General features: G+C 63.2%; 57 protein-coding genes and 1 tRNA gene (1 of these 58 running past the window's edge). 23 read left to right on the forward strand and 35 right to left on the reverse strand.

Going from position 1 to position 56,387, the window contains the following annotated elements; translation table 11 throughout:
- Window positions 1–153: 153 nt before the first annotated feature.
- Entirely contained in the window at window positions 154–645 is a 492-nt protein-coding gene (locus tag MRY75_RS17410; RefSeq protein WP_292309275.1) for a DUF2306 domain-containing protein, read from the reverse strand.
- A 93-nt stretch (window positions 646–738) separates the two neighbouring features.
- Between MRY75_RS17410 and MRY75_RS17415 the strand changes: the two genes are divergently transcribed.
- A complete protein-coding gene (locus MRY75_RS17415) occupies window positions 739–1,512 on the forward strand; it encodes a LytTR family DNA-binding domain-containing protein (RefSeq protein ID WP_292309276.1) in 774 nt (257 codons plus the stop codon).
- A 47-nt stretch (window positions 1,513–1,559) separates the two neighbouring features.
- On the opposite strand, the gene MRY75_RS17420 is transcribed toward MRY75_RS17415, so the two are convergent.
- On the reverse strand, window positions 1,560–3,383 hold the full coding sequence (locus tag MRY75_RS17420) for a peptidoglycan-binding domain-containing protein (protein WP_292309277.1): 1,824 nt from the start codon (window positions 3,381–3,383) through the stop codon (window positions 1,560–1,562).
- Between MRY75_RS17420 and lipB the strand changes: the two genes are divergently transcribed.
- The 7 genes from lipB (at window position 3,382) to MRY75_RS17455 (ending at window position 10,075) form a co-directional block, all read left to right on the forward strand.
- Entirely contained in the window at window positions 3,382–4,080 is a 699-nt protein-coding gene (lipB, locus tag MRY75_RS17425; protein ID WP_292309278.1) for a lipoyl(octanoyl) transferase LipB, read from the forward strand. The genes MRY75_RS17420 and lipB overlap by 2 nt on opposite strands.
- Window positions 4,081–4,149: 69 nt before the next feature.
- A complete protein-coding gene (locus MRY75_RS17430) occupies window positions 4,150–6,084 on the forward strand; it encodes a PhoX family phosphatase (protein ID WP_292309279.1) in 1,935 nt (644 codons plus the stop codon).
- Between the two features lie 267 nt (window positions 6,085–6,351).
- Window positions 6,352–8,025: a cytochrome c oxidase subunit I gene (ctaD, locus tag MRY75_RS17435; protein ID WP_292309280.1), complete on the forward strand. Its 1,674-nt coding sequence runs from the start codon at window positions 6,352–6,354 to the stop codon at window positions 8,023–8,025.
- 118 nt (window positions 8,026–8,143) lie between these two features.
- Window positions 8,144–8,365: a type II toxin-antitoxin system CcdA family antitoxin gene (locus MRY75_RS17440; protein WP_292264685.1), complete on the forward strand. Its 222-nt coding sequence runs from the start codon at window positions 8,144–8,146 to the stop codon at window positions 8,363–8,365.
- Between the two features lie 3 nt (window positions 8,366–8,368).
- On the forward strand, window positions 8,369–8,668 hold the full coding sequence (locus tag MRY75_RS17445; RefSeq protein ID WP_292309281.1) for a CcdB family protein: 300 nt from the start codon (window positions 8,369–8,371) through the stop codon (window positions 8,666–8,668).
- 6 nt (window positions 8,669–8,674) lie between these two features.
- Window positions 8,675–9,166, forward strand: coding sequence for a DUF2244 domain-containing protein (locus tag MRY75_RS17450; protein WP_292309282.1), 492 nt, complete (start codon window positions 8,675–8,677; stop codon window positions 9,164–9,166).
- 12 nt (window positions 9,167–9,178) lie between these two features.
- Window positions 9,179–10,075, forward strand: coding sequence for a hypothetical protein (locus MRY75_RS17455; protein ID WP_292309283.1), 897 nt, complete (start codon window positions 9,179–9,181; stop codon window positions 10,073–10,075).
- A gap of 58 nt (window positions 10,076–10,133) precedes the next feature.
- On the opposite strand, the gene MRY75_RS17460 is transcribed toward MRY75_RS17455, so the two are convergent.
- Entirely contained in the window at window positions 10,134–10,598 is a 465-nt protein-coding gene (locus MRY75_RS17460; protein ID WP_292309284.1) for a GatB/YqeY domain-containing protein, read from the reverse strand.
- Window positions 10,599–10,777: 179 nt separating this feature from the next.
- Between MRY75_RS17460 and carA the strand changes: the two genes are divergently transcribed.
- Entirely contained in the window at window positions 10,778–11,947 is a 1,170-nt protein-coding gene (carA, locus tag MRY75_RS17465; RefSeq protein WP_292309285.1) for a glutamine-hydrolyzing carbamoyl-phosphate synthase small subunit, read from the forward strand.
- 64 nt (window positions 11,948–12,011) lie between these two features.
- Entirely contained in the window at window positions 12,012–13,805 is a 1,794-nt protein-coding gene (locus tag MRY75_RS17470) for a glycosyltransferase family 2 protein (protein ID WP_292309286.1), read from the forward strand.
- A 7-nt stretch (window positions 13,806–13,812) separates the two neighbouring features.
- On the opposite strand, the gene MRY75_RS17475 is transcribed toward MRY75_RS17470, so the two are convergent.
- Window positions 13,813–14,457, reverse strand: coding sequence for a GntR family transcriptional regulator (locus tag MRY75_RS17475; RefSeq protein ID WP_292309287.1), 645 nt, complete (start codon window positions 14,455–14,457; stop codon window positions 13,813–13,815).
- A 103-nt stretch (window positions 14,458–14,560) separates the two neighbouring features.
- Here MRY75_RS17475 and MRY75_RS17480 point away from each other — a divergent pair, with 103 nt between their 5' ends.
- From MRY75_RS17480 to MRY75_RS17490, 3 genes are all read left to right on the forward strand, one after another.
- Entirely contained in the window at window positions 14,561–15,205 is a 645-nt protein-coding gene (locus MRY75_RS17480) for a pyrimidine 5'-nucleotidase (RefSeq protein WP_292309288.1), read from the forward strand.
- Between the two features lie 87 nt (window positions 15,206–15,292).
- The gene (locus MRY75_RS17485; RefSeq protein ID WP_292309289.1) at window positions 15,293–15,538 is read left to right on the forward strand and encodes a hypothetical protein; all 246 of its coding nucleotides are present in this window, start codon (window positions 15,293–15,295) and stop codon (window positions 15,536–15,538) included.
- A 76-nt stretch (window positions 15,539–15,614) separates the two neighbouring features.
- Window positions 15,615–16,811: a UbiH/UbiF family hydroxylase gene (locus tag MRY75_RS17490; RefSeq protein ID WP_292309290.1), complete on the forward strand. Its 1,197-nt coding sequence runs from the start codon at window positions 15,615–15,617 to the stop codon at window positions 16,809–16,811.
- 53 nt (window positions 16,812–16,864) lie between these two features.
- Here the strand turns inward: MRY75_RS17490 and msrB are convergent, their stop codons facing one another.
- The 4 genes from msrB to MRY75_RS17510 form a co-directional block, all read right to left on the reverse strand.
- Complete coding sequence (msrB, locus tag MRY75_RS17495; RefSeq protein WP_292309291.1) at window positions 16,865–17,338, reverse strand: peptide-methionine (R)-S-oxide reductase MsrB; 474 nt, start codon at window positions 17,336–17,338, stop codon at window positions 16,865–16,867.
- Between the two features lie 109 nt (window positions 17,339–17,447).
- Window positions 17,448–18,017 (reverse strand): fasciclin domain-containing protein, encoded by a 570-nt coding sequence (locus MRY75_RS17500; RefSeq protein WP_292309292.1) that lies wholly within the window; start codon window positions 18,015–18,017, stop codon window positions 17,448–17,450.
- A 97-nt stretch (window positions 18,018–18,114) separates the two neighbouring features.
- Window positions 18,115–18,816 (reverse strand): anti-sigma factor, encoded by a 702-nt coding sequence (locus tag MRY75_RS17505; RefSeq protein WP_292309293.1) that lies wholly within the window; start codon window positions 18,814–18,816, stop codon window positions 18,115–18,117.
- On the reverse strand, window positions 18,813–19,355 hold the full coding sequence (locus MRY75_RS17510) for a sigma-70 family RNA polymerase sigma factor (RefSeq protein ID WP_292309294.1): 543 nt from the start codon (window positions 19,353–19,355) through the stop codon (window positions 18,813–18,815). The genes MRY75_RS17505 and MRY75_RS17510 overlap by 4 nt, the downstream gene beginning before the upstream one ends.
- Before the next feature lie 91 nt (window positions 19,356–19,446).
- On the opposite strand from MRY75_RS17510, the gene cobS reads away from it, so the two are divergent.
- The 4 genes from cobS (at window position 19,447) to MRY75_RS17530 (ending at window position 24,839) form a co-directional block, all read left to right on the forward strand.
- Window positions 19,447–20,433 carry a cobaltochelatase subunit CobS gene (gene cobS / locus MRY75_RS17515; RefSeq protein WP_292309295.1) on the forward strand — a complete coding sequence of 329 codons (987 nt, stop codon included), beginning with the start codon at window positions 19,447–19,449 and terminating at the stop codon, window positions 20,431–20,433.
- Window positions 20,434–20,620: 187 nt separating this feature from the next.
- Window positions 20,621–22,498 carry a cobaltochelatase subunit CobT gene (gene cobT / locus MRY75_RS17520; RefSeq protein ID WP_292309296.1) on the forward strand — a complete coding sequence of 626 codons (1,878 nt, stop codon included), beginning with the start codon at window positions 20,621–20,623 and terminating at the stop codon, window positions 22,496–22,498.
- A 153-nt stretch (window positions 22,499–22,651) separates the two neighbouring features.
- The gene (locus MRY75_RS17525) at window positions 22,652–24,433 is read left to right on the forward strand and encodes an aminopeptidase P family protein (RefSeq protein ID WP_292309297.1); all 1,782 of its coding nucleotides are present in this window, start codon (window positions 22,652–22,654) and stop codon (window positions 24,431–24,433) included.
- A 61-nt stretch (window positions 24,434–24,494) separates the two neighbouring features.
- The gene (locus MRY75_RS17530) at window positions 24,495–24,839 is read left to right on the forward strand and encodes a DUF427 domain-containing protein (protein WP_292309298.1); all 345 of its coding nucleotides are present in this window, start codon (window positions 24,495–24,497) and stop codon (window positions 24,837–24,839) included.
- A gap of 9 nt (window positions 24,840–24,848) precedes the next feature.
- Here MRY75_RS17530 and MRY75_RS17535 read toward each other — a convergent pair whose 3' ends face one another.
- Window positions 24,849–26,492 (reverse strand): chloride channel protein, encoded by a 1,644-nt coding sequence (locus tag MRY75_RS17535; RefSeq protein ID WP_292309370.1) that lies wholly within the window; start codon window positions 26,490–26,492, stop codon window positions 24,849–24,851.
- Window positions 26,493–26,642: 150 nt separating this feature from the next.
- Window positions 26,643–27,242 (reverse strand): TetR/AcrR family transcriptional regulator, encoded by a 600-nt coding sequence (locus tag MRY75_RS17540; RefSeq protein WP_292309299.1) that lies wholly within the window; start codon window positions 27,240–27,242, stop codon window positions 26,643–26,645.
- 97 nt (window positions 27,243–27,339) lie between these two features.
- Here MRY75_RS17540 and MRY75_RS17545 point away from each other — a divergent pair, with 97 nt between their 5' ends.
- Entirely contained in the window at window positions 27,340–27,882 is a 543-nt protein-coding gene (locus tag MRY75_RS17545) for an anthrone oxygenase family protein (RefSeq protein ID WP_292309300.1), read from the forward strand.
- On the opposite strand, the gene recN is transcribed toward MRY75_RS17545, so the two are convergent.
- From recN to ftsW, 15 genes are all read right to left on the reverse strand, one after another.
- Window positions 27,879–29,531, reverse strand: a complete 1,653-nt coding sequence (gene recN / locus MRY75_RS17550) for a DNA repair protein RecN (protein WP_292309301.1) — start codon at window positions 29,529–29,531, stop codon at window positions 27,879–27,881. The two genes, MRY75_RS17545 and recN, sit on opposite strands and share 4 nt — an antisense overlap.
- 41 nt (window positions 29,532–29,572) lie before the next feature.
- Window positions 29,573–30,427, reverse strand: coding sequence for an outer membrane protein assembly factor BamD (locus tag MRY75_RS17555; RefSeq protein WP_292309302.1), 855 nt, complete (start codon window positions 30,425–30,427; stop codon window positions 29,573–29,575).
- 159 nt (window positions 30,428–30,586) lie between these two features.
- Window positions 30,587–31,507 (reverse strand): UDP-3-O-acyl-N-acetylglucosamine deacetylase, encoded by a 921-nt coding sequence (gene lpxC, locus MRY75_RS17560; RefSeq protein WP_292309371.1) that lies wholly within the window; start codon window positions 31,505–31,507, stop codon window positions 30,587–30,589.
- Window positions 31,508–31,732: 225 nt separating this feature from the next.
- Window positions 31,733–33,352: a cell division protein FtsZ gene (ftsZ, locus tag MRY75_RS17565; RefSeq protein ID WP_292309303.1), complete on the reverse strand. Its 1,620-nt coding sequence runs from the start codon at window positions 33,350–33,352 to the stop codon at window positions 31,733–31,735.
- A gap of 172 nt (window positions 33,353–33,524) precedes the next feature.
- Window positions 33,525–34,859 carry a cell division protein FtsA gene (ftsA, locus tag MRY75_RS17570; protein ID WP_292309304.1) on the reverse strand — a complete coding sequence of 445 codons (1,335 nt, stop codon included), beginning with the start codon at window positions 34,857–34,859 and terminating at the stop codon, window positions 33,525–33,527.
- Window positions 34,856–35,731 carry a cell division protein FtsQ/DivIB gene (locus MRY75_RS17575; protein WP_292309305.1) on the reverse strand — a complete coding sequence of 292 codons (876 nt, stop codon included), beginning with the start codon at window positions 35,729–35,731 and terminating at the stop codon, window positions 34,856–34,858. Before MRY75_RS17575 ends, ftsA begins: the two co-directional genes overlap by 4 nt.
- On the reverse strand, window positions 35,719–36,639 hold the full coding sequence (locus tag MRY75_RS17580; protein ID WP_292309306.1) for a D-alanine--D-alanine ligase: 921 nt from the start codon (window positions 36,637–36,639) through the stop codon (window positions 35,719–35,721). The genes MRY75_RS17575 and MRY75_RS17580 overlap by 13 nt, the downstream gene beginning before the upstream one ends.
- Window positions 36,640–36,754: 115 nt before the next feature.
- Complete coding sequence (gene murB, locus MRY75_RS17585) at window positions 36,755–37,687, reverse strand: UDP-N-acetylmuramate dehydrogenase (protein WP_292309307.1); 933 nt, start codon at window positions 37,685–37,687, stop codon at window positions 36,755–36,757.
- A 39-nt stretch (window positions 37,688–37,726) separates the two neighbouring features.
- Window positions 37,727–37,987, reverse strand: coding sequence for a DUF2484 family protein (locus tag MRY75_RS17590; protein ID WP_366934947.1), 261 nt, complete (start codon window positions 37,985–37,987; stop codon window positions 37,727–37,729).
- Complete coding sequence (locus tag MRY75_RS17595; protein WP_292309308.1) at window positions 37,984–38,232, reverse strand: DUF2484 family protein; 249 nt, start codon at window positions 38,230–38,232, stop codon at window positions 37,984–37,986. Before MRY75_RS17595 ends, MRY75_RS17590 begins: the two co-directional genes overlap by 4 nt.
- A gap of 165 nt (window positions 38,233–38,397) precedes the next feature.
- Window positions 38,398–39,450: an FAD-dependent oxidoreductase gene (locus MRY75_RS17600; protein ID WP_292309309.1), complete on the reverse strand. Its 1,053-nt coding sequence runs from the start codon at window positions 39,448–39,450 to the stop codon at window positions 38,398–38,400.
- Between the two features lie 2 nt (window positions 39,451–39,452).
- On the reverse strand, window positions 39,453–40,121 hold the full coding sequence (locus MRY75_RS17605; protein ID WP_292309310.1) for a cupin domain-containing protein: 669 nt from the start codon (window positions 40,119–40,121) through the stop codon (window positions 39,453–39,455).
- A 184-nt stretch (window positions 40,122–40,305) separates the two neighbouring features.
- Window positions 40,306–41,703, reverse strand: a complete 1,398-nt coding sequence (murC, locus tag MRY75_RS17610) for a UDP-N-acetylmuramate--L-alanine ligase (protein ID WP_292309311.1) — start codon at window positions 41,701–41,703, stop codon at window positions 40,306–40,308.
- A complete protein-coding gene (locus tag MRY75_RS17615) occupies window positions 41,700–42,818 on the reverse strand; it encodes a UDP-N-acetylglucosamine--N-acetylmuramyl-(pentapeptide) pyrophosphoryl-undecaprenol N-acetylglucosamine transferase (RefSeq protein WP_292309312.1) in 1,119 nt (372 codons plus the stop codon). The genes murC and MRY75_RS17615 overlap by 4 nt, the downstream gene beginning before the upstream one ends.
- An 89-nt stretch (window positions 42,819–42,907) precedes the next feature.
- Window positions 42,908–44,074 carry a putative lipid II flippase FtsW gene (gene ftsW, locus MRY75_RS17620; protein ID WP_292309313.1) on the reverse strand — a complete coding sequence of 389 codons (1,167 nt, stop codon included), beginning with the start codon at window positions 44,072–44,074 and terminating at the stop codon, window positions 42,908–42,910.
- A gap of 142 nt (window positions 44,075–44,216) precedes the next feature.
- Here ftsW and MRY75_RS17625 point away from each other — a divergent pair, with 142 nt between their 5' ends.
- From MRY75_RS17625 to MRY75_RS17640, 4 genes are all read left to right on the forward strand, one after another.
- Window positions 44,217–45,398 (forward strand): NAD(P)/FAD-dependent oxidoreductase, encoded by a 1,182-nt coding sequence (locus MRY75_RS17625; protein ID WP_292309314.1) that lies wholly within the window; start codon window positions 44,217–44,219, stop codon window positions 45,396–45,398.
- A gap of 165 nt (window positions 45,399–45,563) precedes the next feature.
- Window positions 45,564–46,088, forward strand: coding sequence for a hypothetical protein (locus tag MRY75_RS17630; protein WP_292309315.1), 525 nt, complete (start codon window positions 45,564–45,566; stop codon window positions 46,086–46,088).
- Window positions 46,085–46,747: a hypothetical protein gene (locus MRY75_RS17635; protein ID WP_292309316.1), complete on the forward strand. Its 663-nt coding sequence runs from the start codon at window positions 46,085–46,087 to the stop codon at window positions 46,745–46,747. The genes MRY75_RS17630 and MRY75_RS17635 overlap by 4 nt, the downstream gene beginning before the upstream one ends.
- 82 nt (window positions 46,748–46,829) lie before the next feature.
- Complete coding sequence (locus tag MRY75_RS17640) at window positions 46,830–47,306, forward strand: hypothetical protein (RefSeq protein WP_292309317.1); 477 nt, start codon at window positions 46,830–46,832, stop codon at window positions 47,304–47,306.
- Between the two features lie 36 nt (window positions 47,307–47,342).
- Here the strand turns inward: MRY75_RS17640 and murD are convergent, their stop codons facing one another.
- Genes murD through MRY75_RS17670 form a run of 6 tightly spaced genes read right to left on the reverse strand, consistent with a single transcriptional unit; the run spans window position 47,343 to window position 52,590 of the window.
- On the reverse strand, window positions 47,343–48,746 hold the full coding sequence (gene murD, locus MRY75_RS17645) for a UDP-N-acetylmuramoyl-L-alanine--D-glutamate ligase (RefSeq protein ID WP_292309318.1): 1,404 nt from the start codon (window positions 48,744–48,746) through the stop codon (window positions 47,343–47,345).
- Between the two features lie 57 nt (window positions 48,747–48,803).
- The gene (gene hisD, locus MRY75_RS17650; RefSeq protein WP_292309319.1) at window positions 48,804–50,105 is read right to left on the reverse strand and encodes a histidinol dehydrogenase; all 1,302 of its coding nucleotides are present in this window, start codon (window positions 50,103–50,105) and stop codon (window positions 48,804–48,806) included.
- Window positions 50,106–50,157: 52 nt separating this feature from the next.
- Entirely contained in the window at window positions 50,158–50,676 is a 519-nt protein-coding gene (locus MRY75_RS17655; protein WP_292309320.1) for a GNAT family N-acetyltransferase, read from the reverse strand.
- The gene (locus MRY75_RS17660) at window positions 50,673–51,149 is read right to left on the reverse strand and encodes a DUF2948 family protein (RefSeq protein WP_292309321.1); all 477 of its coding nucleotides are present in this window, start codon (window positions 51,147–51,149) and stop codon (window positions 50,673–50,675) included. Before MRY75_RS17660 ends, MRY75_RS17655 begins: the two co-directional genes overlap by 4 nt.
- Window positions 51,146–52,417: a UDP-N-acetylglucosamine 1-carboxyvinyltransferase gene (gene murA, locus MRY75_RS17665; RefSeq protein ID WP_292309322.1), complete on the reverse strand. Its 1,272-nt coding sequence runs from the start codon at window positions 52,415–52,417 to the stop codon at window positions 51,146–51,148. Before murA ends, MRY75_RS17660 begins: the two co-directional genes overlap by 4 nt.
- Window positions 52,418–52,422: 5 nt before the next feature.
- Window positions 52,423–52,590 carry a hypothetical protein gene (locus MRY75_RS17670; RefSeq protein ID WP_292309323.1) on the reverse strand — a complete coding sequence of 56 codons (168 nt, stop codon included), beginning with the start codon at window positions 52,588–52,590 and terminating at the stop codon, window positions 52,423–52,425.
- 100 nt (window positions 52,591–52,690) lie between these two features.
- Here MRY75_RS17670 and MRY75_RS17675 point away from each other — a divergent pair.
- Window positions 52,691–52,765 (forward strand) — tRNA-Thr (locus MRY75_RS17675).
- A gap of 163 nt (window positions 52,766–52,928) precedes the next feature.
- Here MRY75_RS17675 and MRY75_RS17680 read toward each other — a convergent pair.
- From MRY75_RS17680 to MRY75_RS17695, 4 genes are all read right to left on the reverse strand, one after another.
- Window positions 52,929–53,714, reverse strand: coding sequence for an XdhC family protein (locus tag MRY75_RS17680; protein WP_292309324.1), 786 nt, complete (start codon window positions 53,712–53,714; stop codon window positions 52,929–52,931).
- Window positions 53,711–54,898, reverse strand: coding sequence for a VWA domain-containing protein (locus MRY75_RS17685; RefSeq protein WP_292309325.1), 1,188 nt, complete (start codon window positions 54,896–54,898; stop codon window positions 53,711–53,713). Before MRY75_RS17685 ends, MRY75_RS17680 begins: the two co-directional genes overlap by 4 nt.
- Window positions 54,895–55,770, reverse strand: a complete 876-nt coding sequence (locus MRY75_RS17690) for a MoxR family ATPase (protein ID WP_292309326.1) — start codon at window positions 55,768–55,770, stop codon at window positions 54,895–54,897. The genes MRY75_RS17685 and MRY75_RS17690 overlap by 4 nt, the downstream gene beginning before the upstream one ends.
- 66 nt (window positions 55,771–55,836) lie before the next feature.
- Window positions 55,837–56,387, reverse strand: the 3' end of a protein-coding gene (locus MRY75_RS17695; RefSeq protein WP_292309327.1) for an aerobic carbon-monoxide dehydrogenase large subunit. It continues 1,876 nt past the right edge of the window; only the last 551 of its 2,427 coding nucleotides appear in the window; its start codon lies off the right edge, out of view; its stop codon occupies window positions 55,837–55,839.

Genomic DNA, 56,387 nt, shown 5'->3' on the forward strand with positions numbered 1-56,387 from the left:
GGTCGAGAAGACTCGAACTTCCACGGGAGTTACCCCACAGCGACCTCAACGCTGCGCGTCTACCAATTCCGCCACGACCGCACTGTCTTGACTTGGTAGGCGGCTCATTAGCGAAGGTCGCAATCGGGGGCAAGGGCAAATTTCGACAATCTCTCATGCCATCCGCGATTGACGCAGACGCGGCAGAAATACGCGCGCGGCGACCAGACCCAGAAGCCCCGCGATCACCAGCCAGCCCCAGTGCGACGGCGCCCCGAACAGCATCTGGTTCAGCGTCCGCCCCGGCAGGAAGGTGAACGCTCCGGCGATGATCAGACCGTTGGAGTAAAGGCTGCGCAGGATCGCCTCATGCCGTTCAATGTCCCGCGCGATGGCGGCCTTGATCCCGGCCCAGAGCGACCAGAGCGTGAGCACGGCAAACCCGTGCAGAGGACCGATGCCGATGGGCGTGAAATGCGACGGGATCAGGAACGAACCGACCGCCAGCACCGTCATCGCCGTGACCCAGACATAGCCAATCACCTTGTGTGTCCGGTCCCGCCTGCGGCGATAGAGGGCGACCGGCCCAAGGATCAATGCCAGCACAGCAGCGATGATATGCACCTGAACAGGCAGCGGAGCAGTGAGAAAAGGCAGAAGCGTCATGGCGTCCTCTTGTCGTTGGGTGGGTGATGAGGCACCAAAACGACGCGGCTCCGATGGCCGCCAGAGAGGATACGCCAATGACGGCCCAGCTTCGTGAGTGACCCGCGCTTGCATCCCGCGCTTCGTGAATGGCGGGCGCATTTGCTGCACCCGCTGACCCTGAAGGCGCTGTCGGCGGTGAGCGTTGTGCTGTGGCTGATCGGTCCGTTCGCGACACTGTCGTCGCTGTCACTGCTGCCACGTGCGGGCTATTGGACGGTGCTGACCGTTCTTGGCTATGTCATCGGCTATCTCATCGCCTACGCGGTCTTGCGGCCTTCGCTCTCCGGCATGGCGCATCTGGTGCGCATTCTTTTGGCGGGATGCCTGACCGGGTTCGCAATGACTGCTCTGGTCAGTGCCCTGAACTGGCCGATCTTTGGTGTTGTCCCCTTCGGCCCCGGCAGTCTGACGCTGGCGGGCACGACGCTGGTGATCTCGGTGATCGTGATGGCTGTCATTGACCTGTTCTCGCGGCACCTGTCCCCCGCGCCCGCAGATGCACCGCAGACAGTGCCGTTGCTCGACCGTCTGCCCTTCGACAAACGCGGGGCTTTGGTCGCGATCTCGGTCGAGGATCACTATGTCCGCATCCGCACCACCAAGGGAGAAGAAATGATCCTGATGCGCCTCGCCGATGCGATCCGCGAAGTCGGTCCGACGCCCGGCGCGCAGGTCCACCGCTCGCACTGGGCCGCCTTCGATCAGGTCACCTCCGCCACCCGCGACGGCGACCGGGCTGTGCTGCAGATGACGTCAGGGGGTGACATCCCGGTCAGCCGACGCCATATCCCGACCCTCAAGGAGGCGGGGCTGCTGCCCCGGTAGCGCATCCCGACACATTGCCGGGATGCAAGTCTCAAATTGCTGCAGACTTATTCCAGAACCAGCAATGGCAAAGCAGCCTGCTGCGGCTGCGTGGCAGGTGCCGCAGCACTGGGTTGCCCGGACATCATCATGGCCGCCTTCTGAACCAGGCCCATGCGTTCCGGCTGACCCGGCGCGAAGACAGATACGCCATTCGCGTCAAACGAGCTAAGAGCTGCCTCATACCAGGACGCAGCAATCTCGCTGCGCTTCGAGGCACCGATTCCCTGGCTCAGGTGGTGCCCCAGGAGTTCCGCATACCCTGCTTCGCCCAGCGAGGTGAGCAGCAAAGCCGAGCCCATCGCTACGTCCATGTCGTCGATCCGGTACCCCACGGACAGACAGACACGCGCGGTGCCAGCAAGCTGTTGAGGCGACATGCCGCTCGACAGAATGAAGGAAGACACGCCCTGCAGCACTTCTTCCCGAGACTTCAGCGAAACGGCGAGAACGTGGTCTTTGAGCACTGGCCCAAATCCTTTGCACTGCTCTGTGATCTGCTCAGGTGTTGCGCCTTGCACCTTGGCTATGAGATCTTCGCCCTGCGCCATGGCATAGGTGCGTGTCAGACACATTTGTTCCGCAAGCGCGAAATCCGGATCGCTCAGCGAAGCTTCTGTAACGAAGCCACCGTTTGAACTGGTGAGCAAGCTGACTTTGTTGCAGAAAGACGCCAGAGATTGCTGCGCGGGTGCCTGACTGCCCACCATAAATGATGGCAATTGCGACGTGGGCGCAGCCACTGCCGGAGCCTGACCACTGACGACCGGCTGTGCCGTCGCAACGGGCAAAGCGGGCGCGTTCGCCGCCGGAACCGCTGCCATCTGCGTCTGCGGCAACCCCTGTTGCGGGACCTGTGGCGCGACATTCAGCGCCGCCATCTGCGGTGCGTTGTCGGTCTTTGTGCATGTTCCGCGTACACAGGAGAACATCGCTGGAGTGACATTAAAGGCCTGGAAATCGTTCCGCTCATAGCCATCAGGGGTCGAGGCGAAGACTCGCACAGTACAGGCTTGCGCGTTGCACCAGAAGGCCGATCCTGTCACCGACGTGTCGATGATGTAATCCGTCTGGCCATCGCCGTTGATGTCCGCCAGTTGGATGAAGCCATGACGCTGTACCAATTGTTCGGCCGAAGGGTCGGAACTCTTTGCAACCTCGTTAACAGCAGCCGCAACGATAGCTGGCAAACCGTAATGTCCGCCAATCGCTGCTGTGGCGCTGTTGCCCGAGCCGTTCAACTGCTCATCGCGGTAAATCGTGAGAAGGCCGCGGACGCCTTGCGGATTGCTTGCGATCAGTTGCGCCGTGTTCGGCCCTCCGGCCTGAGCGCGATAATAGGATGAAACCAGGAAATCCTGTTCAAAAGTGGTCAATTGGCCGGTCGGAGGATAGCCCAAATGCGCCTGATAAGCCGAAATGGCCGCACGCGAATTTCGGCCCAATACGCCATCGGGTGTTCCCGAATTGAAACCGAAGTAGTTTAGAGCGACCTGAGCCTGCCGATTCGACTCGCGCTGCGCGCTGCTGATACCGGATGATCTGGGTTTTGAAGCTTGCTGATAAGTCCGCTTGGGCGCTGCGCGTTGCTTGTTGCTGTTGCTGATCGCACCACCGATCACACCCCCGATAATTCCTCCAATCAAAGCGTCATTGGCCATTGCAGGAATTGGCGCAGCGATCAGGCTGACGGCCACCACGGTATTAAGAGAAATCCGACGGAACATTGCGAAGCCTTTCAAAACATGTTCATTGCAGCAGAAATCGGCGAAAAACTGCCACCATTCTGGGTTGAATGGCGTGCGAGTCAAGAAAACAATGGCGATACGCATGGTTGAATGGCGCATCACGGACGGGTTGACCGACTATGACGAGGCCGTGGCCTTTATGGAGGCGCGCGCAGCGGCGATTGCGGAGGGCAGCGCCGACGAATTGGTCTGGCTGGTCGAACATCCGCCGCTTTACACCGCCGGGACGAGTGCCAAGGTCGAGGACCTCAAGGACCCTGACCGCTTTCCTGTCTACCCGACCAAGCGTGGCGGTCAGTACACCTATCACGGCCCCGGTCAGCGGGTGGTCTATGTCATGCTGGATGTGGGCAAGCGCGGGCGGGATGTGCGGTGTTTCGTGCAGGATCTGGAACGCTGGGTGATTGCGACCTTGGGCGAGTTCGGCCTGACCGGTCATATCCGCGACGGGCGTGTGGGGGTCTGGATCGAGCGGCCTGACAAGAAACTTTTACCGGATGGTAAAATCGCCGAAGACAAGATCGCCGCCATCGGCATCCGCCTGCGTAAATGGGTGAGCTTTCACGGCATCTCGATCAACGTGGAGCCGGACCTGAGCCATTTCGATGGGATCGTGCCCTGCGGGATCACGCAATACGGCGTGACCTCGCTGGTCGATCTGGGCTTGCCGGTGACGATGGACGACGTGGATGTTGCCCTGCGTCAGACCTTTGACGGCGTTTTCGGCGATGCAGCAAAACTGACACAAACCTGTCACGCAACTGATACCCGAATCCGGTGAATTGCCGGCAGCCGGTGCAGCGCTGATCGCTGCGGTCCGGGCTTGTGCAATCATCATCGGATTTGGATCATGACACCCAAAGACCTTCACGACCTTTCTGCAGACGAATGGGACGAACTGAACTTCCCGCGCCCCGAGGTTCAGGATTTCGACCGCGTGGTCGAGCGCGCAATTTCGCGCCGTGGTTTTCTTGGCGGCGTGCTGGCTTTCGGCTCGGGTGCCGCTGTCATGGGCGCAGGCATGCTCAAGGGCACGACGGCCATGGCGCAGCCTGCCTCGCGGTTCCCGTTCACGCAGATCGCGGCACAGACCGACAGCACCGTGCATGTGCCCGAGGGCTACACCTGGAAAACGCTGGTCCGCTGGGGCGATACGCTGTTCTCGGATGCCGAAGGCGCGTTCGACCCGGCAGCCGGTGTATCGCTCGAACATGCAGACCGCGTGATGGGCGAGAACACCGACGGGATGGAAATCTTCAACGTCGATGGTCGCGATGTCCTCGTCGTGAACAGCGAGTATGTGAACCCCAAGGTCAACCTGCCCCACACAGAAGACGGCATGCCGCAGTCGCTGGACGATGTGCGCATCCTGCAAAGCTTTCAGGGTGTGAGCGTGATGGAGTTGGCGCAGGGTGAGGACGGCTGGTCGGTCGTGATCGACAGCCCCTTGAACCGCCGCATCCACCACAACACGCCGATGACCTTCTCGGGGCCTGCTGCCGGTCACGACCTGCTCAAGACCGAAGCCGATCCGACCGGCATGGCGTCGCTCGGGACGTTCAACAACTGCGGCTCGGGCCGCACGCCCTGGGGCACGTATCTGACCTGCGAAGAGAACTTCAACGGCTATTTCGGCGCCGTGTCCGAAGTGTCGGCCGACGACATGGTCATGGATGGGTTCCGCCGCTACGGCGTGTCCACCAAGGTCGACGCAGGCCGCTACAACTACCACGGTTTCGATCCGCGTTTCGACATCGCGACCAACCCGAACGAGCCGCACCGCGCGGGCTATATCGTGGAAATCGACCCGGCGAACCCGGACATGACCCCGATCAAGCACACCGCTCTGGGCCGATTCAAGCACGAGAACGCCGCCTATGGCATCGCCGCCGATGGGCGCGTCGTGGTCTATATGGGCGACGATGAACGCGGCGAGTTCATGTACCGCTGGGTCAGCCGGGACGTCTACGTGCCGGGCGAGGACACTTCGACCCTGCTGGTCGAGGGCACGCTTTCCGTGGCCGTGTTCGAGGACGACATGTCCGGTCGCTGGGTGCCGCTGACACCTGCCACCACCGGCATGGACGCGGCGCATATCGCGGTCTTCACCCGTATGGCGGCCTCCAAGGTGGGTGCGACAACGATGGACCGTCCGGAATGGATCGCGGTACATCCGAACGCGTCTGAGGCCTATTGCTGCCTGACCAACAACTCGCGTCGTGGCGTTTTGAACGAGGATGGCACCGTGCGCACCAATGCCGGTGGCGATCCGATGACCGTGAACGCGGTCAACCCGCGCGATACCAACCGCTATGGTCAGATCGTGCGCTGGCGTCCCGAGGGCGGCGACCATGGCGCGGACGGGTTCTCGTGGGATCTCTACGTGATGGCAGGCAATCCCACCGTCACAGACGGGCTGCAGGCGGGGTCGGCCAACATCAACGAAGGCAACCTCTTCAACTCGCCCGACGGCATGCAGATCGACTCCACCGGGTTGATCTGGATCCAGACCGATGGCGACGACAGCAACGAGGGCGATTTTGCCGGTATGGGCAACAACCAGATGCTGGCAGGCGATCCGGTCACAGGCCGCATCGAACGTTTCCTCACCGGCCCGAACGGCTGCGAGGTGACGGGGCTGACATGGTCGTCCGACCGCCGCACGATGTTCGTCGGCATCCAGCACCCCGGCGATAATGGCGGCAACTGGCCGGATGGCGAAGGTGTCCTGCCGCGCTCGGCCGTGATTGCCGTGATGCGCGAAGACGGAGGACTGGTCGGCTAGGCCTTCGCGATCAACTAACACACCGACCCCGAACGCTAGCGCGTTCGGGGTTTTTTACCGTTTGGTAAAATCATTAAACTTTAATAACTTAAAAGATTTCTCTTCAAAAAGACGCGTCGGCTTCCCCTTCAAACTGCGACAATAAAGTTTGATCTGCGTCAAATACGTCCGTTGCCGCCGCCTGCCTCACATTCTAAAACGGCGATGGAACAAATGGCGCTCGGAGAATCCCTGCGCCTTTTTATTGGGAACCAGCAGGAGGCAGATATGGCAGACGCCGCCATTCACGGCCACGAACATGAAGACCAGCGCGGCTTTTTCACCCGCTGGTTCATGTCCACGAACCACAAGGACATCGGGATTCTCTACCTGATCGTCGCAGGTCTCGCGGGCTTCATCTCCGTGGCATTCACCGTTTACATGCGCATGGAACTGATGAACCCCGGTGTTCAGTACATGTGTATGGAAGGCGCCCGACTGACCGCAGCGGCGGTCGGCGAATGTACCCCGAACGGGCATCTTTGGAACGTGCTGATCACCGGTCACGGCATCCTGATGATGTTCTTCGTGGTGATTCCGGCGCTGTTCGGCGGTTTCGGTAACTATTTCATGCCGTTGCAGATCGGCGCGCCGGACATGGCGTTCCCGCGTCTGAACAACCTGTCGTTCTGGCTTTTCGTAGCAGGCACCACGCTGGCGATCTGTTCGGTCTTTGCACCGGGCGGCAACGGCCAGCTTGGCTCGGGTGTGGGCTGGGTGCTCTATCCGCCGCTGTCGACCAATGAAGGCGGCATGTCGATGGACCTCGCGATCTTCGCGGTGCACGTCTCGGGTGCGTCGTCGATCCTGGGGGCAATCAACGTCATCACCACGTTCCTGAACATGCGCGCACCGGGCATGACGCTCTTCAAGGTGCCGCTGTTTGCGTGGTCGATCTTCGTCACCGCGTGGCTGATCCTTCTGGCGCTGCCGGTTCTGGCGGGTGCGATCACCATGCTGCTCACCGACCGTAACTTCGGTACGACCTTCTTCGACCCCGCAGGCGGTGGCGACCCGGTTCTCTACCAGCACATCCTGTGGTTCTTCGGTCACCCGGAAGTGTACATCGTGATTCTGCCCGCGTTCGGCATCATCAGCCACGTGGTCGCCACGTTCAGCCGCAAGCCCGTCTTCGGCTACCTGCCGATGGTCTGGGCGATCATCGCGATCGGTGCTCTGGGCTTTGTCGTGTGGGCGCACCACATGTACACTGTGGGCATGTCGCTGACCCAGCAGTCCTACTTCATGCTGGCCACGATGGTCATCGCGGTTCCGACAGGGGTCAAGATCTTCTCGTGGATCGCCACGATGTGGGGCGGCTCGATCGAGTTCAAGACACCGATGCTCTGGGCGTTCGGCTTCCTGTTCCTCTTCACCGTGGGTGGTGTGACCGGGATCGTCCTGTCTCAGGCCGCTGTCGACCGGGCATACCATGACACCTACTACGTGGTCGCGCACTTCCACTACGTGATGAGCCTTGGCGCCGTGTTCGGCATCTTCGCGGGGATCTACTTCTACTTCCCGAAGATGACCGGCAAGATGTACCCGGAATGGGCCGGCAAGCTGCACTTCTGGACGTTCTTCATCGGTGCCAACCTGACGTTCTTCCCGCAGCACTTCCTCGGCCGTCAGGGCATGCCGCGTCGCTACATCGACTATCCGGAAGCCTTCGCGTTCTGGAACTACATCTCGAGCTGGGGCGCGTTCCTGTCCTTCGCCTCGTTCCTGTTCTTCATCGGCGTGATGGCCTGGAGCCTTGCCCGTGGCCGCGCCGAAACCGCGAAGAACCCGTGGAACGAATACGCGGACACGCTGGAATGGACCCTGCCCTCCCCGCCGCCCGAGCACACGTTCGAGCAGCTTCCGAAGCGGGAAGACTGGGAAAAGTCGCACGCGCACTAAGCTGAGTGTGATCTGAAACGAAAGGCCCCGGTGGAGACGCCGGGGCCTTTTTGCTTTGATACTTACCGTTGTTTGCGGGTAGGTTTTGCGGTATGTTTTCCGTGACAGGAGTATGCCCATGCCACGCAAGTCCACCAGCCTCAGCCTCGACGCCGACCTCATCGCCCGCGCCAAGGACGCAGGCGTGAACCTGTCCCGTGCCGCCGAGGCGGGGATTGAACTAGACGTCCGGCGTGCCGAGGCAGAGCGTTGGAAAAAAGACAACAAGGCTGCTTTCGACGCGTATGACAAGTTTGTCGAAGAGCACGGCATTCTGCTTTCCAGACATCGCATGTTCTGACGCATGGCCCGTCAGTTCGACATCTACCGAAGCGATGACGGCGTTCTTGTCGTGGTGGTTCAGGCAGACATCCTGATGCACCTTCCGACGCGGGTCGTCATTCCATTGGTCTCGAGCGAAGACATGAATGTTGGGTTCGATACACTCATGCCAGTCATACTAGAGGGCGACAGCAAGATGCGCCTGTTCCCACAGCAAATGGCAACCGTGATGACCTCCTCTCTTGCGACCTATATCGGCTCGGCAGCGCATCAGCGTGACGAGATCATCCGTGCTTGCGATCTTCTTCTGACCGGGTATTGAACCACCATGCCCTATACTTGGACCGACACCTCTCAGGACAATCAGGAACTGCGCCTCTGGCCGCATCAGTCGCTGCCCGCGCATGGGTTCGCCGCGACCATCCTTGGCATCTTCACCCTTTCGACCATCCCGCTGTATGGGCTGATCGGGACGGTGCTGCTTTGGGGAATTCTGCCCTTCATGCTGATGGCGCTAGGCGCGATGTGGTATGCGCTCCGGCGCAATGAGCGGGACCTTCAGATCATGGAGGTGCTGACCCTCACCCCGGAGGATTTGCACCTGACCCGGCAGACACCCAAAGGCGCGCCGCAGGAATGGCACTGCAACCCCTACTGGACGCAGGTGAACATGCACCAGAAGGGCGGACCGGTGCCGCATTACGTGACACTGTCCGGGGCCGGACGAGAGGTTGAGATCGGCGCGTTTCTGAGCGAAGACGAACGCAAGGAGTTGTACGCGGAACTGTGCGAAAAGGTTCGGCGCATCGCCGCCCCCTGACCAAGAGGCTGCATGGCACAGGTTCCCGCCGTTCCAAAACTCACCCGCGCACGGCATCTGCTGCGCACGACGCTTCTGGGTCGGTCGACCCCAACCGCCGACATGCTGGCCTCGGAGCGCGCGGCCCTGGCCTTGCGGGCGGCAGGCATGACGCGCGATACCGCGCGACAGGTGACGTTCCTCATCCCGATGGTAGGGCCCGATCAGGTCGGCGACTGGGCGGCCGTGGTGGCACGACTGCGGACAACGCTGGAGCAATTCATCGCGCAGGACCATCCAGACTGGCGCGCGGCGGTCTGCTGTCAGGCCCGGCCTGACCTGCCCGACGATCCCCGGATCACCTACCTGCCCTTCACCGATCCGACACCGGGCAACGACAAGTGGCGCAAACTGCGTGTGCTCTGCGAGGCGCTGCCGGATTTGGGAGACACACCCGGCTACGTCATTTCCTTCGACGCGGATGACCTGCTGCGGCAGGGGACGGTGCGCGAGATGCTGACGCGCCAGGACACGGGCGGGTATCTGGTGCAATCGGGCTACGTGATGGACGTGTCCACCGGGGATGTCGGCCTTGCGGATCAGCGCAGCCTGTCTGCCCCGATGCGCAAACCGTTCTGGAAACTCTGCGGCAGCTGCGCGGCGCTGTACCATGACCCAAGCGTGCCGGCCTCGACCGCATTCCTCGCCGAGATGACGCAGCACGAGCACCGGATGTTTCCGTATCTGGCGGTACTGGCCGGACAGCCACTGCAGCCGCTGTCACGGCCCTCGGTGCTCTACATGCTGAACCATGGCGAGAATTTCGGCGCGCGGCGCGGGCGCGTGGGGTACAAGACGCGGTTCGTGCAGCGCTACCGGATCGACGACCCGGCCACGCTGGACACGATCAAAGCTGACTTCGGACTGTGACACCTGAGGGCCCTGCGTCGACGCAGGGCCGCGTTTACGTTGACGGAAACGCGCCTGTTCACATGGCTGCGAGCCGGTCCTTCACCATGCCGCCCACAGCGCCGAAATCCATCTGACCCGTATATTTCGCCTTAAGTGCCCCCATGACGCGGCCCATGTCGCGGATAGAGGATGCACCGGTCTCGGAAACGGCTGCATCCACAGCGGCGGCCACTTCGTCATCCGAGAGTTTGCGCGGCAGGAATTCCTCGATCACGCCGATTTCGGACAGTTCCCGCTCGGCCAGATCCAGCCTTCCGCCCTCTTCGTAGGTCTTGGCCGTGTCCTTGCGCTGCTTGACCATTTTGCCAAGAATGCCAAGGACTTCGTCATCCCCAACCCCGTCTTCGTTGCCCTCCCCGCGCGCGGCGATGTCACGATCCTTGATCGCGGCATTGATCAGTCTGAGGGTCGAGAGCCGTGCACTGTCCTTGTCGCGCATCGCCTGTTTGACAGAGGTGTTGAGCCGGGTGCGAAGGTCCATGAATTCCTATCCCATGGTTGAACGAGCGCGCACATTAAGCGAGGACCCCCTCAGACGCAAGCACCGAGGTATTGGCCTAAGTCATTGAAAAACAACACTATCACATTTTTTCAGCTCCCTTGACCACAAGGCGGCACAGCCTTAGGTTCCGCGAGATTTTACCCTTGCGGAGTCGCGCCATGCCCAAGCTTTCAACGGATACACCGACCGCCTGCCTCGCCCTCGCGGATGGCACGATCTTCTACGGTCAGGGCTTTGGCGCAACCGGCACATCCGTTGCGGAACTGTGCTTCAACACCGCGATGACCGGGTATCAGGAAATCATGACCGACCCGTCCTATGCGGGCCAGATCGTGACCTTCACCTTCCCCCATATCGGCAATGTCGGCGTGAATCCGGATGACGATGAAACCGGCGATCCCGTGGCCGAGGGCATGGTGGTGAAGTGGATGCCGACGCAAAGCTCGAACTGGCGCGCCGTGCAGGAACTGAGCGACTGGCTGAACGCGCGCGGTCGGATCGCGATCGGCGGCATCGACACACGTCGGCTCACCCGTGCCATCCGGCAGCTTGGCGCGCCCCATGTCGCGCTCGAGCACAACGCGGACGGCAATTTCGACATTGCCGCACTTGTCGAAAAGGCGCGTGCCTTCCCCGGTCTCGAAGGACTTGATCTGGCGAAGGACGTCACCTGCGCGCAATCCTATCGCTGGGACGAGATGCGGTGGGCCTGGCCCGAGGGGTATACCCGCCAGACCGATGCCAAACACAAGGTCGTGGCCATCGACTACGGTGCCAAGCGCAACATCCTGCGGTGCCTTGCCAGTGCGGGCTGCGACGTGACCGTACTGCCGGCGACAGCTACGGCCGAGGAAGTGCTGGCCCACAACCCCGACGGCGTCTTCCTGTCGAACGGTCCCGGCGATCCGGCTGCCACGGGCAAATACGCGGTGCCGATGATCCAGACCATCCTCAACGAAACCGATCTGCCGATGTTCGGCATTTGCCTTGGCCACCAGATGCTGGCGCTCGCGCTTGGTGCAAAGACCGTCAAGATGAACCACGGCCATCATGGCGCGAACCACCCGGTCAAGGACACCGAAACCGGCAAGGTCGAGATCACGTCGATGAACCACGGCTTTGCCGTGGACAGCCAGACCCTGCCAACGGGCGTTCTGGAAACGCACGTATCGCTCTTTGACGGATCGAACTGCGGAATCCGCATGGCAGACCGGCCTGTGTTCTCGGTCCAGCAGCACCCAGAAGCAAGCCCGGGCCCGCAGGACAGCTTCTACCTGTTTGAACGCTTTGCCGACTCGATGGCGGCGCGGAAAACGGTCTCTGCCTGAGGGCAGATTAACCGCCTCTTAAGGGTTTGAGAGGTAGCGTCCTCCGGAACGTTTCGGAGGACCCATGTTCGGCAAACCCCACAGTCTGGCCAAACCCGCCTATGTGTTGACCCCGGCGCATCGCGAGGGACAGGCTGCTCCTGCAGATATGCCGGGGCATGCGGTTCTGCGCAACGCGCACCACATGCTGACACGCCAAAGGCGTCTGGACCCGGCGACCTACCCGCCGGATCCCGATCTTGCCGACCTGCTGCCACCTGATTTCTGTCTGGAATATCGCGTTCGTCCTTGGGGACGGGTTGGCGATGCAACGCTTGTCGGCACAATTCCGGGCCGGGATCGCACGCAACTGCGCACCGTTCTGGAACGGGCCATTGGCCCCGTGCTATTTGCAGATGTCGCGGAACAGGACATGCTTCTCATCCTGACCGACCGGCATGCGGATCATTTTGCCGAACTCGCCGAACTCCGCGTACCAACCGAGTACAGCTGCCGCGACATCAACAAGCTGACGCTGTCGCGCGGGCTTGCGGCATCGCTTTTCTTCGGGATCAGTCTGGCATTGATCTACCTGTTTCCGAACGTGTTTTTCGCCGGCATCACAGCCGTGGCCGCAATCAATCTGATTGCCACACTGGTGTTCAAGATCGCGATGCTGATCGCTGGCTACAAGAAACCACCCAGCCGCCCGGTTGACGTTCCCTTGGCTGAAAAGCCCGTGGTCAGCCTGATCGTGCCCCTCTACCACGAAGCAGCGATTGCGAATGATCTGGTGATGCGCCTGTCACGTTTGACCTATCCCAAATCGCTGCTCGACGTGGTTCTTGTATTGGAAGACAAGGATGACCAGACCCGCCAGATGATCGAAGCGGTGTCTCTGCCCGGCTGGATGCGGGTGCTGCGCGTGCCCGATGGGCAGATCAAGACGAAACCCCGCGCGCTCAACTACGCGCTTGGTCATACACGCGGCGACATCATCGGCGTTCTCGACGCGGAAGATGCGCCCGCGACCGACCAGATCGAACGCGTGGTCGAAGCGTTTCACACCGCACCCTCCAACGTCGCCTGCGTGCAGGGGATCCTCGACTTCTACAACACCAAGTCAAACTGGCTGTCGCGCTGTTTTACCATCGAATACGCGATCTGGTTCCGCATTGTGCTGGCCGGTGCCGCGCGGTTGGGTCTGCCCATTCCGCTGGGTGGGACCACGGTTTATCTGCGCCGCGCCGCGCTGAAACAAGTCGGCGGCTGGGATGCGCATAACGTGACCGAGGACGCGGATCTGGGCATACGCCTCTACCGGTTCGGCTATCGCACGATCCTGATCCCGACAGTGACGCGGGAAGAGGCCAACAATCGCATCGTGCCGTGGATCCGGCAACGATCACGCTGGCTCAAGGGGTATATCATCACCTACATGGTCCACATGCGCCGACCGTTTCGACTGCTGCGAGAACTTGGTGCGCGAAAATGGATCGGATTCCAGATGTTCTTTCTCGCCACCATCCTGCAATTCACACTTGCCCCGGCACTCTGGTCATTCTGGCTTGTCTTCCTCGGATTGAACGCGCCCTTGTTCGAGGTGATCCCGGCGGATTGGGCAAAGGGCCTTCTGGCCCTTTTTCTTTTTGCCGAACTGGTCAGCCTGCTGACCGGCTTCATCGCCGTGGCCCGTACGCAGCATGAGGACCTGATGCAATGGGTGCCGATGATGTTCTTCTATTTCCCGATGGGCGTCTTTGCCGTCTACAAGGCGTGGTCGGAACTGGTCTTCAGACCGTTTTACTGGGACAAGACCACACATGGCAGGTCCGAACCGGATCGTCCGGGCGGAGACATCCATGAAACGATACGATGACTGCCGGTCACTCCTTGGCCATCGAATCGAGCTTGAGCCGCGTTACAAACGCCACTGAAATGTGATCCCGAAGGGCTTTGTACGCAGCATCTTCGTTGCGCTGGGTGATGGCATCCACGATGGCCTGATGTTCGGCCAAAGCGATTTCGCCCCGACCCTGCGCCGCCAGGGACGTGGTCGCCATCAACGCCATTGACCGATGCACAAGGTCCAGCTGCTGGACCAGAAACCGGTTGTGCGACGCAAGATGGATCTGCTTGTGAAAGCGTCGGTTCGCCCGGGCAAGAGCGGACGGGTCGTTCAGGAGCGCCCGGTCGTCGTCCACCATGTCCTGCAGGACCTGCACCTCTTCCTCGGTGGCATGGCGCGCGGCCAGCCGGGCTGCGAGGCCTTCAAGCTCGGTCCGGACGACATAAAGCTCGGCCATCTGGTTGTGGTCGAGCGACGCCACGATCAGCGACCGCCCGTCCCGCGTCAGAAGGGATTGTGTCTCGAGCCGTTGCAGCGCCTCGCGGATCGGAGTCCGCGACATGCCGAACCGCTCGGCCAGATCGCTTTCGACAAGTCGGTCGCCGGGCCGGTAAATCCCGACATCAATCGCTTCGAGGATCGACGCATACGCATCTTTCTGAGGAGGTTTTACATCTTTCATACCGCGTGATCCCTAACCGAGTTCCCGCACGATAGCGCCGGTTCCGCGAAAGACGCAAGTTGAGCCATTGCCGCGCCCGGTTGCACCGCCTAGGGTGCCAGTCATGGTGAAGTCTGCTTTCCAACATGTCCGTCACTGGGTGTTCGATCTCGACAACACCCTGTACTCGCCCGCCGTGCGCCTGTTTGACCAGATCGAGGTGCGGATGACGAAATTCGTCATGGACGCGCTGGGTGTCGATCATGACCGCGCCAACAGCCTGCGGGTGCAGTATTGGAAAACCTACGGGACGACCCTCGCGGGCCTGATGCGGGAACATGATGTAGACCCGGCGCCCTATCTGCACGACGTGCACGACATCGACTTTTCCGTCCTTTCTGAGGACCCCTACCTTGCATCGCTGATCCGGGACCTGCCGGGGCGCAAGATCGTCTACACGAATGGATCCGAACCCTATGCCCGCAACGTGCTGAAGGCCCGCGGGCTGGACGACATCTTCGATGCGGTCTACGGCGTGGAGCATGCCGATTTCCGGCCGAAACCCGAACGCGGTGCCTTTGAGCGGGTCTTCGGGCGCGACGGCACCGACACACGCAGCGCGGCGATGTTCGAGGATGACCCCCGCAACCTGGCCGCGCCCCACGCGATGGGGATGCGCACGGTTCATGTCGCCCCCGATGCCATACCGGCGGATCACATCCACCACCACACCCCCGACCTGACGGAATTCCTCGCCCGGCTGACCTGACCGGCTTGTGCTGCGTTGCGGCAATTTGGCAGTGTTCGAACGCTCCGCGCTTCCTATCTTTGTCTGAGACAAAAAGAGGGGTCTCAGATGTCCATTTCCGAACCAACCGGCGCGCTGCGCCGCAACCCGTTCTACGCCGTCCCGGTCCTTGGCTGGATCGCCCGCGATCTCAAGGAGGGCGGACCGGACACGATCTATTATCTGTTGGTTGCGTTGCTGACGCTGCTGGTGCTGGCGGTCAAGACATGGGGCGTGGTCGCGCTGACCATGACCGCCCTGGCGATGGTGCCGGTCGTGATGGTTCTGCTGATCCTGATCACAGTGGGCAAATAGCGCGCCCTGACGCATCGCATCCCGGTCCTGCCCGGCCTATGATCCGGTCAGGACATCTGACGCGAAAGGCCACGCCATGACTTATGACATCGTCGTTTCCGGAGGCGGGATCGCAGGGCTGGCCGCCGCGGCAGCCTTTGGGGCGGACGGCTACAGCGTGCTCTGCCTCGACCCGGCGCCACCCGTGACCGAGCGCGACGCCGCAGGATCGGACCTGCGCACCACCGCATTCCTGCAGCCGGCGCAGGCGTTTCTGGACGAGATCGGGCTGTGGTCCCGGCTCGCAGACCATGCGATGCCGCTTCAGGTGATGCGGATCGTCGATGCGGGCGGGCCAGAGCCCAAGGCCCGGGTCACGAAGGAATTCAACGCTTCGGATATCTCGGACCTGCCGTTCGGGTGGAACCTGCCGAACTGGCTCCTGCGTCGGGAGTTTGTCGCGCATCTGGAGGGGATGGAGACCGTCACCTTCCGTGCCGGTGTGGGAACGACCACGCTTTTCACCCGTGAGGCCGAGGCGCGCGTCGGTCTGAGCGACGGCAGCAAGGTGCGCTGCAAGCTGGTGATCGCCGCCGATGGCCGCAACTCACCGATGCGCCAGGCAGCCGGGATCGACGTGCAGACGACGCGCTTCGGTCAGAAGGCGCTGGCCTTTGCCGTTACACACCCCATCCCGCACGGGAATGTATCGACCGAAATCCACCGCACGGGTGGGCCGTTTACCTTTGTGCCCCTGCCCGATCTGGACGGACGCCCGTCATCGGCGATCGTCTGGATGGAGGAAGGTCCGAACGCCGAAGCCTTGATGACACTCGACACCGAGGCGTTTGAAGCGGCGATGACCACCCGGTCCTGCAGCCTGTTCGGCCCGCTGACACTGGCATCCCGGCGCACAATCTGGCCGATCATCAGCCAGCATGCCGACCGCCTGAGCGGCGAGCGGATCGCGCTGGTGGCTGAGGCCGCGCATGTAGTACCGCCGATCGGGGCACAGGGACTGAACATGAGCCTGAAAGACCTGAGCGTCCTGCGCGATCTGGCGCGGCAGGCCGGCGACGAGATCGGCAGCCGCACGATGCTGGACGCCTATCACCGACAGCGGATCATGGACATCCGGGCCCGCGTTGCCGGCATCACATTGCTCAACCGAACGTCGATGCTGAGCGCAGAGCCGCTCCGGGATCTGCGCGCCACGGGTCTCGATGCGCTTTATACGCTGACGCCCGTGCGCAAAACGCTCATGCAGCTTGGTTTGGGCGCGCGCGGCGCCTGACGCGCGAAACCTCTTGCAAGAGGTTTCGCAGGATTTTCAAACTCCTGGCGCGCTCATGCCGCGCGGAAGGTCAGGCTCACACCGTTGATGCAGTGCCGCTTGCCGGTCGGGCGCGGACCATCGTCGAAAATGTGGCCGAGGTGACTGCCGCAGCGGCGGCAATGGCATTCGGTGCGCAGCATGAAGAGCGATCTGTCTGCCTTGGTTCCGATGGCATTGTTCTGGGCCTGCCAGAAACTCGGCCAGCCCGTTCCGCTGTCGTATTTGTGTTCGGACGAATAGAGCGCAAGGTCACAGCCTTTGCAGTGGAACATGCCAGCGCGCTTTTCATCGTTCAGCGGGGAGGAAAAAGCGCGTTCGGTGCCTTCCTCGCGCATCACACGGTATTCAAGCGAGGTCAGCATCGCTTTCCATTCCGCCTTGGACCGGGTGATTTCGAAAGTGCCTTCTGCGGCACCGGCCCCCTGCGCGACAGACCCAAGGCCCAGTGCAGCGGCTGCCGATTGCAGGAATGTACGTCGCAACATCGTGTCCTCCTTCACATTGAAAAGATGGTGCCCCGGTCTTGGGATCCGCAAGACCGGGGCACACACTTTTGCGCGATCTCCCTAACCCCGGGGTTGGGGAACTGGGGGTTTATTGAGCCGGCAAAAGCACGCGGTCGATCACGTGAATGACCCCGTTCGACTGCCGCACATCGGCAATCGTGACGGTGGCGTCGCGACCGTTTTCATCCGTGAGTGTGATCTTCGATCCGTTCATCTTGGCCTGCAGGGTGCATCCGCCCACGGTCTGTACGGGGTGGGTGCCGCCGTCATCGGCGATCATGCCCGCGATGGCATCGGACATGGCATTGGCCGCCACCACGTGGCAGGTCAGGATCTGAGTCAGCTGCGCCTTGGCTTCGGGCTGCAGCAGGGCATTGAGCGACTCGTCCGAAATCCGGTCAAAGGCCGCGTTGGTCGGCGCAAACACGGTAAACGGACCCTCGCTCATGAGAGTATCGACAAGGCCAGCCGCCTTGACGGCTGCGACAAGCGTGGTGTGATCGGCGGAGTTCACGGCGTTTTCCACGATGGTCTTGTCCGGGAACATGGCAGCGCCCCCCACCATCGGATTGTCAGTGCCGGCATGGCTTTCGGCCTGAGCAGCGCCGCTGAGGGTGGCTGCGGCCAGTGCGGCGGTGATGAACATTCTCGGTGTCATGTCGTCCTCCTTTGCATCCCGCCGGTGTGTCCGGCGAGTTGCTCACAGACACGAGCGTCCGGCAGGACTTGTTTCGGACGATCAGATCACAAGTCGATCACGAAGACGTGAGCGGTCCCGCAGCTCGGACCGCACCGGTCGGAGCACCCGTCGGAGACCCTCCCGGCGGTTCATCCGAAATGGCGAGAAGCGCGCCCGGCAACAGGGCAACCACCTCTTGCGGCACGTCGATCAGAGTGCTCCCATCCGCATCCAGCAGTCCGAGCGACACCGGCGCTGCATCGCCTGCAATCAGCCAGAGTTCGAACACCCGACCTTCGGGCGGCTCACCGGCGCTGCGCAAAACCTGCACGGCACCGCGCGCAGTATCGACATTGGCCCGGATCACGAGACCCGCGCCCTCCGGCGTCGGCGCCAGCTCGGCCACGAGATCGGCCTGCAAAAGCTCTTCTTCGCGTAAGAGGATGCCTGTGCTGACCATCAGCCACAGGACCAGAGCCGCCGCCGCCCCGCCAAGCCCGTAGGGCCAGAGCTGTTGCCAGAACGAGGTCCGATCGGGCTTGAAGAGGACGGTCTTCAGCCGCCGCGCCACTTGTGGCGAGGGCGTCACGTCCTCGACCTCGTCCATGATGGCGTCAGCGATATGTGTATCCCAGGCCAGAACCTCGGCGCGCAGATCGGGATTGGTGGCCATGCGCGCTTCGAAGGTGGCCCGTTCCTCGTCGGTCAGCAGCCCAAGCGCGTATTCCGCCGCCAGCACGCGGTCATTTTCCTCTTCGGGTGTGTGTATGTCGCTCATCGGCTCAGACACTCCCTCAGGGCCAAGAGACTGCGGCGCAGCCATGTGCGGATGGTGTTCAGGTTGACGCCGGTCGCCTCGGACAGGTCGGCATAGCTGTAACCTTCAAGATAGGCCCGCCGCACCAGATGCGCCCGCGCGCGGGGCAGTTCGTCAAGACAGGCCTGGATCTGCCGCGCTTCGGACGCCGCAACGGCGCTTGCCTCGGGTCCCGGCGCGCTGTCCGGCAGGAGGTCGGCGGTTTCGATGGGGACCGGTGGCAGTTTCAGGGCACGCTTGCGATCCACCGCGCGGTTGCGGGTGATCGTGATCAGCCAGGTCATCGGAGAATACCCGTTGACCTTGTAGCTGTCGGCCTTGTTCCACACCGTCACGAACACGTCCTGCAACACCTCCTCGGCTTCAACGCGGTCGTTCAACACACGCAGACAGACGCCAAAGAGTTTCGCGGAGGTCCTTTCATACAGCTTGTCGAACGCGGCACGGTCGCCCATCGCCACGCGGGCAATGAGGTTTTCCACCTCTTCTTGCGGCGTCATCAGCGAATTCCCATGCCCTTTCCCTTGCTCCTCCCGCCATTATGTTGCACCACACACTCGCAAAACCCCAGCTGAGAAGGATGTCCGCAACATGGCCGACGGGACGATCGACATCAACGCCAAACCGACAGAAGAAATTTCCGTACGCGAGGTGTTTGGCATTGATACGGACATGCTGGTCCACGGCTTTCCGGAACGCACCGACCGCGTGCCGGATATCGACAGCACCTACAAGTTCGATCCGGACACGACGCTGGCCATCCTTGCAGGCTTTCGCAACAACCGCCGCGTGATGATCCAAGGCTATCACGGCACCGGGAAATCCACCCATATCGAACAGGTCGCCGCGCGGCTCAACTGGCCCTGCGTGCGCGTCAACCTCGACAGCCATATCAGCCGGATCGACCTGATCGGCAAGGACGCGATCAAGCTGGTGGACGGCAAGCAGGTCACGCAGTTTCAGGAAGGCATCCTGCCCTGGGCGCTGCGCAATCCCACAGCCATCGTTTTCGACGAATACGACGCAGGCCGGGCCGACGTGATGTTCGTGATCCAGCGCGTTCTGGAAACCGACGGCAAGCTGACGCTGCTCGACCAGAACCAGGTGATCACGCCGCACAAGTATTTCCGCATTTTCGCCACGGCCAACACAGTGGGTCTGGGCGACACGACGGGTCTGTATCACGGCACCCAGCAGATCAACCAGGGTCAGATGGACCGCTGGTCGCTGGTGGCGACGCTCAACTACCTGTCGATCGACGCCGAAACCTCGATCGTGCTGTCGAAGGCGCCGCATTACAACACCGAGAAGGGCCGCAAGATCGTGCGCCAGATGGTGACGGTGGCCGACCTGTCGCGCACCGCGTTCATGTCGGGCGATCTGTCCACCGTGATGAGCCCGCGGACCGTGATCGCCTGGGCGCAGAACGCCGAGATCTTCCGCGATGTGGGCTATGCGTTCCGCCTGTCCTTCCTCAACAAATGCGACGAGCTGGAGCGCCAGACCGTGGCCGAGTTCTACCAGCGCTGCTTTGACGAAGAGCTGCCGGAAAGTGCTGCTTCGCTGAGCGTCGGGTGATGGCTCTCGGGTCGGCTATGCCGATCCGTCAGGCTGCGGGTGCCACCCGGCGGCCATCGGGCTTGTACCGATGTCGTACGCTGGTCGGCACCTCGAACTCTTTGACGCCCGAAGAAGCCGGCAAACCGCGTTGTGCCTCCGACCCGTTGGCATTGCGCGCGACTGAACTGCGTGGAAAGGTCAGGTCATGAGCAAATCCAGTGACAACCCCGCCGATCCGTTCAAGAAAGCCCTGGCCGAGGCGACCAAGGTCATGGCGCGCGACCCAGATTTGACGGTCAGCTATTCGGTCGATCCGTCCGGCATTTCCGGCGATGCGATGCGTCTGCCGCAGATCAGCCGCCGCCTGACCCGCGACGAGGTGCTGCTGGCGCGCGGGACGGCGGATGCGATGGCGATGTATCGGCGCTATCACGACGCGGGCACCCATGCGCGTTATGCGCCGCAGGGCGATCTTGCCCGCGAGCTTTACGAGACAATGGAAACCGCCCGCTGCGAAGCGATGGGCGCCCGGGACATGCCGGGGACCGCCGGCAATATCGACGCCAAGATCGGTCACGAAGCGCTGCGTCGCGGCTATGATCAGATCAAGGAGGCGTCGGACGCCCCTCTGGCCGAGGCAGCGGGATATCTGGTGCGCCATCTGGCCACCGGACGCGACCTGCCCGCGGGGGCGCAGAATGTCATGGACCTCTGGCGCGGCTTCATCGAGAATCAGGCAGGTGGGACGCTTGAAAACCTGCAGGATGTTCTGAGCGATCAGGCGGCCTTTGCCCGCTTCACCCGTGCGGTGATCACCGATCTCGGCTATGGCGACCAACTGGGCGATGACCCGGACGAGCTTGACGAAGAGGCGCAGGATCAGGCCGAAGAGGGTGGCGAGGACGATCAGGAGCCCGACAGCACCGGTCAGGACGAGGACGAAAGCGAAGACGCCGAAGCCAATCCCGAATCGAGCCAGGAGGAAACACAGGATCCCAGCCAGGCCCAGGTCTCAATGGACGAGATGGCCGATCAGGAGCTGAGTGACGAGGCCGAAATGCCCGAGGGCGAAGCGCCGCTGGAGCCGCCGCCCCCTGCCCCGATCTCCGAGGCAGACCCCGACTACAAGGTGTTCGACGCCACCCATGACGAGGAAATCCTTGCCGAAGAGCTGGCAGAACCGGTCGAGCTCGAACGGCTGCGCGCCTATCTGGATCAGCAGCTTGAACCGCTGAAAGGCGCGGTGAGCCGTCTGGCCAACAAGCTGCAGCGCCGTCTGCAGGCACAGCAGAACCGGTCGTGGGAATTCGATCTGGAGGAAGGCATCCTCGATGCGGGCCGACTGGCGCGCGTGGTCGCCAACCCCACGACGCCGCTGTCCTTCAAGGTCGAGAAAGACACCGAGTTCCGCGACACGGTTGTGACGCTGCTTCTGGACAATTCCGGCTCCATGCGCGGGCGTCCGATCTCCATCGCGGCGATCTGTGCGGATGTTCTGGCCCGGACGCTGGAGCGCTGCTCGGTCAAGGTCGAGATCCTTGGCTTTACCACCCGTGCTTGGAAAGGCGGTCAGGCCCGTGAAAAGTGGCTGAACGAGGGGCGCGAACAGCAACCGGGTCGTCTGAACGACCTGCGCCACATCATCTACAAGAGCGCCGATGCGCCGTGGCGGCGGACGCGGTCGAACCTTGGCCTGATGATGAAGGAAGGGCTGCTCAAGGAAAACATCGACGGTGAGGCGCTGGAATGGGCCCACCGGCGGATGCTGCACCGGCCCGAGGCGCGCAAGATCCTGATGGTGATTTCCGACGGCGCGCCGGTGGATGACAGCACCCTGTCGGTGAACCCGGCGAACTACCTCGAAAAGCACCTGCGCGACGTGATCGCCATGGTGGAGCGCCGCAAGCAGGTCGAACTGCTGGCCATCGGCATCGGCCATGACGTGACACGTTACTATGAACGCGCCGTCACGATCACCGATGTTGAGCAACTGGCCGGGGCGATGACCGAACAGCTTGCCTCGCTCTTCGACAGCGATCCAAGGGCCCGGGCGCGGCTCATGGGGATCAAGCGGGCCAGCTGATCCGTGTTTCGGACCGGTCAGTGCCGGTCCGACCAAAGCGGCCTCGTATAGAAGAAGACAGAAGACGCAGACGGGTGTGATATTCCGTCTGACCGGACTTGCCTTGGGCCGCGTTTCCGGCTTGGCTGCCCGCAATCGAAGGAAGACCGTGCCATGTTCCAAAGCTTTACCGAAACCGCCTCGCCCGAACAGGGCCCCCCGCGTCTTGCCGCGCTGCGCGCAGAGCTGGCCCGCGCAGGCCTGGATGGCTTCATCGTTCCCCGCGCGGATGCGCATCAAGGCGAATACGTGGCCGACAGGGACAGCCGCCTTGCCTGGCTGACAGGGTTCACTGGGTCGGCGGGGTTCTGCGTGGCGCTGCAGGACAAGGCAGGTGTGTTCATCGACGGGCGCTACCGGGTGCAGGTCCGCGCACAGGTGGCGGATGTGTTCACACCGGTTCACTGGCCGGAAACATCCCTTGGCGACTGGTTGACAGAGAACGTGACTGCGGGCGGTGTCGTCGGGTTTGACCCCTGGCTGCACACGGTGGCACAGCTGCGCGAGCTGGAAACAAGCGCCAAAGGTGTGACCTTGCGGCGGGTGGGCAACCTCGTCGATCACATCTGGGACGACCAGCCGCCACCGCCTGCCACGGCGGCCTTTGTTCAACCCGTCGAGCTGGCCGGTGAGGCGCATGCGGACAAGATCGCGCGGCTTGCCAAGACACTGGGTGATGCAAGCTGTGCGGTGCTGACCCTGCCCGACAGCATCTGTTGGCTGCTGAACATCCGCGGTGATGACGTGCCGCGCACCCCGTTTGTGCATGGGTTTGCCCTGCTGCATGGCTCGGGTCAGGTCACGTTCTTTGTCGATGCCGCCAAGCTGACGAATTTGGGCGATCACCTTGGGCCCACGGTTCAGGTGCAGCCGGTCGACCGCTTTCTTCCCGCGCTCGCAAAGCTTGACGGCACTGTCCAGATCGACCCCGCCAGCTGTCCGGTGATCGTGGCCGACACGCTTGGGGACGCGGGCATCTCGATGATCGAGGCGCAGGATCCCTGCGCTCTGCCCAAGGCCTGCAAATCCACAGCCGAACTTGAAGGCGCACGGGCCGCGCACCTGCGGGACGGGGCGGCGATGGCGCGGTTTCTGTGCTGGCTGGACGCGCAGGCGCCGGGCAGCCTGACGGAAATCGACGTGGTCACACAGCTCGAATCCGAACGTGCCGCGACCAACGCGCTGCGCGACATCAGTTTCGACACGATCTGCGGCGCCGGTCCAAACGGGGCCATCGTGCATTATCGCGTGACGGAGCACACCAACCGCCGTGTCGAACCCGGCCTTCTGCTGGTGGACAGCGGCGGGCAATATGTGGACGGCACCACCGACATCACCCGCACCATCGCCATCGGAACTGTCGGCGCGGACGAACGGCGCGCGTTCACACTGGTTCTCAAGGGGATGATTGCCATCTCGAAACTGCGCTGGCCCAAGGGGCTGGCCGGGCGGGACATGGATGCCCTGGCCCGCGCGGCGCTTTGGGAACGGGGACTGGACTATGGGCACGGCACCGGCCATGGCGTCGGCTCTTATCTGAGCGTTCATGAAGGCCCGCAACGGCTGGCCCGGACCGGCACCGTGCCCTTCATGCCGGGCATGATCCTGTCGAACGAGCCGGGTTTCTACAAGGAGGGCGCCTTCGGGATCCGGATCGAGAACCTCATCGTGGTGGAAGAGGCGCCTGCCCTGCCCGGCCAGACCGTGCCCGAGATGTACCGTTTCGAGACCCTGACCTACGTGCCGATAGACACGCGGCTCATTGACACGGAGCTGCTGACAGCCGCCGAACGCGACTGGCTCAACGCCTATCACGCCGAGGTTCTGGCGCGGATCGGGCCGCTGGTCGAGGGGTCCGTGTCAACCTGGCTTGAACAGGCCTGCGCCCCCATCTGACCATAAACATTTACATTCCCCCGCTAACCCCGCTACATCGCTGTGAAAGAGGGGATGGACCATGCAAAAACACGTGACAGTCAGACCTGCCGAAGGAACGTGGAGCGTACGCGCCGGCGGCGCCGTGATTGCGGAAAGCACCAACGCGCTGGAAGTCACCGAGGGAGATATGCCTTTTGTCATCTATTTCCCCCGGTCCGACGTGGCGATGGCGTTCCTCGATGCCTCGGATTACAGCACGACCTGCCCGCACAAGGGCAACGCCCGCTATTTCGACATCGTGTCGAAAAGCAAGACCTACACGAATGCCGTGTGGTCCTATGAAGACCCAAAGGCCGACGTGGCCGAGATCAAGGATCACCTTGCCTTCTGGGTTCAGGATGGCGTGACGGTTGAACGGGTGTAACCCACCGCTTCAGCTGTGCTCTTCCTCTGCCGTCGCTGCCAGTGCACGGTTGTAGGCCTTGAGCGCATCGACATGGAAAAGCGCGCCCTGAAGAACGGGCGCGTCCTCCGGACCTTCCAGCTTGACCACCGGCAGAAACGCGACACCGGACTTATCGAAGAGCGGCAGCGCGGTTTCCAGCGTGGCCTGAGCCTGAACGAACAGACTCTGCTCGATCATCGTCAGGCAGGCCTCTTCGTCGGCGGCATTGCTGTCGGTGGGTTTGCGCATCACGCCCTGCACGCGAAACATCGCCAGAAGATAAGCCTGCGGCCCGGCGGCCAGATGCACGTTGCGCCGTTCTAGCTGCGTCAGGAAGAACGACCGGTCCACCAGACGCGCCGACACGGCCGTCGACATGGAGACCGAGACCATCACGGCAAGCCCGGTCTGCCAGTCGCCGGTGAGCTCGAAAACGATCAGCGTGGTCGAGATCGGCGCGCCCAACACCGCAGCCGCCACCGCACCCATCCCGGCCAGTGCGTAGAGTGTGGCGGTGCCGGACTGCTCGGGGAACAGACCGGTGGCGATGAGGCCGAAGGCCAGGCCGGTCAGCGCACCCAGCATCAGGGAGGGCGAAAACACCCCGCCGCCCATGCGACCGCCCATGGTGATCGCCACGGCGACCACCTTGAGCATGGCGAAGACCACCGCCTCATGCCACAGGAGCGCACCTGTCAGGGCCCGCGATGTGGTCTCATAACCGACACCGATGATATGCGGGAACCAGATCGCCAGCGCGCCCAGCATCACGCCTGCCGCAGCAGGGCGCAGCAGATGCGGCAGGCCCATCCGGCGCTGCAGTTGCGTGCCCACATCATCCGCAAGAAAGACCGCGCGCATCATGGCGACGGCCACTAGCCCGCACACAAGACCGAGGATGAAAAAGGCCGGCAGTTCGAGGTAGAATTCGACCACCGTCGTGCCGGGCAGCTTGAACTCGGTCACATCCCCGAACACCAGCCGGTTGATCACCGTGCCCGCCGCACTGGCCACCACGATGGGCGCAAAGGCATGAACTGCGAAATGGCGCAGGATCACTTCCAGAGCGAAGAGGGCGCCGGCAATGGGCGCGTTGAAGCTGGCCGACACGGCGGCGGCCACGGCACAGCCCAGCAGGTCGCGTCCAGTGATTCCGTCGGCGCGGATCGTGTTGGACACCCAGGACGAGATCATCGCCGCAATATGCACGACCGGACCTTCACGGCCCGTACTGCCACCGGTCGAGAGCGTGATCCATGAACAGATGGCCGAGGCGATCCCCGCCTTCTTTTCCACCCTGCCATCGTTGAGCGCCGCACCCTCGATGACGTCAGCGACCGACCGGACCCGACCGTCCGGCGTGAAGTAGTGGACGATCACGCCCACCACCAAACCACCAACCGTGGGAATCAGCAGCAGCATCCACCAAGGCAGGGTTTCGGCATAGCTGTGGATCGTGGTCACGCTGGGTGTGCCATAGACGGTCGTCTGCAACAGCGTGATGGCAAGGCGAAACCCGGTGGCCGCAAGTCCCGCCGCAATCCCGATCAGCAGCGCGATCAGCCAGAACTGGAACTGCGACGGCCCCTTGTGCCGCAGCAAATCCCAACCGCGGGCGAACTGTCGGTTCATTGCCTGTATTTGACCACGCAACGCGGGCGCCATGCCGTGCGGTCCTTTCGGGAGAGGCATACCATGCCAAAAATCTACTTATTCCGCAGGCTTATCCAATGCGCTTGGCGTGTCCACCCCCTCGCCGATCAATCTCTGTGACGGTCGGTGTCAGGACACACCCACAAGCTGGAACAGGCGTTGCTGGGCCTTTTGCGCGCGCTCGGCGATCACCCTGTCGCGCAAGGGCCCCAAAGCGCCTGTGGCGCGACGGATCTGCAGGTCGCCCACCAGCAGGTCGATGTAGAGCCCGGTGATTTCGAAGGGATCGCCCTTCAGCGCACCGCGTTTCACCAGTGTCTGAAACAGATCGGCGATCAGCGGAAACACCTTGTCCCGCCCCTCTTGCGCCAGCGCCTGTCCCAACCCACCGCTGGCATCCGCAGCGGCCGCCCGGTTCAGCGCGATGGCCCGGTCGCCCAGAAGCATGCCCAGCAACACCGGGCCCAACTCGGCCAGCGCCGACTCGGGCGCATCACCCTTCCGGATTGCATCGCGCAAACGGCCGGCTACCTCTTCGGCATTGGTTTCGATCAACGCCCGGAAGAGACCAAGCTTGTCCCCGTACCAGCGATAGAGCGTTTCATTCGAAGCTTTCGACGCCTTGGCGATGGCCAGCATCGACATGTTCTGAAAGCCTTTTTCCGCCAGCAGCGCATAGGCCGCTGTCTCGATCTGGTCGCGTCGCTGCGCCTTGTTGTCATCCCGCATGATGTGCCTCTCGAAGTCTCTGCTTGACGCATAACCGTAATCATGTGTACGGATATGTAAAGGCGTACACATGATTACGGATTTGAAGGAGACCCGAATGCCCACGATACCCGCCGCCTATGCCCCGCCCCGCCAGCAGAGCTCTGCCATTGCCACCACATCCGCCAAAGCTGCCGGTCTGGCGGCGCTGATCTTCAGCGGAGCGATTTTCGGCTTCTTCTATGCCTGGGTCTGTTCGACAATGTGGGGGCTCGACGCGACCGACCCGCGTGTCGCCATCGCAGCGATGCAGGCGATGAACGGCTCTGTGCGCAACGCGGTCTTCGCCCCTGCCTTTTTCGGCACACCGTTTGTGCTCTGGATCGCCGCCCTTCTCGCATGGCGGGTTGACCGGTTTGCGGCTGCGCGGGCCTTCGGGCTTGGCGGGCTGGTCTATGCCTTGGGTGGCATGATCCTGACCATGTCGGTGAACGTTCCGATGAACGAAGCTCTTGCACTCATTGTCGTGCCGACCGACCTGACTGCGGCGCAGGCCATCTGGGACGACTATTCCGGTCCGTGGCAGGTCTACAACATCACGCGCACCGTGCTGATCGGCGTGGCGCTTGGATTGGCCGGGCTGGGTTTGATGCGGCTTTAACCCGCTAGCAGCGCCCGCGCCGCCGCGCGAGCCTCTTCGGTGATGGTATCGCCCGAGAGCATTCGGGCGATTTCCCCTTCCCGCGCAGGTGGATCAAGCGGCACCACGGTTGACGTAGTCTGATTGTCTGCAACCCGTTTTTCCACCCGCCAGTGATGCGCCCCAAGCGCGGCCACCTGCGGCGAATGGGTGACGACAAGCACCTGCCCGCCTTCGGCCAAGGCAGCCAGACGCCGCCCCACCGCGTCGGCCGTTGCGCCACCGACACCCCGGTCGATTTCGTCGAAGATCATGGTGAGACCGGCATCGCGCTGCTCCGACAGGCAGACCTTGAGCGCGAGCAGGAACCGGCTGAGTTCGCCACCAGAGGCGATCTTGCCAATCGGCCCCGCCGGAGCGCCGGGGTTGGTGGCGACGGTGAAGGCGACCGCATCGCTGCCGTCCGGTCCGGCAGGGGCCTCAGTCAGATCGGTCACGAAAACGGCGCGTTCCATCTTGAGCGGTGCAAGCTCTGCGCAAACGGCCTCATCCAGACGGCGGGCTGCTGCACCCCGGCTGCCGCGCAGGGCCTTGGCCGCGTCGCCATAGGCTGCCTCGGCAGTGCGCAGTTCGGTCTGCAGGCGGGTCATGCGGTCCGCGCCCTGATCCAATGCCGCCAACCGGTCGCGCAGCGTATCCGCAAGCCCGGCAAGATCATCTGGCCCAACGCAGTGTTTCCGTGCCAGCGCACGAAGGGCGAACAACCGTTCCTCGGTTGCCTCGAGCTCGTGTGGATCGAAATCCAGCGACTCGAGACAGGCTGTCACACCACGGGCCGCGTCGTCGAGTTCCGCCATTGCGCGGGCAAGTGCCGCAAGCGGATCATCCAGCCGTCCGTCGGCCGCGTCGCTGACGCCTTCAAGCCACCGCAGGGCGTCGGACAAGGCGCCCTCGGCCCCGTCCTGTCCCATCACCTGCGCGGCACGGGCAATGTCATCGCGAATTCGTTCGGATGCCTGCATCATCCGGCGACGCGAGTCGAGCTCCGCATCCTCACCCGGTTCAGGCGCCAGCTTGTCCAACTCGCCCACGGAATGACGCAGAAACTCTTCCTCGGCCTGAGCGGCATGGTACGCCGCTTCCGCCTCGGCCAGTGCCTTGCGCGCCTTGGACAGTGTGCCCCACGCGGTTTTCACCGCGACCAGCAGATCATCATGCCCTGCAAACTGATCCAGCAGCGCGCGATGTCCCTTGGGGTTCAGCAAGCCACGGTCGTCATGCTGTCCGTGCAACTCCACCAGCGTATCCGACAGGGCGCGCAGCATTTCGCCCGTGACGCGGCGGTCATTGACCCAACCGGTCTTGCGCCCATCCGCCGTGTTGACCCGCCGCAGGATCAGTTCGTCCGCGTCTTCGAACCCCGCTTCGGTCAGGATGTCCCGTGCCGGATGCGCCTTCGGCAGGTCGAAAACGGCCGTCACTTCGCCCTGCTCGGCTCCGCTGCGAACCAGTTCGGCCCGACCGCGCCAGCCCAGCACGAAGCCGAGACTATCCAGAAGGATCGACTTCCCGGCCCCGGTTTCTCCGGTGAGCACATTGAGTCCCGGCTGGAACTCGAGATCCAGCCGATCAATGATCAGCATGTCGCGTATTTCAAGCGTGCGCAGCATTCTGTGCAACCGGGTGCGCTGTCAGGCGCACCGCCCCCCGATCAAAGCCACTGACCCCGAACCATTTGGCGGTACACCTGCCGCAACCAGTTGTCGCCGGTCGCCTTGAGCTCGAGCCCGCGCCCGGTGAGAAGCTTGAAGCTGTCCTCGTACCAGCTTGTGGACTGGTAGTTGTATCCGAGGATCGCGCCCGCGGTCTGCGCTTCGTCGGTGAGACCCAGCGACAGGTATGCCTCCACAAGCCGGTGCAGCGCCTCAGCCGTATGGGTGGTTGTCTGGAAATCCTCGACCACCACACGAAAGCGGTTGATCGCCGCGGCGTAATGATCGCGACGCAGGTAGTACCGCCCGATCTCCATCTCCTTGCCGGCCAAGTGATCATAGGCAAGATCGAACTTGAGCACGGCAGAGCGGGCATATTCACTGTCGGGGTAGCGTTCAATCACCGTGCGCAGCGCCTGCAGGGCCTGGAAGGTCAGGCCCTGATCGCGGCCGACTTCTTCGATCTGGTCGTAGTAGCTGAGCGCGAGAAGGTACTGCGCATACGCGGCATCCTCATCGGTCGGGTAGAAATCGATATAGCGCTGCGCCGCAGAGCGGCTGTTCTCGTAATCCTTGTTCTGGTGATGTGCGAAGGCCTGCATGATCACCGCGCGTTTGGCCAACTCGGAATAAGGATACAGGCGCTCGACCTCGGAGAAATAGAAGGCAGCCTCTTCGGGATCGCTGCGATCCAGCTCGAATTCGCCGCGTTCGAAGATCTGTTCGGCGGTGAATGTCTCGATCGGGACGCCTCCAGGGCCGAAGCCCGGACGCTCGCCGTTGCTGCACGCCGTCAGCATCACCACCAAGAGCCCCGCTCCGATCACAGCTCTTGCGCTTCTGCCCGCTGCCATGCCCGTCACCTTCGTTAAACCGCCGTGGCTATGCGTGCCACTTGTCTGTTGTCGGTCCTAGCACATTAAATCGGAAGGCAAAACGCCTTTAGGCACACAAGTGCGCTGGCATCTGCACAGGGCGTGTTCGGACATATCTACGGGCCTGACCTGCCCGCATCAGGCAACCGCCGGAATCTCGTGGGCCTCGACACCTGCGCCGGGAAGACGCGCCGCCAGTGCGTGGTCGCAATCGCGGATGCGATACCCGTCCGGCGTCGCGAAAAGCTCGCGCAGGAGCATGTTGGTCAGGGTATGCCCCGCCTTGTGCCCTTCGTAATGCCCCAGCAGGGGCGCACCGGCCAAAGCCAGATCGCCAAGCGCGTCGAGCATCTTGTGGCGGACCGCTTCATCGGCGTGACGCAGGCCACCGGGGCTGAGCACTGTGTCACCATCGACGACGACCGCGTTCTCCATCGTGCCGCCCAACGCTTTGCCCGCGGCGCGCATCGCTTCGACATCGGAGGCGCGGCAGAAGGTGCGGCTGTCGCACAGTTCGCGCACAAACGCACCATTGGCGAGGTCCATCGACTTGCTTTGACGACCGATGGCCCGGTCCGCGAAGTCGATGTGGAAATCCATCGTCAGACCTTCGCCCGGACCCAGCCGGGCCCAGCCCTGTGCCGTATGCACCTCGACCGTGGACAGAACTTCGATCACGCGGATCGGCGCGCGCAATTGCTTGACACCCGCCGAAAGAAGGCCGCGGACAAACGGTGCCGCGCTTCCGTCGAGGACCGGCGCTTCGGGACCATCGATCCGGATCAGGGCATTGTGCACGCCACAGCCGACCAGCGCTGCCATCACGTGTTCGATCGTCGATAGGGACACGCCGGAGGCATTCACGATCTTGGTGCACAGCGGCGATTGCTCGGCATGGTCGAACAGAGCCGGGATCCGGGCATTGCCCAGCCGGATATCCGTCCGTTCGAAAACGATGCCATGATCGGCCGGAGCCGGGCAGATCGCCATGTTCACCGACAGACCGGTGTGCAGGCCGATGCCCGAAAAACGGACGATGGAATGAACCGTGGTTTGCAAAAGACCCTCGATCAGATACGCCAGCACCCCCAATGCGGCGTTTCGAGATGGGTGATACTCGCTGACCTATCTTGTCTCAAATCAAAGATTGTAACGGGCTGAAACAAGCGTCCAAAAGATATAGGCGGAATCCCGCCAAAGTCTGGAAACATCTGTTTTCAAACGAAAAACGCCCCCGGTTACGGGGGCGTTGTCGCATAAGTTAACCGGCGGTTAACCGCAGAATCAGTTGGCTTGACGACGCAGGAACGCGGGAATTTCGATCCGCTCCTGGTCTTCATCCGCCTCGGGCGACGGCGCACGGGCCGGTGCGGCACCGCTCGAATGAACCGGCGGTTGCGCTGTGCGGCGCACCGGAGGCTCGGCCTGCTGGCCATGTCCGGTCATGCGGTTGATCAGCGAATTGATCCCGAAACGCGGGCGTTCTGCGTCGGCGGGCTCCGGCTCGGCCTGCATGGCGGGACGGGCACCCGGTGCCGGACGCGCGCGGGATGCCGCTGCCTGCAGACGCGCAAGGGCTTCGGCGCTGGGTGTCCCCGGTGTGGGCGCACGCGGTGCCACGAATTGCTCCGGATCAGCCTCGATGCTGTCTTCGCGCGGATTGAACTCGGCCACTTGCGGGCGATAGGCGGGCGGGGGCAGACCGTCATCATCTACCGCCTCGTGCTCGGCAGCCGTGCCTTGGAACACGGGCTCACTCTGCTCTTCCACCTGCTCGTGCTCATTGTCGAAGAGCGACGGCTCATGCGCGGTGCGGGCTGCAACCGGCTCGGGCTTGGGCGCGGCTCGCTCGGCCTGCTGTGTTTCCTCGACCCGTGTGGTCTGGGTCAATGGCGTCGCAAGCGACCGGCGCGGCACAGGGATATCCGTGTGCACATCGACCGCATCGATACCCGTGGCCACAACGCTCACTCGCATCATGCCCTGCATGTTGTCATCCAGCGTGGAGCCCACGATGATGTTCGCGTCAGTATCGACTTCCTCGCGGATGCGGTTTGCCGCTTCGTCGAGTTCGAACAGCGTCAGATCGTGACCGCCTGTGATGTTGATGAGAACGCCCTTGGCACCGCGCAGGCTGATTTCGTCCAGCAGCGGGTTGGCGATGGCCTTCTCGGCCGCCTGAATGGCGCGATCTTCGCCCTCGGCCTCGCCGGTGCCCATCATCGCCTTGCCCATCTCGTCCATCACGGCGCGAACATCGGCGAAGTCGAGGTTGATCAGCCCCGGACGGACCATAAGATCGGTCACACCCTTCACGCCCTGATACAGCACGTCGTCCGCCATGGAGAAGGCTTCGGTGAAGGTGGTCTTTTCGTTCGCCAGACGGAACAGGTTCTGGTTCGGGATGATGATCAACGTGTCAACGACCTTCTGAAGCGCGTCCACGCCCTCTTCGGCCTGCTTCATCCGCTTGTTGCCTTCGAACTGGAACGGCTTGGTGACAACACCCACCGTCAGAACGCCCAGCTCGCGTGCGGCCTGCGCGATGATCGGCGCGGCCCCTGTCCCGGTGCCACCGCCCATGCCTGCGGTGATGAAGCACATATGCGCGCCGGCGAGGTGATCGACGATCTGTTCGATGCTTTCCTCGGCGGCTGCGGCGCCAACGGTGGCCCGCGCGCCAGCACCCAGACCCTCGGTCACTTTGACACCAAGCTGGATGCGGCTGGTTGACCGGCTCTGCTGCAGCGCCTGAGCGTCCGTGTTGGCCACGACGAAATCGACGCCTTCGAGGGCCTTGTCGATCATGTTGTTGACCGCGTTACCGCCTGCGCCCCCCACACCGAACACGGTGATGCGGGGTTTCAATTCTTCCTGTCCGGGCACCGAAAGGTTCAAAGTCATGTGTCTGTCCGCCTGCTGTCTCAGCCCCTTTCGGGACGTTTCTGCACCTGTTTCCCCAATTATTAGCGGGCAATCGCCCAAACGTCACGTAAAAACCGTACTTTAGCACCAAATGTGCCGTATACCGCCACCCCTCTACGCGGGATTTTGCCGAAACCTCAACATCTTGCGATCACCAGTTATCACGGAACCATTTAACCGCACGCTTCAGCGAACGCGCCGGATAGCGGTCTACAGGGATCTCGAAGTCCCACCATTCGTCCTGCGGATTGGCTGCAAAGAGGCACAAACCGACTGCGCTCGCGAATCCCGGCCCCGTTGCTGCCTGCGGCAGACCGTGCACGCGCATCGGCCGACCAAGCCGCACCTGCTGGCCGAGTATCTTGGTGGCCAGACCATCCAGACCGGGGATCTGGCTGGCCCCACCGGTGAGCACGATCTGCTGACTGGGCAGGTGCTCGAACCCGGCCACATCCAGGCGTGCCCGCACCTCTTCGAGGATCTCCTCGACCCGGGGGCGCATGATGCCGATCAACTCGGCCCGGCTGACCGACCGGCGGTCGTGATGCCAGTCGCCGGTATCGCCGCCGATTTCGATCATGTCGCGATCATCCATGCCCGTGGCGACAACGCCGCCATGGAAGGTCTTGATCCGCTCGGCCACCGCCATCGGCACCTGAAGCCCCATCGAGATGTCGCTGGTCACATGATCGCCGCCCATTCGCACCGCGTCGGCGTAAATCATGTGCTTTTTCATGAAGATGGACAGGCCAGTTGATCCACCGCCCATGTCGATGCAGGCGGCACCCAGTTCCTGTTCGTCCTCGACCAGAGCCGACACGCCCGACACATAGGCCGAGCTTGCGATACCCGCGAGTTCGAGGTCGCAGCGCTTCATGCAATGCGCGAGGTTCTGGATCGCCATCGCATCAACCGTGAGCATGTGCATGTCGACCGCCAGTTCCTGACCGATCTGACCGCGCGGGTCGATCAGTCCACTGCGATGATCCAGCGCGAAATTGACAGGCTGCGCATGCAGGACTTCGCGTCCGTGGCCGAACTCGGGCACATCGCAGGCGGACAGAACGCGCGCGACATCCTGCTCGTCCACAGTGGTCCCGGCCACCTCGACCCGACCGGCAAGGCCATAGCTGCGCGGATCGGCCCCGGCAAAGCAGGCGATCACGTGATCGACGCGAATCTGCGCCATCTTCTGCGCCGCCTGCACAGCGGTCCGGATGGCGCGTTCGGTCTCGCTCATCGAATCGATCTCGCCAAAGCGCACACCCCGCGACCGCGTTGTGGCCGCCCCGATCACGCGGAAGCCGGACTGACCGGCCAGAGACCCGATGCTGTCTGTCTCGATGACCCGATCCGTGCCGTCAAATCGCAGAACAAGGCACGCGATCTTTGAGCTGCCGATGTCGAGAATGGCAATCACCCCTCTCTGCATCGCCGCCTTGCGCATGTTGCGCATCGCCCGCTGTGACTCGTATAGCTCGATCATTGCCGTTGTTCCCCTGCCTCGATCGCCCGGATGCGGATGAGTTCCTGCACCGCTCCGTCTGTCATTCTGAGTGTTGGCCGGTTGGGCAGCCGCAGATCGACCGCGACCAAATCCCGTTCCAGCATGTCGACCGCCTGATCCATGGCGATCACCCGTTCCAATGCCTGCACCGCGTCTGTTTCCGGCAGCAGGATGCGCTGATCCCGATCAAGAACGACATCCCAGCGCCGCTCTCCCATGCGCACCAGCCCCCGCAAACGCGACGACAGCGGCTCTGCGGCCGCCACTAGGTCCAGGGCTTCGGTGACATGCGCGTCCGCACCATCGCCGACGATCAGCGGCAATTCCGGCCAATCCGCCCGCACAAAAGCCGGGCCGACCAGAACGCCCTCGTTGTCCAGAAGCTGCAAACCCCGTTCATTGCGCCAGAGCACAACGGGGATACGTTCCACCACATCGACCTGCAGGACGTTGCCCTGCCGAACATACAGCCGGGCCGATTTGACCGGATCGAGCGAAACAACGGTTTCACGCATCACTTCAAGATCGAGGTCGAAGGAACTGATCGGAAAGTCCAAAGGCAGGATCTGACGGATGCCATCGGCAACGATGTCGCTCGCCCCATCCACGACCATCATGTTGACCATGAACTCAGGGCGGCTTTCCACCTGCGACCGCAGATCGGCATAGGTGTCGATGATCTTCATCCGGTTGTCATCGACCGACAGCCACCAGCTTGCGATCCCGAAGGTCAGCAGGCACGGCAGCCCGAAGCGCAGCACCAGTCGGAAGAGCGGAGTCAGCATCAGCCGCTCCATCCGGTATTTCAGGCGCGATGGCGCCGGATCGGGGCGTGCGTTCATCTGTGACATGACGCATCCTCCACCATCCAGCGACAGAGCTGACCGAAAGTCATCCCGGTATGCGCCGCCTGTTCCGGCGTCAGCGAGGTCGGTGTCATGCCCGGCTGGGTGTTTGTTTCCAGCAGGATAAGACCTGCCAGTCCCCTGCTTTCGTCCCAGCGGAAATCGGTGCGGGTCACGCCCTTGCAGCCCAGTGCGGTGTGCGCGCGTACGGCATAGTCAAGGCAGGCTGCGGTGATCTCGTCCGGCACGTCCGCAGGCAGCACGTGCCGCGACCCACCGGGTTTGTACTTGGCATCGTAGTCGTACCAGCCATCGGTCAGGATGTCGGTCACGCAGAGCGCCCGGTCCCCGACCACCGTCGTCGTCAGTTCCCGTCCGGGCGCAAAGGCTTCGACCATCACGGTCTCGGGCATATCGTCGGAAAGCTGAGGCGGCTCATTGGCGCCCTCGCTGACAAGGTAGACCCCGACTGAAGAGCCTTCGTTGAACGGTTTGACAACGTAAGGCGGAGACATGACATGGCGCTTCCGAACTTCGTCGCGGGCGGCCAGAACGCTTTCGACCACGGGCAACCCATGGCGGCGATACACATCCTTGGTGCGTTCCTTGTCCATCGCAAGGGCCGAGGCCAGCACGCCCGAATGGGTATACGGGATGCCCAGCCATTCCAGCAGGCCCTGAACGCAGCCATCCTCGCCCCAGCGACCATGCAGCGCGTTGAAACAGACATCGGGGGCAAGCGCAGTCAGTACGGATGCAAGGTTACGGCCTGCATCGACCTCGTGAACCTCGAAACCTTCGTCCCGCAAAGCGGCGGCGCATTCACGCCCTGTCGACAGGGACACCTCGCGTTCGGCCGAGGGGCCACCCATCAGAACTGCCACTTTCGGGTTTGCCCTGCTCGACATACCCAAAACCGCCTCAAATTGGGGGTTTACCCCCATTTCTGCCTGGGGCTGAGCCCCTTGTTATGATGTGCAACCTGCCCGGCGCACCGCCTTCACCTGCGGGGGTTGATCCCCCGTCCGGTCACGCCTCGTTTGCCAACGGCTCACCGACGCGCTTGATTTCCCATTCTAACTCTATTCCAGAGTGCAAGAAAACCTTTTTTCTCACCTCTTCGCCCAATCCCTCAAGGTCCGCCGCCGTCGCCCCCCCGGTGTTGACGAGGAAGTTCGAATGTTTGGGTGACATCTGCGCCCCGCCGCGCGTGGCCCCGCGCATTCCCGCGTCGTCGATCACCTTCCACGCCTTGAGATCGTGCACGTCATCCGCCTGCCCGGTCGAGGAAAACCCCGCCGGATTGCGAAAGGTGCTGCCGGCCGTCCGGTCCTTGGTGGGTTGCGTCGCATCGCGCTTGGCCAGTTGCTCTTCCATCCGCGCAGTCAGAGCCGTCGGGTCCCCCGGCGCGCCCTCGAACACGGCTTCGATTACGACCGCGCCTTCAGGCAGAACACTGGACCGATAGGCCAGGTGCAAGTCTGCGGCAGGCAGCGTGACCACCTCGCCCGTGCGCAAAACCGCCCGTATTTCAACAAGATGATCCGCGACATAGGACCCGTAGCAGCCCGCGTTCATGCACACGGCGCCCCCGATGGCCCCGGGAATGGTGCGCAGAAAGGTCAGATCGACCCCGGCCTCTGCCGCCTTGCGCGCCACATGTGCATCCAGCGCCGCAGCCCCCGCCGTCACCCGGGTGCCGTCAATGGAAATGCCGTTGAATCCCCGCCCCAACCGGATCACCACCGCGCGCAGACCTCCATCGCGCACGATCAGGTTCGATCCGACCCCCATGGGGAAAACGTCGATGCCCGCAGGCAGGTCGCGCAGGAAATCGGACAGGTCCTGCACATCGGCAGGCTGGAACAGCCAATCGGCCGGCCCGCCCACGCGCAACCAGGTCAGATCGGACAGCGGGCGTTGAGGCGTCAATGTGCCCCGGACATCAGGAAGCGTGATCATGCCCCGCGTTTTGCCCAAAGGGCCGCGGCGCGTAAAGCCTCATTCGGACGGACGGGACCCGCTGCGCAGCACCCAGGCGATGAAATACCGCAAGGGCCAGCGGAAGACGCTCATCACGGCAACAGTAAAGGCCAAGCCCCAGTACATCCCGTCCGACATGTAGACCCAGATCAGGATCGGCGCGCCCAGCGCCATCAGCAGATAGGCCCGCCGCCAGTGGTTGTCATTTGAGGGCAGCGCCCCAAGGATCGCCGCAAGGATGATCCAGCAACAGGCCGCGCTCAGGGAATAGCTCATCATTCGGGATGCTCCACCAATTGTCCGGTCAGGCGGTTCCAGAAATACCGCAACGGGTTACGAAACATCGACACAAACGCAAGCATCGCGGCACACGCCGCCCAGATACCCACGGACTGTCCGATCAGACCAATCAGCACTGGGGCCGCGATCAGCAGCACCAGCCCGGGTGCATACTGGTATCGCATCGGCAGCATCGCCACCGAGACCGACGCAAAGACCCATCCAATCGAGAGCCAAACCAGCATATCCGCCCGTGCCTTGTTCTCACCTGCGCGTTTTGCACTAGGCCCCGTTTCGGGCCAAAACACGACCTCAGAATGGTGAAGCCAAGGAAATCTCGGGAAAGGTGTGTGGGCCGGGCGCGTTTCGGTCGACCGAAACGCGGGATGCGTTGACGCATCCCCCCGCCCTCACCCGACAGGCGCAGCCAAGACCCAGCCTGCCACCTCCTCCGCGGCCGCCAGCGCGCCTTCGAGATAGCCACCCATCTCGGGCGCCAATTCGCTCGACGCAAAGAAAAGGCGACTGCCTTGGGTCGGCACCAATGCCGAGGGGCGTCCATAGGCCGGATGGTGGGTCAGCGGGGCCCGGTCGGCGGCCACCGCCGTCAGGCTTTCCTCGGCCCAGTCGGTGTAGAACACCTCCACCGGCGAGGCCGCACGCGGCCCGAAGAGGCGCGTCAATTGCGCCACGGAGGCAGAGATCACCTTGTCACGACGCCCCGCCCGCGTGGCGGCAGGCACCCCCAGAAAGCCGAACAGCGCCCCGCCGCTGTCGGCGCTGGCATCGTGGATTTCCGCCAGAGGTCCCAACTGGCTGGTTGCATCTCCGGACAGGCCATCCTCGCGCCAGAACGGGGCGTCATAGACCGCGACGAACTTGGCATGCCCCGCCATCCAGGTCGGCACACGCTCCAGGGCTGACCGAACAGGCCCCGGCAGGTCCGGCGTGAACGCCAAACTCGCCGCGACACGGGGTGGCACAGCCAGCACCACCTGATCGAAGGCCTGCGGATCGCCTTCCGCGAACCCCAGCACACCATCGGCCGACACCGAGCGCACCACACGGCCTGTCTCGACACACCCCTCGGGCAACCGCGCGGCCAGAGCGTTGACAAGCGCGCCCATCCCGCCGCGCAGCCGCAAGGAGCCCTGCATCGAGGCAAACCCGCGACCCCGGATCACGGCGCCTTGGGCGGTTTCGAAGAGCTGTGCGCCCTCCGCATATTGCGCAAAAACCTCCAGCCCCAACTTCTGCACAAGCGACGCCATGCGCGGCTGTCCCGGCCAGAACCACGAGGGCCCCAGATCAAACCACTGCGCGCCGATCCGCACCGTCGATACCCGACCGCCCAACCGGTCACGCCCTTCGAACAGGCGCACCCTCCGCCCGGCACGGTGCAGCCTGTCCGCAAGCGCCAGCCCGGTCAGGCCACCGCCGACAATCGCCACAGTCGTGGTCAAGGTCAGACCGTGGGGGCTTGGGCAAAGGGCAGATGACCCGTCTTCATCCAGAGCTTTGCGCCGTCAGGTCCTGCCGTCGCCCGCAAGGGCACACCGTCGGGCAGCCGCAGCCAGGACCACGGGACAAGGTCATCCGCGCCTTCCCACACAGCGCCCTCCAGCACCAGCAGCTCGATACCACCCGTCGCGTCTTCGGTCAGTTCAGCCCCCGGTTCGAGCACCACATAGGACACCACCTCGCGCGCATCACGGTGCAACTCGGCCCGCGCAATCCCGTTCTGCACCGATCCAAGCTGTGCGTCGATGTCCCGTCGGAACTGGGTGCGGTCCTCCAGATCGAATTGCCAGAGCTTGACGAAGATCGTGCAGCCCTCCGCCGCGCCGGGTGTGTGCGAAGTGGTCGGCGGATTGCGCACATAGGTGCCCACAGGGTAGTCGCCATGTTCGTCCTGGAACACGCCCTCCAGCACCAGAAACTCCTCACCGCCGGTGTGGGTGTGGGCCGAAAACGCGCTGCCCGGCGCGTAGCGCACGATCGAGGTCGCCCGCGCCACCTCGTCACCGATCCGGTCAAGCATGCGCCGATCGACCCCCGGCATGGGCGAGGCGATCCACGGTGCGTCGCCCGCATGCACCACCACACGCTTGGTGAAATCCGCATTGAGGTTCATCGCGTCGCTCCCGCTGCAAAACAAGCATCTCAAGTGGTAGCCGCAGCGCGCCAGCAGTTAAAGACGGTCCTCAGGTCTTTTCCGGTTTCAAAACGCCTAGAGGCGAGGCAGAGCGCCACGGTGCACCCTCCCGTTTTCGGTCAACCGAAAACGAGGATGCGTCGACGCATCCTCCGCCCCCGCCCTATTTCGCCAACCGCTCCGGCAGCCCATTGGCCCAGGCGCTGATCGTCCCGGCCCCGAGGCAGACGACCATATCCCCCGGACGGGCCTGTTCGCGCACCAGTCGCTCCAGATCGTCCTCGTTCAGGATTGCCCGCGCGTGGCGGTGGCCATGGCGGATGAGGCCCGCCACCAGATCATCGCGCGAGGCACCTGCGATGGGGTCTTCGCCGGCCGCAAACACCTCGGCAATGGCGACCACATCCGCCTCGTTGAAACAGGCGCAGAAATCGTCAAAGAGGTTCGACAGACGCGTATAGCGGTGCGGCTGGTGGATCGCGATGACGCGCCCTTCGGAGGCCTGTCGCGCGGCCTTGAGCACGGCGGCAATCTCGACCGGGTGGTGGCCGTAATCGTCGATGATCGTGACCCCATTCCACTCCCCCACCTTGGTGAAGCGGCGGTTGACCCCGCCGAAGGCCGCCAGCGCCTGACGGATTTCCTCTTTCTTCATGCCCAGATGGCGGGCCACCGCCACAGCGGACAGCGCGTTCGACACGTTGTGATCGCCGGGCATGGGCAAGGTACAGCCCTCGATGCTGTCGCCCTCGGCCTGCAGCGCGATGTCGAAATGCGCGACGCCCTTTTCGTAGCGGAGGTTCACCGCCCGGACATCGGCCTGTGCGTTGAAGCCATAGGTCACCACGCGGCGGTCGGTGACCTTGCCCACCAGACGTTGCACCTCTTCGTGGTCGGTGCAGCAAACAGCGATGCCGTAGAACGGGATGTTCGACACAAAGTCCTGAAACCCTTGCCGCAGGCGTTCGAAATCGCCCCAGTGTTCCATGTGTTCGGGGTCGATATTGGTGACGATGCCGATGGTCGCAGGCAGACGGTTGAACGAGCCGTCGCTCTCGTCGGCCTCGACCACCATCCATTCGCCCTGCCCCATCCGCGCATTCGAGCCGTAGGCGTGGATGATGCCGCCATTGATTACGGTGGGATCAAACCCGCCCGCCACCATAAGCTCGGCCATCATCGTTGTGGTGGTGGTTTTTCCGTGTGTGCCCGCAATCGCGATGTTCGACTTGAGCCGCATCAGTTCTGCCAGCATGTCGGCACGGCGCACCACCGGCAGGCCACGCTTGCGCGCCTCGTCCAACTCGGGATTGCCCGGTTTGATCGCGGTCGAGACGACAACCACCTCGGCCCCGTCGAGGTTCTCGGCCCGCTGACCTTCGAAGATGCGCGCGCCCAGATCGGCCAGCCGGTTGGTGATCTTGCTGGCCTTCAGGTCCGATCCTTGCACCGTGTAGCCCAGATTGACCAGCACCTCGGCAATGCCGGACATGCCGATACCGCCGATGCCGACGAAATGGATGGCCCCGATATCGACGGGAAGTTTGGTGGCGGCGTTCATTCGGTCTGTCCTTCAGGATCACTTGGGGTTTGGCCGGCCAGCCTTTCGACCAGCGCGGCAAGGTCTTGTGCGGCCTCGGGTCTGGCCTGCGAAAGGGCGGCCAGCGACATTTGCAAAGCGCCCTGCGGGTTTTGCAAAACCGCAAGGATCTGTTCGGCGAGGCTGTCGACAGTGAGCTTGCTTTCGGGAATGCGGATCGCGGCCCCCGCCTCGACCAGCCCGCGCGCATTTGCGGTCTGGTGATCGCCTGTGGCGGCGGCGAAAGGCACAAGGATCGACGGGCGTCCGATGACCGAGATGTCCGCGACACTCGACGCACCGGAGCGCGAGATCACAAGCTGCGCTTCGGTCATCCGGTTCGGAACATCGTTGAAAAAGGGCTGCACATCGGCGTTGACGCCATGTTCGGCGTAATAGGCGGCGACGCGGTCGCCATCCTCGTCCCGCGCCTGATGACTGACGCGCAGATGCTGGAGCGTTTCGAGCGGCAGCGACGCGATGGCGGGCGGCACCACGTCAGACAGGATGCGCGCGCCCTGACTGCCACCGATCACGAGGATCGACATCGGATAGTCGCCGGGTGGAATATAGGCGGCCCCGGCACGGTCCTTGACCGCAAGCCGTACGGGGTTGCCCACATGCACGCCCTCGACGCCATCAGGAAGGGTCGTGGGCCATGTGCCACAGGCCACGCAGTGAACGCGTTTGGCAAAGATCGCGTTGACCCGGCCAAGAACGCCATTCTGTTCATGGATCATCCGGGGCCGCCGCAAGAGCAGGGCCGCCCCAAGCGCCGGGATCGACGGGTAGCCGCCAAAACCAACCACCACGTCGGGCCGGTCGCGCAGCATGCGCCACGACATCGACAGAACTCCGCCCAAGACGCGCAGAGGCACCATCGCCTTTGCCAGAACACCGCCGCGCGCGAATGTTGCGCTGCTCACCTGTTCGATCTCGGTGGAATGGGGAAAACCGCCCGTGTACCGCGCGCCGCGGGCATCGGTCGAGAGCTTCACCCGCCAGCCCCGGCGCAGCATGACCTCGGCCAGCGCCTGCGCCGGAAACATGTGGCCACCGGTCCCGCCGGCTGCGATGACAAGATAGGGTTTGCGCATAGTTCCCCCGCCCAAGGAATGACGGACAGAGACCTGTCCTGACGGCGTTTGTCAACAAACCAGCACGGGATTCACCCCATATAAGGGGATTATCGCATCCGACCTCGCAAGATATCGCCGATTTCGCCCTGCGGACGGCTGCGCGTGAAAGCCAGAAGCATGCCCACCGCAATGCCTCCCGCGATCAGGGACGACCCCCCGTAACTCACGAAAGGAAGGGTCATGCCCTTGGCGGGCAGAAGGCGCACCGCCACCCCCATGTTGATCATCGCCTGAACGCCGAACATGCAGGCCAGCCCTGTGCCCGCCAGACGGATGAACGGATCGCGTTCGCGCATCAGCCGCAGCAGCGAGCGCACCACGATCGTGGCGTAGAGCGCGATGATGATCAGGACCAGAACCAGCCCGTATTCCTCGGCGGCGACGGCGATGATGAAGTCCGTATGGGCATCCGGCAGCGACCATTTCACCTGGCCTTCACCGACACCCACGCCGAAGAACCCGCCTTCGCGGATGGCATTGGTCGCGTAGCCAAGCTGGGTGGTCGGATCGACATCGGGGCTGAGAAAGCCGTCGATACGGCGCGCGAAGTGTTCGGAGTTCTGGTAGGCCACCGTGCCCCCCAGCACCACCATCCCCGCGATGATCATCAGCAGCAGCATCGGCGCGCCCGCCACGAAATACATCACGCCCCAGCCGAACAGGACAAGACAGGCCTGTCCGAAATCCGGCTGAAGGGCGAGCATGAGAACGATGCTGGTGGTGATGGCAAAAGACAGGGTCTTGCCGGGAGGTCCGCCCAGATCCTGGCTTGCGGCGAGAAACCATGCGGTCACGATGACGAAGGTCGGTTTCAGGAACTCGGACGGTTGCACCGAGGCGAATCCCAGCGAGTACCAGCGCACCGCGCCCTTGCCGAAGTCGGTGCCGAAGAACGGCAGCAGTGCCAGCGCAACGAAGGCTGCGGCGAATCCCAGCACGGCCAGACGGCGTACGACGATGGGCCCCATCATCGACACGAAGATCATGACACCCAGCGCCAGCCCACCAAAGACGGCCTGCCGCTGTACGTAGTGAAAAGGTGCGAACCCGTTGCGCTCGGCCAGCGGCGGAGAGGCCGCGAGCCCCAGCAGGATGCCGATCCCGAAGAGGATCAGGATGCAGGACAAGCTCCATTTGTCGACGGTGCGCCACCATTTCGGCAACACAGGTTCACCCGCGCGGGTGGGCACCGCGCCATAGACCATCTCTGTCATGGTTTCACCGCTATTTCTGCCTCGGTCACCCGTGTTTTTCCGGGTCTTGGTCCGCACTCTAGCCGATATGATTCGCCCGATCCAGTGGAATGATTCGGCTTGTGCCTCTTGCGCATCGCGCCGTTCCGTGGTCGGTGCCCGCATGCAGGTGAATACGCTGATCCTTGGGGCCGGAGCCGCCGGCATGATGTGCGCAGCCCATGCCGGGCCGTCAGTACTGGTCATCGACCATGCCAAGGCGCCAGGTGAGAAGATCCGCATCTCGGGCGGCGGGCGCTGCAACTTCACCAACATGCACACCGATCCGGCGCGGTTCCTCGGGCAGAACCCGCATTTCCACAAATCCGCGCTGAGCCGGTACACCCAGTGGGATTTCGTTGACCTTGTGGACCGCTACAGGATCGCATGGCACGAAAAGACGCTGGGGCAGCTTTTCTGTGACAACAAGGCGACGCAGATCGTCGACATGCTGCGGGCCGAAATGGCGCAGGTGGGGGCCGATCTCTGGCTGCAAACATCGCTCGCCGATCTGAGCCATGACGGTGCTCGCTTCGTGGCAGAGCTCGAACGGGACGGCAAACGCCACCGCATCACCGCACGTCATCTCGTACTGGCGACGGGAGGCAAGTCGATCCCCAAGATGGGTGCCACGGGCTTGGCCTACGACATCGCGCGGCAGTTCGGCCATCGGGTCACCGACACCCGCCCGGCGCTTGTGCCGCTGACCTTTTCGGACCAGCGCTTTGCCGCGATTTCCGGTGTCTCGACCCCGGTGATCGCGCAAGCCAACGGCACCGCGTTCGAAGAGGCGATGCTTTTCACCCATCGCGGTCTCAGCGGGCCAGCAGTTCTGCAGATTTCCAGCTACTGGACCGAGGGCGACAGCATTTCCGTCAATCTGCTGCCCGGTCATGATCTGGCGTCCAGCCTGAAATCCGCGCGCCGAAGCCAGGGCAAGCGCAACGTGACCACCGCACTGGCCGAGGTCCTGCCCGATCGGCTGGTGACACACTTGTCCGCTGACCTGCATCTGGACGGCAATGTCGGCGACCTGTCCGACAAACGCATCGACGAGATCACCGACCGCCTACGCCGCTGGACCCTGACACCCTCGGGCAGCGAAGGCTACCGCACGGCCGAGGTCACGCTGGGCGGCATCGCCACCGACCGGATCGACAGCAAGTCGATGATGTCGCGCGACGTACCCGGTCTCTTCATGATCGGAGAAGCGGTGGATGTGACCGGCTGGCTGGGCGGGTATAACTTCCAATGGGCCTGGAGTTCGGGTGTCGCCGCCGGACGGGCCATTGCGAACCGGGCTTGAAGTTTTACAAAATTGTTACATCTTCGCGGGATGCCTTCGAGCCCCGCCATGTCTTCATCGCCATTTGCCATCCTGCGGGGTCCACTCCGGGATTTGGCGAACCTCCTGTCGGGCGGTGGAGATTTTCCGCGCGCGCAGGAACGCATCTGGATCAATCCGTCTCGGATGACCCGGATCTATACGCGCAACCCAGCACAGACGCCGGATTACAAGCGGCGTCATTCCGGGATGGTGCTTGCCGGGGACTGGGACCAGCGGACCGAACCGATTGACGAGTCCTGGAAAATCGCCGCCTGTCTTGCGCATTTCCGTGATGGTGTCGCCTGGGAGGAGACCGGCATCTACGACCGGATGCACGAGATGGTCAAAACGCGCGGGCAGTTCGACAGCTGTCGGACAATGGAGGACATTGTTGCGAGATACCAAACAATTGACGCGCTTTATGCGGATATTCTGAAGAATGGCTATCGTGACGAAACGGTTCACCGCCTTGGCAGCCCGCGTCTGCCTGAAGGCGTCTATGTGCATCTGGATCGTCACGGCGACCCGATCTTCGGAGCCATTGGCAACCATCGCCTGGCCATCGCGCGCGCGCTTGGTCTGACGCGCATTCCGGCGCAGCTTGGTGTCGTTCATCCGGACGCCATCGAACGCAACGCCTTGAAGCGTCTGCGCCGCGATATCGAATGAGCCGCGTCAGCAAGGCCATCGCGGCCGGTTTGCCTGCAAAGATGATCCGCGATGTGACGAACCGGCTTCGGTTCGGTCCGGACGCGCCGCAAAGCGACGAATTGATCTGGATCCGACCGCATGACGTCACGCACTTCTATCGGGCCGATCCCGCCCAAGGCGCACCCCGGTTCCGTCGTCGCCACTCTGGCATGGTGGCCGGCGGCGATTGGGATCAGTCGCGCAAGCCGTTCGGGAGCCAGATCAAGCTCGACAGCATCCGCGATCACTTCGAGCATGGCGTGCCCTGGCAAGAGACCGCGATCTTCGGCTGGATGCTCAAGCGGATGGAGAAGGAAGGCACAGTCGACGGGTTCACAAGCCGCGAGGAGCTGATTGCGCGCTACGACGGTCTTGATCGCATCTACGAGGAGGCCAAACGCACAGGCACCTTGCGGCCGCATGGCAGCGTGAATGACACCCGCGGCGAACATGGCGGCATCCTCGTGCATATCGCCCGCGATGGCACACCTTTGCGCGACGGCGGCGGCATGCACCGCTTTGCGATTGCTTACATTCTTGGTCTGGAACGAATCCCGGCGCAGCTTGGCGTGATCCATGTGGATGCTGTGAAATCAGGTGTGCTGCACACACTCCGGCAAGGGCCGGTTCGGCAGTAAACCGCCGGTTGTTCGGATGCCTTGCGGGAACGGTTTTCCCGTGCCCGGTGTTGACCGGCTGCAACAACACATGGAGACCATCATGTTCAAGCAGCTTGCAACCGGCATGGCCTTTTCGGCTTTCGCAACCATGGGCATCGCCGCCCAGACCGTGAGCGAGATCGACGTGTCCGTTGATCTTCCCGCTATCGAAAACAGCGAGGCCGCCCAGGTCTGGACATCCCTGGGCAACGACCTCGAAACCGCAATTGCCGAGCGCATCGCGCCCCAGCTTGGCGAAGACGGGTCCGAAGTGGTCGTCGATATCAACGAGGTGGCCTTGGCATCGGCTTTCGAGAACGCCTACGCGCTTGAGGACTCCACCCTGTCCGGTCTCGTCGAAATCCGCGTGCCGGGCCTGCTGAACAACGAGGAATACGAGCTGTCAGTCACTGCAGGTCAGGCCATGTCGGCCGCCTCGCCGGATGTCGATCTGGCCAGCATGACCATCGCCAGTGTCGAAGTGTATCGGGCGATGATCGACGCTTTCGCAGACAACGTCGCTCAGAAACTGAAGTAAATCAACGACCTGACTTGCAGGCGAACAGCCTGCGGGTCAGCGTTCAAGCAGCGCCTTGACCAGTGCCGCAAAATCCTCGCCGCGTTTCTCGAAGCTGTCATACTGGTCGAAACTCGCCGCCGCAGGCGCCAGCAGCACGACATCGCCCGGTTCCGCTTCGGCGGCGGCGCGGGCCACAGCGGCCTCCATCGTGCCACAGGCCTCGGCCTCGACACCGGTCAGTTGCACCGCAAACCCGTCCGCCTCGCGTCCGATGACATAGGCTTTGCGCACGTTCTCATAGCCGGGGATCAACCCGTCCAGCCCGCCTTCCTTCTGCAAGCCGCCGCAGATCCAGCGGATGTTCTTGAACGCCTGCAACGCCTTCAAGGCCGAGTCCACATTGGTCGCTTTACTGTCGTTCACAAAAGTCACGCCGTTCTTTTCACCGATGATCTGGCTGCGATGCGGCAGACCGGCAAAGGACTTCATCGCGGCTTCGATCTGGCGTGGGGCCACGCCCAGCGCACGGGTGGCCGCATAGGCGGCGCAGGCGTTCTGGTGGTTGTGCGCACCGGGCAAGCCCTTGATCTCACGCAGGTCGATGGAGCCCACCTGTTTGCCCTTGCGCCATTCGGTCAGGAACCCCTTGCGCGCATAAACATGCCAGCCCGGTCCCGTCAGTTTCTGCCCCGAAGAGATGCGGATCACCCGATCATCCCCCGGCCCTTCGGAGAGCTGGTTGGCGATATAAAGCCCTTCGTTTTCGTCCACACCGATGACCGCGCGATCCGGTCCACCTTCGGCAAAAAGCCTGCGCTTGGCCGCGAAATACCCGCCCAGCCCGGCGTGCCGGTCAAGGTGATCCGGCGACAGGTTTGTGAACACCGCCACATCCGGCGTCAGCGCGCGGGCCAGATCGGTCTGGTAGCTGGACAGCTCCAGCACCACCACATCGCCATCGCCCGGAGGGTCGATGTCCAGAACACCCCGCCCGATATTGCCCGCCAACTGGCTGTGCCGGTCGGTGGTGGTCAGGATGTGATGGATCAGCGCCGAGGTGGTGGATTTGCCGTTCGACCCGGTCACCGCGATCACGCGCGGGGCGGTGTCGAACTCGTCCCAGTCTTTCGTTGCCAGCGACCGGAAGAACAGGCCGATGTCATTGTCCACCGGCACACCCGCCGCCCAGGCCTTGGCGATCACGGGGTTCGGCGCGGGATAAAGATGCGGGATACCGGGGCTGACGATCAGGCAGGCGATGGCGTCGAAGGCTCCATCGCGGGTCAACTCGCGGGTCTCGAACCCTTCGGCCTCGGCCGCCTCGCGGGCTTTGGGGTTGTCGTCCCAGCAGATCGCCGTAGCACCCCCTGCCCGCAACGCACGCGCCGCCGACAGGCCCGACCGGCCCAACCCCAACACGGCCACCTGATGGCCTTCAAAACCCTGAACGGGGATCATCGCGCACCTCTTGCTTGGTCCGCCAATCGCTACCGCATCTGTGGCCCGTGGAAAAGATCAGCCGTTGAGCTTGCGCAGACGTGCCGTCACCGACAGCCCGTGCGCCTCGAGCGATTCCGACCGGGCCAGTGTTTCCGCAGCCGGACCGATCGCCCGCAACGCCTCGGGTGACATCTTGGCCAGCGTCGTCCGCTTGAGGAAATCGAGCACAGACAGCCCGGACGAGAACCGCGCCGACCGCGCCGTGGGCAGCACGTGGTTCGGACCGCCGACATAATCGCCAATCGCCTCGGGCGTCCATTGGCCAAGGAAGATTGCACCAGCATGGGTGATCTTCGCCGACAGCGCGTCGGGATCGTCGACGCACAGCTCAAGGTGCTCCGGCGCGATCCGGTCACAGAGCGCCGCCGCCTCGTCCAGATCCCGCACGGTGATCACCGCGCCGAAATCGCGCCAGCTTGCCCCGGCAATCGCACGGCGTTCCAGGGTTTCGAGGCGTGTCTCGACCGCGTCCGACACCGCCTGCCCAAAGGCGGCATCTGTGGTGATCAACAAAGACTGCGCGCTCTCGTCGTGTTCCGCCTGAGACATCAGGTCCAAGGCGATCCAGTCCGGGTCATTCTCGCCATCCGCAATCACGAGGATCTCCGACGGCCCGGCGATCATGTCGATGCCCACCTTGCCGAAGACCCGGCGCTTTGCCGCCGCAACAAAGGCGTTGCCCGGCCCGGTGATCTTGTCCACCGGCGCGATGGTCTCTGTCCCGTAGGCCAGCGCCGCAACCGCCTGCGCGCCACCGATGCGGTAGACCTCGTCCACCCCGGCGATCCGGCAGGCCATCATCACCAGCGGATTGATCACCCCATCCGGCGTCGGCACGGTCACGGCAAGCCGCTTGACCCCCGCAACCTTGGCAGGGACCGCGTTCATCAGGACCGAGGACGGATAGCTGGCCAGCCCGCCGGGCACGTAAAGCCCCGCCGCAGATACAGCCGTCCAGCGCCAGCCCAAGGTGGCCCCTTCCGGATCGGTCCACATCTCGTCCTTGGGCATCTGGCGCGTATGATATGCGCGGATGCGCTCTGCCGCGGTTTCCAGCGCCACGCGTTCGGCTTCGGGAACCTTGGCGATCTCAGCGTCGATCTCTGCCTCGGACACGCGCATCTGCGCAGCGGTCAGGTGCAGCCGGTCGAATTTCGCCGTCAGCTCAAGCACCGCGTCATCGCCGCGCGCCCGCACATCGGCAATGATCCCAGCCACCACGTCGTCCACATCCGGGCTGTCCTCGCGCTTGGCGCTCAGCAGCGCGGCAAAGCGGCTTTCGAAATCGGCATCGGTCGTGGACAGGAATTGCGGCATGACGCCCTCCGGATCAGCTTTGCGCGGTACTTAGACCGCGCCGCCCGAACCCTCAAGCGCCGCGCGTCAGGTCTGCGCCGTCCAGCGCCTTGATCATCAGGACATCATCGCGCCCGACGCCATCAAATAAGACGGACCGGGGTCGCCTGCCGAAGACATGAAAGCCCAGAGCCTGATAAAGCGCCTGCGCGCCGGTGTTCTCTACATCCACGCAAAGTTCGGCCTGCTGGATGCCCGCCACCGCCAACTGCTCCAGCATCGCTTCCATCAACGCCCGGCCAACGCCCTGACGCTGCGCCTCGGGCCGCACGTAAAGCGGGCCGATGTCGGCCATGTGCTGCATCCGACGCGGACCACCGCGCCGCGCCGACACGAAGCCGACCAAGCGTTTGGCATCATCGAATGCCCCGAGGATGAGATTGGCCTCGAGCATCCGCTCCACATCCTTGTTGGGAATTGCGCGGGCTTCTTCGGCACCGAACAGAAACGCCGAGGGCACCTTCATCAGCCCGTCCGCCCAGACGGCGCGATAGGCCGACAGGTCTTTCGGCGTCAGCCGCCGGATGGTCATGCGGGATGGTCCGGCACCTTGCCCGACACCGCCGCATAGGGCCGCGTCACATCGCGCAGCGCAACCTCCAGCTCTGACACCTGCAACCGGATCGCCCCATCCCCCGCCAGCGTCAGGATCACAGCGCCCCCCGCCTCACCCGGTTCAAAGGTGACCGACAGGACCGACAGGATCGTATCCGCGTCGCCGCGCGGGACACCCTGGCTGGCGACCCGTTCCACATTCTCGACCGCCAGCACCGACTGCACCCGCTCAGGAGTGCGCCCGCCCCGCTGTGCAATGGGCACGTCTTCCCACCGGAACCGGTTGAGCAGGATGCCGAACCGCGCCCGGCCGCGCTGCCACTGCATCTCGCTGGCTGGAAAGACCGCATCCTGACAGAGCGCCGACAGCACCTGCAGGTCGTCTTCATCCATCGCAACCAGCCGCAGGGGCCGGGCCGCGCCGTCTTCGAATGTGGCGTCCTGCGTCACTGTTCCTTCACCCGTTCGATCTTGGCCCCGACGCCCGAAAGCTTGCGCACCACGTGTTCATAGCCGCGATCCAGATGATAGACCCGGCTCACGATGGTGTCGCCCTCGGCGGCAAGCCCCGCAAGGATCAGCGACACCGAAGCCCGCAGATCCGTCGCCATCACCGGCGCGCCGCGCAGCTTGTCCACACCTGTCACCCGCGCGATGCCGCCATGGACATCGATCTTCGCGCCCATCCGGGCCAGTTCCGGGGCGTGCATGAAACGATTCTCGAAGATCTTCTCTTCCAGAACGCTGGTGCCCTCGGCTGTGCAGAGCAGCGCCATCATCTGCGCCTGCAGGTCGGTCGGAAAGCCGGGGAACGGCTCGGTTGTCACATCCACCGCCGACACCCGCCCGTTCTTGCGCGCGACCTTCAGCCCGGTCGGCGTTTCCTCGACCGAGATGCCCGCCGCGTCCAGCTTTTCGCAGAACGCCGCCAGCAGGTCGATCGTGCCTCCCAGACACTCCACCTCACCGCCGCAAATCGCGGGGGCCAGCATATAGGTGCCCAGTTCGATCCGGTCCGTGACCACACGATGGGTCGCCCCGCCCAGACGGTCGACACCCTGTATGGTGATCTCGGAAGTGCCTTCGCCGTCGATCTGCGCGCCCATCTTGCGCAGGCACTGCGCCAGATCGACGATCTCGGGCTCACGCGCCGCGTTCTTCAGAACCGTCGTGCCCTTAGCCAGCGTCGCCGCCATCAGCGCGTTTTCGGTTGCCCCGACCGACACAAAGGGAAACTCGACGATCCCACCCTGCAATCCGCCCGCGGGCGCCTTGGCATGGACATAGCCGTCCCGCAGGTCCAGCTCCGCCCCCATCGCCTCGAAGGCCTTGAGGTGCAAATCCACCGGACGCGCGCCAATCGCACAGCCACCGGGCAGCGACACCTCGGCATGTCCGAACCGCGCCAGCAATGGACCAAGGACCAGAATCGACGCCCGCATCTTGCGCACGATGTCATATTCGGCACGCATCGAGCTAAGATCATGGCTCGACATCGCGAGCACCTGCCCGTCCTGAAGCGCCTGCACTTCGGCGCCAAGCGACTGCAACAGCGTGGTCATGGTACGAATGTCGCTCAGACGCGGCGCATTGGTCAGCGTCAGCGGCTCCTCGCTCAGCAGCGTTGCGGGCATGAGCGTAAGGCAGGCGTTCTTGGCACCCGCAATGGGAATCTGGCCGTGCAACGGCCCGTTCCCTGTCACGATAATCTGATCCATATGCTCTACCTGCCCTCGTTCGCCTGTGTGGTGTCTTTGCCATCATCCGTTGCACCCGCCGCGCGCGCCCGCGCCTGCGCCTTGCGCTTGGCCATATTCGCCTTGAGCGCGGCTTTCAGCCTGTCTTCCCGCGCTGCCTGGTCTGTTTTTCCGGATGAAGGTTTCTGCGTCATGCGCACTTCCTATCCCAGAGGCAAAAAAGGGTCCAGATTGCGCTTGCACCGATTTCCGTTTGCGTCTAATCACCCGCCACGCCAACCATGGCGACCCGGCGCTGCTGTAGCTCAGAGGTAGAGCACTCCCTTGGTAAGGGAGAGGTCGAGAGTTCAATTCTCTCCAGCAGCACCATTAACCGTCCAGCGCCATACTGCAGCACCGGACATATAGAGCCTACAGCCCGATTATGCGTCTGCCCCGCCGAAATGGTTTGGGGTGCGGCACCGTTTCGGCGAGACGTATTGAACCGTCAATCCGGCCAGCGCTCCCCTCCAACAGAGCGCAGAAGTGGTTCTCAGGCATCGTCCCCTCGCGGCAGGGCTTGGCGGCGCAGCTGGGTCAGTTCCGCCATGATCGAGAGGGCGATTTCCTCGGGTGTCACGGCCCCGATGTTCAGACCGGCCGGGGCGGACACGTTTGCGATGTCTTCCGGAGGCAGACCCGCCTGCTCCAGTTTGGCGGACAGGGCGGCGAATTTCTTGGTGCTGCCGACAAAGGCGACATGGCCGGACGACGCCCCAAGCGCTGCCTTCAGCGCATCGAGATCCCCTTGTCCTTGCGTGGCGATCACGGTTGCCCTGAACCGACCAGCGGCTGGCGCCTCGCGCAGCTCGCGCACAACGGCCCAATGAAACTGTGGAGCCAGCGTAACCAGCACGTCGGCCACGGGCGAACTTCCAAGAACCGTGAGCTCCGGCATCGGCAGACAGGGTTCAATGAAAATGTCCACGGTTCCGCGCGACGGGCACCCGTTGCGCATATAGGTGACGCCATCCGCTTCGGTGCCCGCCGTCACGCCCTTTTCCGACAGCAGGTCTTCCGGCGCGACCGAGATCAATTGCGGAACGCCGGTGACGATCGCCTGAAGCGCCGCACGCTTCACCGCGCCGCGCGTGCATCCACCGCCAAGAAAGCCTTGCGCGATGGTTCCATCGGCCCGGATCAACGCTTTCGACCCCGGCTTCGCAGCGGTGGTGCCGGCGGTGCGAATGATCGTGGCAAAGGCGAAGGGCTCTTCCCGGGCACGCAGGTCCTGGGCAAGGCCTGCAAGATCGGACGACAAAAACTCGGCGGGGCTCATAGGCGTCCCAACTCCTGTTCCAGCGCGGCGATGTTGCCGAGCGTGTTGGCAGCAGAGAAAAGGTCAAGATGCGGCAAGGCAGCGGCCATGCCAGCGGCGACGGGGGCATAATCCTTCCACCCCTTCAGCGGGTTGAGCCAGATGATCCGACAGCCCCGCTTGCGCAGCTTTGACAGCGCCGCATCGATCAATTCGGGTGGCGAGGTGTCATAGCCATCCGACAGGATGATCACGACTGACCGACCAGTCACAAAGCGTCGTGCGTAGGTGTCGGAAAAGCGCATGAGGCATTCGCCAATCTTGGACCCGCCGCCAAAGCCATCCGCCATCAGCGACAGCCGCCCGATGGCCCGCATCGCATCCTTGTCGCGCAGCGCGTCCGTGATCCGGACCAGACGCGTGTGGAAGAGATACCCGTCGGAGTTGGGATCACCCCGCAGAAGTCCGGCGAGAAAGGCCACGAAGACCTGCGCATAGACGCTCATGGAGCCTGAAACATCGCAGAGCGCCACGATCCTTACCTCGCGATCCGGGCGCGCGCGACGGATCAGCCGGATGGGTTCGCCCCCGGTCGACAGGCTCCGCCGGATCGTCTTGCGGAAGTGCAGACCACTCCCCTTGCGCGCGGCGATTCGCCTGCGGGAGCGCCGGTCGCGCAACGCAGCGCCAAGACGGCGCGCGACGGCTTCGGCTTCGGCGACCTCCTCCGGGCGGACCAGATCCCGCAAATCGCGCTTGGCAAGGTTCGTCACCTCGACGGCGATCAGCTTGCCTTCGCCCTCACTCTCGGCCTCGCCATCGCCCCGATCTGGCGCGGTCGATTGGCCTGCCCCGCCCTCCGTGTCCTGTCCCGCTGCATCGCGCGACGATTTCACGGCCTTATGATGTGACGGGACCGGCGTTTTCGGCACCACCTTCTGGCGAACGCGGCCCATATCCATCCAATAGGCATTGAACAGGTCGTCGAAGCGCAGCGCCTCTTCCTTGGACCCGGTGCAAACGGCCTTGAGCGCGGCGCGGGCGCGGTTGGGTTCGGAAGCGTTCACATGGGTCAGCGCATCCAGCGCGGTGCGCGTTTCCTCTGCACCAAGGCGCAAGCCGTTTTCACGCAGATGCGCAAGAAAGCCCGCCATACGGGCCGTCGGACCGGGGTCCCGGCCTGCGAATTTGGTGATCCTGCTCACGCGGCCTTCCCGGCGAGGCGCTGCGACACCTCGGTGGTGATCTGCGCGCGGTCGGCCTGCGTTTTCAGAAGCGTAGTCAGTGTCGCCTGCAACGCCGCAGGGTCGCGGGTGAGGTCGTTGATCCCGAGGCCCATCAGGGCTGCGGCGAAATCAAGTGTTTCGGCAATGCCCGGAACCTTTTCCAAGTCTTCCTTGCGCAGTGCCTGGACAAATTCGATCACCTGATGCGCCAATCGTGTTTCGATGCCGTGGCAGCGGGTGTTCAGGATCGCCAGTTCGGTCTCGCGGTCGGGGTAATCGACATAGGCAAACAGGCAGCGACGGCGCAGCGCGTCCGACAGATCGCGCGTGCCGTTCGAGGTCAGGATGACAATCGGGATCGAGGTTGCGGCGATCGTACCAAGTTCGGGCACCGTGATCTGGTAATCGGCCAGCATTTCCAGAAGGAAGGCCTCGAATTCTTCATCGGCCCGGTCAATCTCGTCGATCAGCAATACAGAAGGCTCTTCCTGCGTGATGGCTTTCAACAGCGGGCGTTCCAGCAAATAGTCGCGAGAAAAGATACGCTCCTCGACCGCGCGGCCGGTCTCGCCCGCATCGGATGCGGCGCGGATCGCCAGCAGTTGCCGTTGGTAATTCCATTCGTAGATCGCCTGCGCGGCGTCGAGGCCTTCGTAGCATTGCAACCGAATGAGCGCGGTGCTGCGCGCGGCCGCGAGCACACGGGCCACCTCGGTCTTTCCGACCCCCGCCGCGCCTTCAAGCAGAAGTGGGCGTTGCAGCGACAAGGCGAGGTGCAGCGCGACGGCCATGTCTTCGTTTGCCACGTAGCCTTCTGCCGCCAGAGCGGTCTGCAGATCGGTCCAGGTCATGATGCTCTCCGAAAGTCGTCGCAAGGTCGCCGCGCCCCGGTGACGAGGCGCGGCTGGTCTTGGTCATCAGCCGTGCAGACCGAGTTTATTGGCGGTCTGCCAGATGCGCCAATGGTCATGCGGCATGTGCGTGTGACGCAGGCCGAATGCCTTGAACGCATCGTTCACGCCGTTCGAGAAACACGGCACGCCGCCGACATGCGGGCTTTCACCAACCCCCTTGGCCCCGATCGGATGGTGCGGGCTGGGGGTCACGGTGTGATCGGTTTCGTAATTGGGCACTTCCCATGCTGTCGGGAGGAAGAAATCCATCAGCGTCCCCGTCTTGACGTTGCCCATATCATCATAGGCAATCTCCTGCCCCAGCGCGACAGCCAGTGCCTCGGTCAGACCGCCGTGGATCTGGCCTTCGATGATCATCGGGTTGATCCGTGTGCCGCAGTCATCCAGCGCGTAGAAGCGGCGGATGTCCGTAACCCCGGTATCGACGTCGATGTCCATCACGCAGACATAAGCCCCGAACGGATAGGTCATGTTGGGCGGATCATAATAGCTGACCGCTTCCAGCCCCGGTTCGATCCCGGGGATTGCCTGATTGTAGGCGGCAAACGCGATCT

Origin of the sequence: Marivita sp., from assembly GCF_022763305.1 — a bacterium.
Lineage (GTDB): Bacteria > Pseudomonadota > Alphaproteobacteria > Rhodobacterales > Rhodobacteraceae > Marivita.

Bases quoted from the DNA above. Each gene is read 5' to 3' on its own strand.
- MRY75_RS17410 (WP_292309275.1), bottom strand. From the start codon at position 645: ATGACGCTTCTGCCTTTTCTCACTGCTCCGCTGCCTGTTCAGGTGCAT.
- lipB (WP_292309278.1), top strand. From the start codon at position 3,382: ATGGTTGAATGGCGCATCACGGACGGGTTGACCGACTATGACGAGGCC.
- MRY75_RS17420 (WP_292309277.1), bottom strand. From the start codon at position 3,383: ATGCGTATCGCCATTGTTTTCTTGACTCGCACGCCATTCAACCCAGAA.
- MRY75_RS17430 (WP_292309279.1), top strand. From the start codon at position 4,150: ATGACACCCAAAGACCTTCACGACCTTTCTGCAGACGAATGGGACGAA.
- ctaD (WP_292309280.1), top strand. From the start codon at position 6,352: ATGGCAGACGCCGCCATTCACGGCCACGAACATGAAGACCAGCGCGGC.
- MRY75_RS17440 (WP_292264685.1), top strand. From the start codon at position 8,144: ATGCCACGCAAGTCCACCAGCCTCAGCCTCGACGCCGACCTCATCGCC.
- MRY75_RS17445 (WP_292309281.1), top strand. From the start codon at position 8,369: ATGGCCCGTCAGTTCGACATCTACCGAAGCGATGACGGCGTTCTTGTC.
- MRY75_RS17450 (WP_292309282.1), top strand. From the start codon at position 8,675: ATGCCCTATACTTGGACCGACACCTCTCAGGACAATCAGGAACTGCGC.
- MRY75_RS17455 (WP_292309283.1), top strand. From the start codon at position 9,179: ATGGCACAGGTTCCCGCCGTTCCAAAACTCACCCGCGCACGGCATCTG.
- MRY75_RS17460 (WP_292309284.1), bottom strand. From the start codon at position 10,598: ATGGACCTTCGCACCCGGCTCAACACCTCTGTCAAACAGGCGATGCGC.
- carA (WP_292309285.1), top strand. From the start codon at position 10,778: ATGCCCAAGCTTTCAACGGATACACCGACCGCCTGCCTCGCCCTCGCG.
- MRY75_RS17470 (WP_292309286.1), top strand. From the start codon at position 12,012: ATGTTCGGCAAACCCCACAGTCTGGCCAAACCCGCCTATGTGTTGACC.
- MRY75_RS17475 (WP_292309287.1), bottom strand. From the start codon at position 14,457: ATGAAAGATGTAAAACCTCCTCAGAAAGATGCGTATGCGTCGATCCTC.
- MRY75_RS17480 (WP_292309288.1), top strand. From the start codon at position 14,561: ATGGTGAAGTCTGCTTTCCAACATGTCCGTCACTGGGTGTTCGATCTC.
- MRY75_RS17485 (WP_292309289.1), top strand. From the start codon at position 15,293: ATGTCCATTTCCGAACCAACCGGCGCGCTGCGCCGCAACCCGTTCTAC.
- MRY75_RS17490 (WP_292309290.1), top strand. From the start codon at position 15,615: ATGACTTATGACATCGTCGTTTCCGGAGGCGGGATCGCAGGGCTGGCC.
- msrB (WP_292309291.1), bottom strand. From the start codon at position 17,338: ATGTTGCGACGTACATTCCTGCAATCGGCAGCCGCTGCACTGGGCCTT.
- MRY75_RS17500 (WP_292309292.1), bottom strand. From the start codon at position 18,017: ATGACACCGAGAATGTTCATCACCGCCGCACTGGCCGCAGCCACCCTC.
- MRY75_RS17505 (WP_292309293.1), bottom strand. From the start codon at position 18,816: ATGAGCGACATACACACACCCGAAGAGGAAAATGACCGCGTGCTGGCG.
- MRY75_RS17510 (WP_292309294.1), bottom strand. From the start codon at position 19,355: ATGACGCCGCAAGAAGAGGTGGAAAACCTCATTGCCCGCGTGGCGATG.
- cobS (WP_292309295.1), top strand. From the start codon at position 19,447: ATGGCCGACGGGACGATCGACATCAACGCCAAACCGACAGAAGAAATT.
- cobT (WP_292309296.1), top strand. From the start codon at position 20,621: ATGAGCAAATCCAGTGACAACCCCGCCGATCCGTTCAAGAAAGCCCTG.
- MRY75_RS17525 (WP_292309297.1), top strand. From the start codon at position 22,652: ATGTTCCAAAGCTTTACCGAAACCGCCTCGCCCGAACAGGGCCCCCCG.
- MRY75_RS17530 (WP_292309298.1), top strand. From the start codon at position 24,495: ATGCAAAAACACGTGACAGTCAGACCTGCCGAAGGAACGTGGAGCGTA.
- MRY75_RS17535 (WP_292309370.1), bottom strand. From the start codon at position 26,492: ATGAACCGACAGTTCGCCCGCGGTTGGGATTTGCTGCGGCACAAGGGG.
- MRY75_RS17540 (WP_292309299.1), bottom strand. From the start codon at position 27,242: ATGCGGGATGACAACAAGGCGCAGCGACGCGACCAGATCGAGACAGCG.
- MRY75_RS17545 (WP_292309300.1), top strand. From the start codon at position 27,340: ATGCCCACGATACCCGCCGCCTATGCCCCGCCCCGCCAGCAGAGCTCT.
- recN (WP_292309301.1), bottom strand. From the start codon at position 29,531: ATGCTGCGCACGCTTGAAATACGCGACATGCTGATCATTGATCGGCTG.
- MRY75_RS17555 (WP_292309302.1), bottom strand. From the start codon at position 30,427: ATGGCAGCGGGCAGAAGCGCAAGAGCTGTGATCGGAGCGGGGCTCTTG.
- ftsZ (WP_292309303.1), bottom strand. From the start codon at position 33,352: ATGACTTTGAACCTTTCGGTGCCCGGACAGGAAGAATTGAAACCCCGC.
- ftsA (WP_292309304.1), bottom strand. From the start codon at position 34,859: ATGATCGAGCTATACGAGTCACAGCGGGCGATGCGCAACATGCGCAAG.
- MRY75_RS17575 (WP_292309305.1), bottom strand. From the start codon at position 35,731: ATGTCACAGATGAACGCACGCCCCGATCCGGCGCCATCGCGCCTGAAA.
- murB (WP_292309307.1), bottom strand. From the start codon at position 37,687: ATGATCACGCTTCCTGATGTCCGGGGCACATTGACGCCTCAACGCCCG.
- MRY75_RS17590 (WP_366934947.1), bottom strand. From the start codon at position 37,987: ATGATGAGCTATTCCCTGAGCGCGGCCTGTTGCTGGATCATCCTTGCG.
- MRY75_RS17595 (WP_292309308.1), bottom strand. From the start codon at position 38,232: ATGCTGGTTTGGCTCTCGATTGGATGGGTCTTTGCGTCGGTCTCGGTG.
- MRY75_RS17605 (WP_292309310.1), bottom strand. From the start codon at position 40,121: ATGAACCTCAATGCGGATTTCACCAAGCGTGTGGTGGTGCATGCGGGC.
- murC (WP_292309311.1), bottom strand. From the start codon at position 41,703: ATGAACGCCGCCACCAAACTTCCCGTCGATATCGGGGCCATCCATTTC.
- MRY75_RS17615 (WP_292309312.1), bottom strand. From the start codon at position 42,818: ATGCGCAAACCCTATCTTGTCATCGCAGCCGGCGGGACCGGTGGCCAC.
- ftsW (WP_292309313.1), bottom strand. From the start codon at position 44,074: ATGACAGAGATGGTCTATGGCGCGGTGCCCACCCGCGCGGGTGAACCT.
- MRY75_RS17625 (WP_292309314.1), top strand. From the start codon at position 44,217: ATGCAGGTGAATACGCTGATCCTTGGGGCCGGAGCCGCCGGCATGATG.
- MRY75_RS17630 (WP_292309315.1), top strand. From the start codon at position 45,564: ATGACCCGGATCTATACGCGCAACCCAGCACAGACGCCGGATTACAAG.
- MRY75_RS17635 (WP_292309316.1), top strand. From the start codon at position 46,085: ATGAGCCGCGTCAGCAAGGCCATCGCGGCCGGTTTGCCTGCAAAGATG.
- MRY75_RS17640 (WP_292309317.1), top strand. From the start codon at position 46,830: ATGTTCAAGCAGCTTGCAACCGGCATGGCCTTTTCGGCTTTCGCAACC.
- murD (WP_292309318.1), bottom strand. From the start codon at position 48,746: ATGATCCCCGTTCAGGGTTTTGAAGGCCATCAGGTGGCCGTGTTGGGG.
- hisD (WP_292309319.1), bottom strand. From the start codon at position 50,105: ATGCCGCAATTCCTGTCCACGACCGATGCCGATTTCGAAAGCCGCTTT.
- MRY75_RS17655 (WP_292309320.1), bottom strand. From the start codon at position 50,676: ATGACCATCCGGCGGCTGACGCCGAAAGACCTGTCGGCCTATCGCGCC.
- murA (WP_292309322.1), bottom strand. From the start codon at position 52,417: ATGGATCAGATTATCGTGACAGGGAACGGGCCGTTGCACGGCCAGATT.
- MRY75_RS17670 (WP_292309323.1), bottom strand. From the start codon at position 52,590: ATGACGCAGAAACCTTCATCCGGAAAAACAGACCAGGCAGCGCGGGAA.
- MRY75_RS17680 (WP_292309324.1), bottom strand. From the start codon at position 53,714: ATGAGCCCCGCCGAGTTTTTGTCGTCCGATCTTGCAGGCCTTGCCCAG.
- MRY75_RS17690 (WP_292309326.1), bottom strand. From the start codon at position 55,770: ATGACCTGGACCGATCTGCAGACCGCTCTGGCGGCAGAAGGCTACGTG.